Raw genomic sequence first — 57671 nt, 5'->3', positions numbered from 1 at the left:
GTATATTCAGATGAATTAATGTATAAAAACCATTTACAGTGAAAGGAATTCCACAAAGAGGGTCCTTTAAAAAAGCGAATCGATTTGATTCATCTAAACTAAGCCAATTTGTTTCTTGAATATTTTCTTCCTCTTTAAAATGTCTGTTGTTTGATTTCGAAAAAATAGTATTGAGCAATTTACTTCGTTTATGTGGAGCTATTTTGTTCAAAACACATAAAAAACTTTCCAATAATTTAATTCCCGGAACCCTTCCTCCTGTTCCCATAATTATTGCACCATCAAAATGGTTTCCACCTTCTTGAAGTAAACAACGCGTCACAAATGAACCCATTGAATGTCCTAAAATAAAATGGGGAATTGAAGGATATTGCTCTTCTACCCATTTTGCCATAATTTTAGTATTTTCAATCAATTTTTCTTTTGGATTTTCTAAACTAAAAAAACTATAATCCTCTTCATTTTTTGCCGTTCTTCCATGTCCCAAATGATCATACAACAAAACTAAAATTCCTTTATTCGCTAAATATTCAGCGAAAGCTTCGTATCGTCCACAATGTTCTTGCATGCCGTGCACGATGAGTAAAGTCGCTTTAATCTCATCTTCAGGAACAATCGTTTTATAATATATATTGTATGGTATATCCATCATTCTCGTGTTTTTGGTTGTAAGTAAATGTACCAAGAATTTAAATTTCTTCTTACTTTTTCAACTTAGGTTTTGATTTTGTAACTGTGAAATACGACGCGGTAAAAGCAGATAAACTTTTGTATCCCACTTTATAGGCAATTTCGCTTAATGTAAAATGATTGGTATCAATTAATTCAATGCTTTTTAAGATTCGGATTAATTGCATATATTTTTGAAGTGTAATTCCTGTTTCCTGTTTGAATATACGTTGTAAATTTCGGACAGACATATTTGCCTTTTCAGCTAATTCATCCAGATTAAAATGACTAGAATAATGATGGTTCATATATTCGCTGACAGGAATTAATCGTGTATCAACAAGAACTGGTAATTGCAAACTATAATTTTCATCACAAAAGTAAGGTAAACTGCAAAGCATCGCTTTCAAGAAAACACTTTGCTCCTTTTCTTCAACCAAATATTTATTCCATTTGGACGCATACAGCATCATTTCTTTAAGCACAGGCGGTGCAACAAAGACATGAATTGAATTGAAAAAATCTTGTTTCAAAACTTTTTTAAACAAAATAAGCATAGGATTAACTGTTTCTGCATCCGATGTTGTATGGTGTTTTTTATTTGCAGGAATCCAAATTACATGGTTTTGAGGAACTAAGTATATTTTTTGCTCAATATGGAAGTATTGATAACCTTCCTCTACATAGTTCAACTGGAAATAATCATGCGAATGTTCTTTTTCATCATGTTGCCATTTCTTTTCATACCATACGTAAGTGTTAGTTGCTATGCGGTCTGAGTATTCTCCAATTTTTTCTTTCATATTTCTACATTCAACTGTCGTTTTACATATAGTTTTTGGCAAAATTAATAAAAACGACATGATTAATTTTGTTATTGAAATTAAATCATCATAACATGGAGAAAAAACAATTAAACAATAAGAATATATGGATTGGAATAGGAGTAATCATATTTATTTCGGCTAATTTACGTGCACCTATCACAGCTGTAAGCCCTATTTTAGACGAAATAAAATCAGTATTAAAAATAGATAATTTTCAAGCCAGTTTACTTACATCAATTCCACTTATCGTCTTTGCAGCCTGCTCTATATTGGTTAGTAAAGCAGTACAAAAAATAAATATTCGACACGGAATCATTTATTCATTACTTATCTTAATCATTGGTTTATATATCCGCATTTATGGTAATGTAACCACTTTATATGCCGGCTCCTTATTAATGGGCTTAGGAATCTGCATAGGAAATGTATTGACTCCTGCATATATAAAAGATATTTTTCCTCATAAAATAGGTCTCATGACCGGTCTTTTTTCTGTATCAATGAGTTTAGTTGCAGCCTTTGCCTCTGGGTTGAGTATAGCAATTGGAAAATGGTCAAACGCAGGTTGGAAAGGCTCTTTAGGCATCTGGATAATTGGTGGAATTCTTGCTCTTTTTATCATCCTAGTTGATACATTAAAGAACAAAACTTCTACACAACCTCAAACAAATCATGTAAATCATGTTCAATTCAATATATTTCGCTCTAAACAAGCCTGGAATATTAGTATATTTATGGGAATTCAATCCTTAGTTTATTATTGCCTGGTTGCCTTATTACCCACTTTACTTATTGATTATGGAATGACAAAAACAGAGGCCGGTTGGGTATTTTCAGTTTTACAACTTGCTATGCTACCAGCTATGTTATTTAGTCCTGTTTTAGCAACTAAAATGAACAATCCCAAAGTCATGATTTACATCACTTCTGTTTTGTACATACTGGGAATTTCTATGTTTATTTTTTTTAAAGCTAAATACAGCTATATCAGTGCCATATTAATTGGAATAGCCGGAGGTTTTGCTTTTAGCCTTTCTATTCTATTTTTCTCATTGAGAAGTAAGACGATGGCCGGAACAATAAAAATTTCGGGGATGGCACAATCTATCGGTTATTTAATTGCTGCTTTTGGCCCTCCTATTTTTGGAAAACTATATGATGTAAATTCAACATGGAACTATTCTCTCTACTTCTTATTCCTATGTATCATCCTTATGACCTTTTTTGGAAAAAATGCCACAAAGCCTCTATTTATAGAAGAACACTAGTCTTAAAAGTATTGCTTGAAAAAAACTTCATAGTAAAGGTGAGGTTTTCTAAGCTTTATTTCGTATCATCTTCACAATGAGATTTTTTTGTTGGTTTTACAATACATCGCACTATTCTATTTTAACATTCCTAATTTTGCATACGATATTAAATACTACTAAAATCTTGTAGGAAATAAAAAAGAGGATAACAAAAAGGTCCCTCTTTTTTATTGATTGATTTAGAAAAGATAAAATTAAATCGTCTAAATCTTATTTTTTAGTTTTGATTGTATTTTTATAAATCTGGCCATCTTTTATAATAACTAAAAAGTTTTTTTCAGGATTTGCAATTAGAGACAAATCTTTTAAAGGGTTTCCATCTACCAATAACAAATCTGCCAGTGCTTGTTCTTCAATTACTCCCAATTTTCCCGGATATGGGCTACGTAAACCTGAAAGTTGTAACAATTCACCGTTATCTTGTGTAATCATTTTTAAAATTTCGGCGTTTGTAAACCATTTTTGAAGACGCAAAATATAACTATTTTGTTCATCGTTCAGCTCCGGCTCAAAAAGGAAATCCGTTCCCCAGGCCAATTTAACTCCTAATTTTTTCGCCAATGGCCATACTTTGTCCTGACCATCCAATACCGGTTTACGCTTTTCTTTACGTTGCGCATCCATATTGTCATTATTATCCATTAAGTTTTGTAAGCTTAACCAAACATTTTTCTGTGCTAATAATTTCAACGTTTCTTCATCCAGCATCTGACCATGTTCAATTGACTTTACACCGGCTTCTACAGCACGTTGTACTGCTCTTGGTGTATAAGCATGCACCATTACGTACGTTCCCCAATCTTCTGCAGCATCCACAGCAGCTTTCATTTCATCAAAAGTATATTGAGTAACATCAATCGGATCATATGCAGAAGAGGTCCCGCCACCAGCCATCAATTTGATTTGGCTCGCTCCGAAGCGCAAATTTTCTCTTGTTGCTGTTAATACCTCATCCCTGCCGTCTGCAATGAAAGTTGCACCTAATAACTCGGCACGAGAAGGTTTTCCAAAAAAACGACGAGATCGCTCGTCCGGTGTTCTAAAATCTCCATGTCCGGCAGTCTGACTAATTGTTGCTCCAGAAGGCCAGATACGTGGCCCGGAAACTTTACCTTTATCAATGGCTAATTTCAAAGGAAAAATTGGTCCTCCTGCATCGCGAACACTTGTAAATCCACGCATCAGCATTTTTTGAGAAGCTTCTCCTACTTTACTCATCAACAATTCTTCAGACATTTCAGGCGACATCATTTGCGCCATTGTTAAAGAACCAAATACCATATGAACATGCACATCAATTAAGCCCGGCATCAATGTTTTTCCTCCTCCATTAATTTTTACAACATCTGGTCCATTTGTTGAAATAGCAGATGTACTAATTTTCTGAATTTTTTGCCCCGAAACCAATACATTCATAGGTGAAGTAAGTGATTTTGTTTGATGATCTAAAATTCTAACATTTTCAATTAAAATTTGTTTTGTTTGTGCAAAAGTAAATGTGGTCGAGAGAAGAAAAAGTGTTAATAATGACTTAATTTTCATAAATATGTTCGTTTATTTTCCCAAGGTACGACGAAAGCTTAAAATTTTTCTAATAAAACCATATGATATATTGACTATTTTATAGATTTGTTTGATAACAGAGAAAACGCAAGGCTATATGAAAGTAAATAATCAACATATTGAATTTCTTTTTCATTAATTTTAACTATTCAATTCAAAAACAATGATAAAAAAGGATACTATTTTAGTTTTTTTCCTTCTACCTTTTATGCTCTCTTCTTGTATACAAGAAGAAGAATTGGATACAAATGCAGACATTCTCGAAGCTTATATTCCTCCTCAATATTTGAAAACTGATCCAATTATTACAAATAATTCTATCGAATTCAGAGTGAAATCTAATATTGATCTAAAAAATCAAGCTCCTGTATTCATTTTATCACCAAACGCAACTATTGATCCGGTTAATGGAACTCTTCGCGATTATACGACCACTCAGACTGCCGTCGTAACAGCTCAGGATAAACGTTGGAAAAAAGTATATACCATAAGTTTCAATATTGATGAATTGAGTACGTCTTATTCTTTTAATCAAGCTGAATTAACAGATAAAGACAGGTATTATCGTTTTTATACCATTGGTTCTAATGGAGATAAAATATATGATTGGGCAACTGGAAATTCCGGTTATGTAACAGTTGCCGGAGATAAAACACCTGACGAATATCCAACAACTGTTGCAGAAGGAAGATCCGGTGGTTATGCAGCCAAAATGCAAACAGTTTATACAAGTAGTTTTGCAGCAGCAACCGGAAATCCAATCGCGGCAGGAAATTTATTTTTAGGAAGTTTCAAAACAAATCTGTTTAATACACTAAAATCAACAAAATTTGGATTACCATATTCAGGAGAATTACCAAAATCTGTCCGTACATACTATAAATACAAAGCCGGTAAAGAAGTAAGAAACCAAGACTTCAACCCAATTCCCGGAGCAGTCGATACATTTGATATTTATGCGATTATTTTCGAATCTCAAGCAAAAGAAAACTATTTATATGGCGATCACAATTTCAAAGATCCGAGAAATGTTGCCATTGCAAGAGTTTCCGCAGCTGATCGCTTGGAAACTTCAAATTGGAGAGAAATCAATTTTCCTTTTAAATTAGTTGAAGGCAAAAAATACGATCCCTCTAAAGAATATGTCTTGGCAATTGTAATGTCTTCAAGTATTGATGGAGCTTATTTTACGGGTGCTATCGGAAGTACATTAATCGTTGACAAATTAGAATTAATTTACAACTAAAACCATGAAAAAAAAATATAAAAAAATAACTATCATTGTTTTAACATTCAATTCTTTTCTCATCAGTTTTGCGCAGGAAATAGATAATTTAGAACAAAATAAAACTTCCTTTTTTAAAAAGAATGTAGACTACCAAGCAAGAGCTCAATTTAGTATCGGAGGAGCTTCACCTATAGGTATCCCAGCAGAAATTAGAAAAATCGAAAGCTATAATCCGACTTTACAACTGGGAATTGGAATAAACGCAACAAAATGGCTCAACGATAAACAAAAGTATGGAATTCGTGTTGGCTTATATATGGAAGGCCGTGGAATGAAAACGCAAGCAAAAGTAAAAAACTATTATACCCAAATACAAGACGATACAGGTGCTCAGACAAAAGGTTTCTTTACAGGACATGTGATTACAGAAATGGACAATGCCTATATTTCTGTTCCTGTTTTATTCGTTTGGAATGCCTCTAACAATTGGAATTTTTATGGAGGATTTTATTTTTCCGGTTTGATCGATAAATCGTTTTCCGGCTATATTTATGATGGTACTTTTAGAGAAGGCAGTCCGATCGGCGAACCAACAACATTCGAAAACACAGCAAAAGGATTATATGATTTTTCCGATAACCTAAGTCCTTTTCAATGGGGAAGTCAGCTAGGAACTGAATTCAAAATAAAGAGTAACTTCAGCATTTTTTTAGATGCAACAATGGGGCACAAACAAATATTTAAAAAGAATTTTGAAGCCATTTCATTCAAAATGTATTCAATTTATGGAAATGCAGGTTTTGCTTATATTTTTTAAACAATCTATTCATAAATCAAATTAATAAGAGAACGTACTTCAAGTAAGGAAGTACTTTCTCTTATGACGTTACGACCAACTTTTACAGAATGACCTTTCTCATCATTATAAATTAAAATCTTTCGCTAAAAAATCACCATAAAAATCAGGAATTTCACTTGCGTAAATAGCTGAAATAACTTCTTGTACCGGATAATCTACCTTAACAATTTCTGCATTCACCTTATGTTCATTCAAAGTCAGAACACAATACGTGGCCTTTCTGTCCTCTTCTTTACTTCTTCCCACAGAGCCGCTATTTACAAAAAGTACATCCGAAATTTGTTGAATGTAAGATTGATGCGTATGCCCCATCACCAGAACATTTATCGCTTTTTCTTTTAATTTCGAATACATTTCTCTTTTTTCATCAGATTCATAAACATATTCATCATTGCTGTGAAGACTAGCATGAACCAACAAAATTTTTTGATAGGATTTACCTATCTTGTATACTAATTCTAACTGATAAGGAAGCGTTGACAACCACTCTTTATGTTCTGAAATAACATGCTGTTTACTATGATTGATTGCTTGAATCCGGTTTTCCGTTTCATCATCATCATGATGAGTTAATGGAATTATAGGCAAATCAAATGCGATTCGCTCGTCATGATTTCCAAGAATACAAGGAATTCTATTGTTTCGAAAAAATGAAATGACTTCGTTACTCCAAGGTGCAAAATCGACCAAATCTCCTAAACAATATACATGAGAAATATTTTTTTTCTTAATGTCTGCAAGCACCTCATTCAATGCCACTATATTTCCATGAATGTCACTAATTATAGCTATTTGTATCATTGATTGTTTAAATATCAAATAACTAATTTAGAAATTTATCTTAAGGTTGGAAAGATGATTTTCTTTAATATGGTATGATTATTATCAATTTTAAAATTGAAAAAAGAATTATCCTATTCTAATCCTTTCGATCAAAATCTACATTATTTTATTTAAAATTAATCTAAATAAAAATTGCTCAACTGAATCTTTTTCGCAATATTTGTGCTTTAATTTAGACTTAATACAAATAATAATGAAAAAACTATTTATTTCTACTGCAATCTTAGCATTACTTGCAAGTTGTAATAATAAGGACGCAAAAGCTGAAAACTCAGATGATGTAAAAACTGAATCAACAACATCCAATGAAAAAATTGTTTCTTTAAATGGCGCAATTACAGAAGTTTTAGCGGATTTGGGAGAACAAAACAATCTGGTTGGTGTGGATGTAACAAGTACTTATCCTGCTTCTGTAAAAGAAAAAGCAGAAGATTTGGGACATGTGCGTTCTTTATCAATTGAAGCTTTATTGGCTTTGAAACCAACAAAAGTTTATGCAACAGATAAAGATTTGAATCCGGAACAAATTGCCCAGTTAAAAAATGCAGGTATTCAGACAGAAATTATTAAACAAGATTATTCTATTGACGGCACAAAAGAATTGGTAAAAACAATCGCAACTTCATTAAACAAACAAGATTTTGAAGCAATCAATACAAAAATTGATACAGATTTAAAAGCTTTAAAACCTTTAGCTACAAAACCAAAAGTTCTATTCATTTATGCCCGAGGAGCAGGAAACTTAATGGTTGCCGGAACCAATACACCGATGGAAAAAATCATTGGAATTGCCGGAGGACAAAATGCGATAACGGAATTTGAAGATTTTAAACCATTAACTCCTGAAGCAGTTGTAAAAGGAAATCCTGATTATATTTTAATGTTTGACAAAGGCTTGGAAAGCATGGGAGGAATTGACGGTGTCCTAAAATTAGAAGGTGTTGCGTCAACAAATGCCGGTAAAAACAAAAAAATAATTGCAATGGATGGACAGCTAGTTTCTGGTTTTGGGCCTCGTGTAGGGCAGGCTGCTGTACAATTAAACCAACTACTTCAACAATAAATAAAATAAAGACTTAAAATAATATGTATCCGCAAATTAGAATACATCTTTCAGTGTTAAGTTTAAGCATCTTAAGTATAGCTATTATGGCTTTATTTTTAGGTGTTTATCAATTTAACGAATCCATCCTTTCCATTATCAATAAAGCTTTTACCAATAGAACCGCCATCAATGACAGTGATTATTACGTCCTTTTCGAATTGAGATTACCTCGAATCATTCTGTCTATTTTAGTTGGCTCTGGTTTAGCTGTAGCCGGAACATGTTTACAAGGAATCTTCAAAAATCCTTTGGCATCTCCGGATTTGATTGGAATTACATCGGGAAGTATTTTGTTTGCGGCAATTACAATTGTCTTAGGAGGATATATTAAAGATTTTGTCCCGGAACTCATTCATTACTCATTACTTAGTTTGATGGCATTTGTAGGTGCAATGTGTTCAACTGTTTTTGTTTACAGAATTTCTTCACACCATCAAAAAACAAACATTACCATTTTACTGTTATCCGGCGTTGCAATATCTGCTCTTTGTGGTTCTGCAACAGGCCTTTTGACTTATCTATCAACAGAAGAAGAACTACGTAACTTAACATTTTGGACATTAGGTAGTATTGCAAGTGCCAACTGGGACAAAATCTTAATTTTGGGAATAGTTATCAGCGTCAGTTTTTTCTTTTTAATCGGAAAAGGAAAAACATTGAACGCGATGATGTTAGGCGAAAAAGATGCTGAGCATCTGGGTATTAATGTTGAAAAAACAAAAAGACAAATTATTGTTTTTTCAGCTTTATTGGTAGGAACGATTGTTTCTTTCACCGGAACAATTGGTTTTGTAGGATTAATCGTTCCATATATTTTACGGTTAATCTTCAAATCAAATTATGTCATTATTCTTCCTCTATCTGCATTCTTAGGCGCAATATTGGTTATCGTTGCAGATACAATCAGTCGTACTTTGGTTTCCCCATCTGAAATTCCAATTGGAATTTTAACTTCATTAATGGGAGCACCTGTGTTTATTTCAATTTTAATGAATTATAAAAAATCATTGTAATGTTAACTGTAGAAAATATAAATTATCAATACAAATCATTCAAGATTTTAGAGACCGTTTCATTTGATGCCAAAGCAGGTAAGATGATTGCAATCGTTGGTCCAAACGGAGCCGGAAAATCTTCTTTACTGAGTTACATCGCAAATGAAATTGATCCCAACGAAAATTTGATTCGATTAAAAGACATTGCATTAAAAAATTGGAAAAAAGAAGATCTGCCTCAACATAAAGCAAAATTCTCGCAACATCAACCGACAGATATTCCATTATCTGTAAAAGAAGTGGTCTTAATGGGCCGTTATCCTTATTTCCAAAACGCACCTCAACAAAAAGACATCGATTCGGTTGAATATTGGATGACTAAAACCGATATCAACCATTTAAAAGACAGGGATTACGTTCATCTTTCCGGTGGTGAAAAACAACGGGTACATTTGGCCCGTGTTTTTACGCAGCTGGAAAATGAAGTCAATCGAAAACTACTATTATTAGACGAACCTTTGAATAATTTAGACATTTCTCATCAATTTAATTTGTTAGAAATTTTAAATGAATTCAAACAAAAAGGAAATTTAGTGATTTTGGTTATGCATGACCTTAATCTGGCATCACAATTTGCGGATGAAGTTATTTTGATGAACAAGGGAAAGATTGTTTACCAGGATAGCCCGGAAAAAGTTTTTCAACCCGAAATCATTTCCAAAATTTACCGATTTCCTTGTACAATTTGTAAAAACCCAATCGACCAGAAACCACTTATTTTATTTGGTAAAAAAACAATTACAATGAATACTATTACAGATTTAAAAAAACAATGGGACGACTTGAAAGCAAGTCAACCCAAAATTAGAATTCGCAATGCTGCAAAAGAATTAGGAGTAAGCGAAATGGAACTTTTAGCAACTCAGTTAGGAGATCATGTAACAAGATTAAAACCTGAATTTGCTGCAATTTTACAAGAAATTGAATCGTTTGGAAAAGTGATGGCTCTTACTCGTAATAACGAATGTGTACACGAACGAAAAGGGGTTTACCTGAATGGAGATTTTTCTTCTCCTCACGCTCAGTTATTTGTTGGTGAAGACATTGATATGCGCATTTTCCTAAACCATTGGAAAACGGCTTTTGCAGTAACTGAACCATCTGAACACGGAGAGCGCAAAAGTTTGCAGTTTTTTGGAAAAGACGGAGAGGCTATTCACAAAATATACTTAGTACCACAAAGTAATGTTGATGCATTTGATGCTTTGGTGGAGAAATATAAAAACGACGATCAACAAACAATTCCGACAACGGAAATGGTTGAGAATAATGTAACAGAAAAGGCGGACGAAGAAATTGATGTAGAAGGATTTCGTCAAGCTTGGATCGATTTAAAAGACACTCACAATTTCTTTACCATGCTACGCAAATATGGCGTAACACGTACGCAAGCATTACGTTTAGCTCCTACAGATTACCATGCAAAACAAATTTCTAAAGAAGCAATTGTTCAATTGTTAGAAAAATCTGCAGAAACACAAACACCAATTATGGTTTTCACCGGTAATAAAGGGAATATACAAATTCATACAGGTGAAGTAAAACGTACCATGTGGCATGAAAACTGGTTCAATATCCTCGATCCGGATTTTAATATGCATTTGGATATGGATAAAATTGCTTCTACTTGGATCGTGAGAAAACCAACTGAAGATGGAATTGTAACAGCTATTGAAGTTTTTAATGATAAAGGAGAAATCATTGTACAATTCTTTGGAAAAAGAAAGCCCGGCATTCCTGAATTAGAAGAATGGCGCGAGATTGTAGCTGGTTTAAATTAAATATTTTTAAGCTGAAAATCCAACCAATTTATATATCACACTAAATATCTTCCCGATTAATTCTTTCTATTAATCGGGAATTTTTGTTATATGTTGAATCTTTTGAAATAAAAAAGGTCGTCTAAAAAAGACGACCCTCCACAAAGAGACAAATAAAGTACTCAAAACTTTATTGCAAAACTATTTTTTTCGTTTCCACTTTATCTGCATTCTGTACTTTTACGATGTAAATTCCTGCAGGAAGTTTAGATAACTGAATTGATTTATTTGTAAATGAAGATGTTGGTTGATATGTTTCCTGGTGTACCAATTGTCCATTCATCGAATAAACCTGAATATTCAATGGAGATGACTTCGCGTCTTGCGAATTGTACACTAAGTTGATTGTTTTTGGTTGAGAAGAATTTGTATAAATCTCAAATTTTGTTTTTGATAATTCTGTTGTTCCTAAATTAGCTGTTACATTTTCGTAATCAAACGTTATTTTTCCTGTTGATGTACCTTCAAATGTTTTGAAAACTAATTTATAAATTTGATTTGTAGATGTATTTTTGATGAAATGATTCGTTGGTGTTATTGTATAAGATCCAGATCCGAAATTATATGCTTTCCAATCATATCCTATGGTATTAATATCTGCTGTATAAGCTTTATCATCAGCTGGATTTCCTGAATCAGTTTTCGCAACTTTTACCAAATCGCTTTGTAAAACTCCTGTTACAGTATACATCACAACATCACCATCATTCGTTGTTATAGGTGTAATATATTTTGTAAATATTAAATCCCATTTGCTTTGTTCCGGTTCCGGGTTTACAGCTTTATCAGCTAATAAACTATAATAATTGAATAAATTATTTGGATTGGTTTTATGTGCAAGATTTACTTTTTTATCTTCTGACCATACGCCATTTACCAATTTAGAATAGGTAAAATTATATTCTCCTAAAGGCGCCGCTAAATTATCTATTTTTAATTTCACATATTCTCCTGTTGTATATTCTAAAACAAAAATAATAGAACCGTTTACATAATGATTGGCAATATTATAATTTCCCCAACCATAAGGAGCCGAACCGTTATTAAAAGCACCTTCTTGCCAATCTTTATCTGAGTTGTATAAAGGTGTCCAAGAAGAAAGGTGATCAATATTCACCGCATTCCATGTTGAAATATCATTCGAAGCTTCATATACCTGCACTCCTGCCCCATCATTTACCCTAATTCCTGTAGACATATTCGATTTACGGTAAAATGCAATATCCCAATCACTTCTATTTACTGCTTGAGTAGATTGATTTGCCAATCCGTAATACACATCATTTGCATAACCTGCTCCCATTGCGACTTCACCTTTTATTGTTTGCGCATTAACAGCGACAGAAGTCAACAGAATAGTTGCTAAAAGTGTAAACTTGTTTTTCATGATATAATAATTTTTAATTGTTTAATTGGAATTAGAACCGTCAATCTGAGACATTTTATTCTGATCCATTTATTCTCAGACTGACAAATTCTAATCACTAATAATGAGTATGTTTATTTTATAAGTTTATATTCAAATTTTGGATAACCTCTCACGTCAGAAGCAGTAAGAAAAGCCAACATTTTTATTTTGTAGTAATTATTTTCTGCGTCTTTTATGATATAAAATCGATCTGCAAATAATTTTTGAGGTTTTGTGACTTGCCGCCAAGAATCTCCAATTGCACGTTGATCATTCATAAATTTTGATTCATCAATCATTGATTCGTTAAAAGTTTCGTACGTAATTTTATCCGTTACATCAACACGATATGCTTTTGCACCAGCTTTTAAATTATTCACAACAAAATCCGAATAACCATATGATCCATTCCCTTCGATAAGATTCGTAAAAACGGTAAAGTTTAAGTCCCATTCTAATTTTGGAGGTTCTACATTGACAATATCATTTGTCGTAAAACTGAAGTGAACAAAGTTATGTGTCGTATTTTTCGAAATCACTTTCTCCTGATAGGTTGTTTCATCCAGATTCGCATATTGCATCACATAATGCTCGTCTCTCTTGATAAATTTCACTTTTTTCCAACCACGCGGATTTCCCGCAACAGCTGCAGAACCAGCTGCCGGCGTTGCTGTTCCGACTTCGTATCCCATATTCAGGAGATAAACAGGATTATCTGTTTCTTTTATCTCGGCAATCGCCGTTTGCAAAATATCACCTGCAGGATGATCGATATACTCTTTATTTGAATCGACAAATGTTCCTACTGCAACTTCATTGATTAGATTTCCTACAGAGGCTTTTGTTACTTTTGATAGATCTGTTTCATCCAATGCTTTTACCGCCATATAAATTGAAGAATTTAATTCTACACGAAAATAAGTTCCATTATAAAAACCTAAATCCCACGAATCTCTTTTTACTTTTGTTTGTGTATCTTTACTTAAGTCTATAAAAACTTGATAAGGTTGATTAGGTCCTCCTATTTCAGGATCCATAGATCCACCAATTGAAACTTCAAAAGAAATTTTAGTTGACGTATTTCCTTGAATAATCGATTCAGGATAATCGATTTTCGTAATCTCAAATTGAATTAATTTATCTGAACGATCAAATGGATAAATCAAATTTTTAAATGTAAAACTTGTTGATGTTTCTCCTTTTTTTATCGGAAGAATAATTTCGTGATTTGTAACAGCAACAGAAGTAGAATAATCTACATTATAAGTAGCTTTATCTTCGGTTATTTTAATATGAATTTGACCATCCTGCTCTGCAACTTTAGAATAAATTAATTGAATCGTTTCTTCATTATCAATCTTACTAAAATCAATGCTTGGATGTTTAAAAGCCACCACAAAATCTTGTCCAATAGGATGACTATCTTCATTACACGACCATAAAAACGAAAGACTAAACAATAAGGTATAAATAAATATTTTTTTCATGTTTTTTGATTAATTAATTCCTAAATTGAACGTTAGTTTTGCAAAATATGAACGCCCATATCCATATAAAATACTTGTAGATCCTGTAGAGTGTGCTCCATCATTAGAAGAGCTTGTGTTTAGCCTTTTTACATCAAATAAATTTCGAGCTCCAATCGTCAAATCAAACTTTTTATTCCAAAAACTTTGTTTTATTGATGCATCCATCCAATGAAAAGCCTCCCGCTTTCCTTTCACCAAAATCTGCTCTATTGGGTTAGAAGGATTTTTTTTCGGAACAAATTGTTCTTCTTCTCCATTGTATTTATAAAAAACAGAGAAAATTGTACTTGTTTTTGGTACACTATATGATATGTTTGTATTGACTTGCGCTGTATAGAAATACTTATTTTTAACTGTATTTACTCTCTCTATTTGATCAATATCTTGTTTAATTCCTGTTAACGTAAATCCAACACCTCCGGAAAATTGACCTATATTAAATTGATTTAAATACGTAAAACCCTGTACATCATAGTTATCAATATTTCTATATTGATTTTTTTGAGGACTTTCTTGAATAATAATCAAACCAATTTTATCTTTCATATTAATTTTCCATAACGACACTTTTTGTTCAATCGTTGTATGAGGTTCAATTTTCCAATTCTTTTTAAGGTGTAAGAAAGCAGAAACACCTTTTTCCGGATTCAAATTCTCATTTCCTTGTACATCATGATTCACATCTACAAAATAAGAATACATTTCATCGTAGTTAGGTAAACGAGGTGAGGTTCCAACTATAGCACGTAACTCCCACTCTTTACCAAATAAATATTTTGCACTCAAACTCATCACATATTGTGTATCAAACTGCTCCGAAAACATTACACGTGCTCCCGGACGAAACGAAAGTTTATCATTGAAATTAATTTCAGAAGAAGCAAAAAAATCGTAGGTACCTAATTTTCTCTCAATTGGGTTTTTGATGAATTCCCCTGATGCCGGAGAAGCAAATCCCTTGGTTTGGTCGATTTCATAACCAAATTGAAAATCGAAGAATTCATTTTTATTGATAAAATTACTGAACATACCTTTCGAATAGTATACTTTACGACTTTCATATTCGAATTTATTGACATTATCTTCAATCCCTTTTAAAATCTCATAATCATATTCTTTTACCTTTCTCTTTTGCTCTTGATATGAAAAAGACACATCATAATTAATCGCTTTCTTAAATCGTCCCGAAGCATTTAAGTGATTATAGATACGGTCTGTTGTAAATACTCGATCTTTTCCAAAATAATCATATGTATCTGTTGGTGTGTTCTTTATTTCTTTAGGATTAGGATCAAAAAATTTTGTTTCTTCGTTGAAATATTCGAATTTATAGAACAAGCGGTAATTATCTTTTTTATACTGTACAAATGCTTTCGTCGCATTTTGTTCTTTCGGCAACCATTCGTAACCTCTTAATCCATTATTATTCGGATAATTCTTGCCTTGTTTTTGATCAAAAAATCCCTGAAAATCATTACGTGAAAAACTTAAATTAGCATAGATTCTATCCGAAAATTTATGTCCGATTTTCAAGGATTGTATGTGTCTTCCTTTATTTTTCCAATTGTATTCGTCACCAATTGTTTCTTCTTGTAAAGTAGCTGAAATATCAAATTTATTCTTTCCTCCTTTTTTGGTGATAATGTTGATTACTCCGGCGATAGAATTTGCGCCATATTCCACTCCCATTGCTCCTTCTACAATTTCTATCTGTTGAATATCATCCAGGTTTATTTGTGTCAAATCTGTATTATTCCCTAAACCTTCGTCATTAATTAATGGAATATTATCCACTAAAATCTTAAAATATTGAGCATCCAGACCAAACATCTTGACTGTAGATTTTCCGGTAGAAGAACTTGGAATAATATTCATGTTCAATGTTTGATTCAATACATCAGCCAATGTGTTTCCTGCTTGTCGTTCTATCATTTCCTGTGAAATCACTTTTACTTCGTAAATAGATTTCTTAACCGATTGGGCATTGTATTGCCCGGAAATAACGGTCTGCTCCAAATCAATTGTAGGTTGAGATGAAATAGAATCATTTTCTTGTGCGTATAGAGTAATTGTAGTAAGTAAGCTTAGTAGAAAAAAGCGCCTCTTCATTTGTCTTTGTTTTATTATTTAGAATTAGTCTAATAATTAATAAAGCAAATGTAATCGAAATTTTTAATTTATTTTTATTTATTCTAAATTAATTTAGATTTCTATAAATTAAACTCATTTAATATTTTAAAAATAAACCTCTAAATCCCTCTTATATAAGAGGGATTTTCATATTTTTTATTCAGACACTTCACCCCATCAACAATATAGCTAGGCTCAAAAAAAAACTTCACAAAGAAAGCGAATGACAAAGAGTACTTGTTTAGCAAAAGAGTTGCAACCTATCAGCTCATATAGTATTTTGTAAAATAAAAAATGCCTGAGAAGTATCTCAGGCATGGTTAATTAAATAACATCACGTTTTTCGTTTACAAACTTTAATGGTTACTTTTTATTAATTTGTTTCTTCCATAATAACCCGCAATAATTGCCAACATTAACAACACTACAGTGTATGAATCTATAGGAGTTGTATCTACCGGATCGTCATCAGAATCGTGTCCTCCCGGATTCGTTGAACTGGTATTATTCTCACTAAAGAAACTAACATCAGATTGGTTTTCTGCAGCAAACAAGTTTGAAAAAGACAGTATTGAAAATAGGCCTCCCCACATTATATTTTTTAATCGTTTATTCATCTCAATTTATTTTACAATTATTTTTTTCGAAATTTTTGTCCCATCATATAATTCTATCCAAACAATGAGTACAGTTGCATTTGTATTCATTACAACACTTGTTTTCAAAGCATTTACGGAAGAAACTGTCTTGATTAATTTAGCTTCTAAATTGTATACTTTTATTGATTTTAGTTTTTCTGAAGACTGTACAAAAATTGTTTTTCCTTCTGTGTAAACATCGACTTTATTTCTTTCATTTAATTCATTTACATGAAGTAAACTGCTATCGTATACAATTTCAAATCGATCTGTAAAATACCCCTTGTCACTGATGAAATTGTAATTTTCTTTTGATAAATCCGTATACGTTTTTGTCTCTTTGTCTATTAAATAAACTGCTTGTCCTTGGGCAAAAACTCCATTTGCTTTAGAAAGCGAAATAGTATAATTTCCAGGAGTTAAAATCTTAATTGCCAGTTTAAATCGATCTTTCAAATCAAATTGACTTCCTCTCCCCTGGATCGACATTTCTTTCTGATCAAGCAGTGAATAAACTCCTGGATAGATTTGCATTGGTTCTGCATCAAAACTATTCTCATACATTTTTGTAGAACCTTCTTTATATCCTATCAAAGTAGAATTTAAAGACAGATTATCTTTTTGCAAACTCAACCAAAATTTATCGTCTTCATTATGTTTATAGGACACGACCTCATGATTTGAAACCCGCATACTGTTATTAAAAAACAACTGCATTGGTAACGGACCCGGTAATTTGTTTTCTGCTTGTACAATAAATCCCTGACCTACACCTATTACTGTGGAAGTAATCGAAGGATCACTCCATCCCATTTCATCTGTATAAATAATCCAATTGTTTCCTGTGAATTCACCATTCACTATTGGTTGACTGTGTGTCCAGACAAAGACATTCGAAATGTTTAAATTCGTATTCAACGCAATTAATTTCTTCAAATCAATTGGAGATGGATAAGGATTACCTACTGCATTATTTCCAACATTATTTTTTGTAAGCATTCTTGAAACAAATCCATTATTTGGAATCCCTGTAAAAGTTCCTTCAAATATTTTAGCAACACCTTCTCCATAATTATTAAAATTATTTGGAGCTCTGAAGGCGATGTATTCTCCTCGTTGAAAAACATCATTTTCATTGACATCGGCTACCCAAGCATTCGTATTTTCATTAAATCGATAAAAACGATTTTGAAGGGTTTTAGGCGATAACGCAAAAATATTTTGTCCGAAAACAGGAGAAGACCAATCCAAGGTTTCTAATCGATAAATTGGTTTCGATTGACGTTTGAAACTGATATTTCCTACATTGATTGCATTATCATTTTGTTGTATTAAATAAGCTCCATTTTCAAAAACAACTTGATTCGAAGGATTATCCACATTATTTACAACAGTATAGGTAATTCCTGAAGGAACAACTACGTTTGCTTCAAATGTCAACGATTTTGCTGTCAAATTATGAGTATAAGATTCTCGTAGAATAGCATCTTTAGTAGCTGTTGGCTCTCCATCGCTCCAAACTCCATTTTCCCAAATTGTTGGTAAAGGCGGTGTGACTTCTGTCCAGGTAAATGCGTCTAATCCAACATAATTTGTCGGATTACTTGTAGAAATTTCAAGTTCATTGATTTCATAATTTGAATAATTCATTCCATTTATATTTTTCAAATTAACTTGAACATATCCATTCGTCATAAGAGCATTTAAAGGAATATAAAGTGTTGTAAAAATAACTGTCCCATTCTCTTTTCCATTTATTGTAATTGGCGCAGGCATAATGAGAGGAAATTGTTGTAAATTATAATCAGCTAAAAAAAGATAAAAATTTTGCGAGGTAAAATTAAACCCTTCACTTTTTATCTTAAAACTTGGGTTAACTCCAAATTCTGCTGCACCATCATTATCAATGTATTTATTATCTATCGCTAAACCATTCCAACCTGTACCGGGATAATTTCCTTGTACACGGAATGTTCCTTGTGCATAATCTGCTGAGGGAGAACTTTCTATTTTAAATAATTTTCCATTACTTACAAAAGAATAACTGCCATTGTCTGCATTCTCAAAATCCTCAATATAAGGTAAATTTTGCGCAAATGAAAAAACAAATCCGAGAAGAAATACTAGTGTGAACGTATAATAATGTAAAGTTTTTTTCATCATTCTATTATTTTTTATAAGAACTTTATGGTTCTCAAACGATTTGTAATTGTTTCACTTTGCTAAAAATTTCTGTTGAACTCGCAAAAGATTTCGTCGGCATAATAAACTCTTGTGAAAATACATTCCGATTCTTCTCCTCGTCGTATCCAATGTTATTTTTACATACTAATTCACCACCCATTCCACCTTGTGTCAAAATAACTTCTTGCTCTTTTTTATTTTTTAATATCAACGGATAATGTAATTTTTGTCCTTGTGTCGTACTCAAAACAAAATCAATACTTTCACTCTTCAACGCCAGATCTTTACTGTTTAGTTTCTTCTTCTCCATTCCCAGTTGTGATAAACAAATTACTAAATCACATTTGTCTTCTGTTTTCAGTTTTTTTGCCATTCGAGTTGCTGCTTTATATGGATTTTCAACTCTAATCGAAGAATTAAAGCTATTCTCAGCCACTCCGGTTATACCAATTTTTAAATCTTTGGTATGCAATATTACATAAGGCAAAACAGCTTCATTCCACCCCTCTTCCTTTGAAGTATAATTGCAATTAACAAAGGAAAAATTAAACGCTTTAGCCAAGTTTAAAAATGGTTGAGTTCCTAGTTTTAAATAATTTGCACTTAACGCAACTGCATGATAACCGATAGAATTGATTGATTGAAGTGTTTCTTGATTGAGTTGTTCTAATCGAAATAAATTCCCTGCATCCACTAAAATTCCTTTTGTTTCCTGCTCATTCAATTCTTTTTTTATCATGCGATAGATTGATGTATTGAATGATAAGTCCACATCATTACTTTGATAAATGGTTAGATTTGATGTGTCAGCTAACCCTTGTATATTTTTAGAAACATTTGCCAACCCTTTCAACGAAGGATTCAACATCGCAATTCCCATTAAAGATGCGGTATGTTTCAGAAAAGAACGTCTATTACTTTCCATATCTTTCTTATTTAATTACCATCTGGGAGGAAAAATTCCATATAAACAAATCACATAATTCATCCCAATATAAGGTTGCATATTGTTATGAGCAATTGATCCACCTGAAACCTGTGTTCTCAATTTCATGTCTATATTCGCATTTAATTCTACTGCAGGTTCTTCTAAATTCACCCCCATTGTTGGAGCAAAAGAACCGTTTACCAAAAATCCGGGCTGAGCAATTGACGAACCTGTAATAGGTGTCGTTTGCGTAGCCGGTGACGAGCTAACTTTTAATTTTGGTTCATCTGACAACACAACTTCATGTATATGAGATGGCATTTCATGTGTCAATAGTGTTACATTTTTTTCTCCTCCTGTTTCACCTAATACTCTTGCAGATAATCCAGGTCCTTGTCCTACACCCATCCCCACATGATCTCTGAAATCAGGTAAGCCAAAAGTTACTCGTCCATCTCCTCCGTATGTTGTCCCTAATATTGAAAACAAGGCCGTATTTTGTCTAATAGCGATTAATTGACCATGACAAAATGCCCAATTTCTTGGATCAAAATTGCCAGCAAATAATCTCACTTCTCCTATATAAGCTTCTTCCATAAATTCTAACTTCTTGAAGGATAAATTCCTTCTATTGCTATAATAAAATTAATTCCCAAATAAGGTTGCATATTGTTATGGGGCTGATTTCCTCCAACCGGTAAAGTTGTTTTCGTTAAATCTTCATTTTTCAATGTAGTTTCATGTAACGTCATATTAGGTACTTCTTGGTTATACCCTAAAGTTGAAATTCCTTTATTTGTTGCAACACCCAAACTTTTTCCATTTGTTGGTTCGTGTGCAGTAGATGACATATTACTCGCAATTCCATTTGTTACTTGTACTGAATTCTTATCTATAGCATGAGTATGAGCAGGTAATTGTGGATTCGTAAGTGTCACATTTTCTATTCCTACTTCTTCACCCAAAATAATATTTCTTAATCCCAATCCTTGTCCCATTCCAACTGGTACACGGCTAGCAAGGTTTGGTAAAGCAAAAGTAGAAATACCATCTCCCCCGTAAAACGTTCCTATGATAGAGTATAACGCTTCATTTCCACTTATAGACAATAATTGTCCCTGACAAAGCATCCATCCATAAGGGGCAAAATTCCCAGCAAACATTCTAATTTCTCCTATTGTTTGTTCCATAAATTAATTTCTTGATGGATAGATTCCAAATAAACAAATCACATAATTCATCCCTAAAGAAGGCATACGGTTTTCATGTCGTTGATTCCCTCCTTGCGGTTGCAGCGTAACATCTCCTAAATCAACGGAGTTACTATTTAACCCCACATTCGGTTCTGTCTCTACAAAACCTTGTGTAGGAACTTTCATACGACCTCTTGATTCGACAGGTGCAGCTAGGCTAGAACCTGATGTAATCCTTGCTTGAGTAGCATCCTCCGCACTTACCCTAAAATGATTCCCTTTTATTTCTACAAGATGTATATGTGCAGGTATTTCTGTAGAGGTTAAAGCATGTGCTTCTTCTCCTGCCATTTCCCCTAAAGGAATTTCATTTGAAAACCCTACGGGAATTCGGCCTCTAAAATCCGGTAAAGCAAAAGTCGTTACACCATTTCCTCCATACATTACTCCCAGTACACTAAATAAAGCCTGATTCTGATTAATAGGTAAAATTTGTCCATGGCAGAAAGCCCAATTCTTAGGGGCAAACTGACCTGCAAACATCCGAATTTCACCAATTGTTCCTTCGTACATATTTTTTATATATTTTTAATTTTAATTATATCACACCATAAGATTTACCATTCTATAATGGTTAATCACATGAATTAACTTACAAAGTCTTTTCTATTCTTTAAAATTATAGTTTTAGTGATTTAAATCAATTCCTGAAAGGGGGACAAATAAGGAGACAAATTTTATTCAGACCAGGAAAATTCCAAAATATTAAAAAACAACTTTTTGATATACATTATTTTACTAAAAAAATAATCATATCTATGAAAAATTTCAACTCTGCTTTTTTAATGATTTGAACACAATTTATTTTATCTGTTTATCATTCTAATTCGTACAAAGACTAGTTTCATTTTTTTCTGCTTCCAAAACAATTCCTATTTTAGCCTTGTCAACTCTACTGCCATAAAAAATCCAACCAAATATTGTTTTCAAGTATGAAAAACTATGAAAATCTAAGAGAGACGTTGTCTTTTTATGGTGTAAATTGCAATAAATTATATTATATATCGTCCGGTAATCCAATTTTTACATTTCCGGAAAAATCTTTTCGAATTGATTTCTATGCATTTTGTATTTGTTTATCGGGTAAAATTGATGTTGAAATAGATTCTCAACAATACTCTATTTCCCAAAGTGAATTTTTGATTTCAGCTCCTTCCACTGTTTTGAAGATTTTAGATAAAAGCCATGATTTCAGAATGAAACTATTATTTTTTGAGAAGAATTTTCTTCTCAAAAATATTTCAAATCCCTTTTTTATTGATAAACTGAATCTTTTTACTCATCAAAGTTTTACAGTTTGCAAAACCAATGAAACTGAATCAAAAAATCTTTTGATGTTAATCAATTATCTTCAAGAACAAAGAGAACGAAAGGTCTTATTTTTAGAAGATATAATACGCTCTATTATTTTCAGTTTACTTCTTGAATGTGCTTCTATTATTGGCAAACAACGAGCAGAAAATCAAGAGAATGAATCTCCTGAAATCAACACCTTATTTTGCAAGTTTATACAATTGGTTCAAGAGAATATCATAACCCATCAGGATGTACAATTTTATGCCGATCAATTATTCATCACCAATAAATATCTGATTCAGCTTGTCAAAAAAGCAACAAGAAAAACACCTCATGTTATTATTGATGAATATTTATTAAAAGAGGCTTATGTTTTGTTGGGATATTCGGAGAAAACAATTGCTCAAATTGCATTAGAGCTAGGATTTAATTCTTCTTCTTCCTTCGGTCGTTTTTTTAAAAAATATACTTCTATTTCTCCGCAACAGTACAGAAAACAACAATACATTTGATAAAATGAAATTTGGGATACAAATAGCGAATTTCGGGATACTTTAACGCAGTAATAATACGTAATTTTATTCAAGAATCTTAAAAATCTAAATTATGGATAAAATTACTTCAAAGTTTGACAAAGTTTTAGCTAATTCTGACATCTATGGAAATATAGATCACCAGCCTGATGCAAGTAAAGAAACACCAAGAAATACTCCTGAAAAATCCTATCCTTTTTCAGATCAGATTGGAAATTATCAACGTAACAAAGGGATTCCTACAAAATCGTACAAAGACAGCAAAGTTTATATTGTAGGAAGTGGAATTGCAGGTTTAGCCACTGCTTATTATTTTATTCGAGACGGTCATTTTACACCTGAAAACATCACCTTTATAGAACAACTTCATGTTGAGGGCGGTTCATTAGATGGTGCAGGAAACGCAAAAGACGGTTACATTATTCGCGGAGGCCGGGAAATGGATTGTACCTACGAAAATCTATGGGATATTTTCCAAGACATTCCTGCCTTGGAACTTCCTGAACCTTATAGTGTTTTAGATGAATACAGACTCGTTAATGATAACGATTCCAACTATTCTATTGCCCGTCTGATTCATGAACAAGGAAAAGTAAAAGACTTTAGCAAATTTGGGTTGAACAAAAAAGATCAGTTGGCAATCATTAAACTTTTACTAAAGAAAAAAGAAGAATTAGATGATCTTACCATCGAAGATTATTTCAGTAAAACTTTTTTAGAAAGTAATTTCTGGACGTTTTGGCGAACAATGTTTGCTTTCGAAAATTGGCATAGTTTACTTGAACTCAAATTGTATATGCACCGATTTTTACATGCCATTGACGGACTGAACGATCTTTCCTCTTTGGTTTTCCCTAAATACAATCAATACGATACTTTCGTGACACCATTAGGAAAATGGTTAAAGGAAAAAGGAGTTAAAATCCAGCTTAATACTTTGGTAAAAGATTTAGATATTCTGGTTAATACAGAAGGAAAAGTTGTAAAAGGAATTATAACAGAACAAGACGGAAAAGACATCATTATTCCTGTTACGCCAAATGATTATGTTATTGTCACAACCGGTTCTATGACAGAAGACACTGCATATGGAGATAACACTACCGCTCCTATTCTGGCAATCGATAATACGACAAGTGGGCAAAGTGCAGGATGGAAATTATGGAAAAATCTTTCTGCGAAATCTCCTGTTTTTGGTCATCCGGAAAAATTTTGCAGCAATATTGAAAAATCATCATGGGAATCTGTCACTTTAACCTGTAAACCTTCAGCATTAGTTGAAAAATTAAAAGAATATTCTGTCAATGATCCATATTCAGGAAAAACAGTTACGGGTGGTATCATTACAATTACAGATTCTAATTGGCTGATGAGTTTCACCTGTAATCGCCAGCCACATTTTCCGACACAACCGGACGATGTTTTAGTCCTTTGGGTTTACGCCTTGTTTATGGACAAAGAAGGTAACTACATCAAAAAAACGATGCCTACTTGTACTGGAAATGAAATCTTAACCGAATTGTGTTATCATTTAGGTATTGTAGATCAAATTGATCAGGTGATCGAAAATACCATTACACGTTCTGCTTACATGCCTTATATCACGTCTATGTTTATGCCTAGAGCAAAAGGCGATCGTCCTCAGGTTGTACCCGAAGATTGTAAAAACTTAGGACTTGTAGGGCAGTTTGTAGAGACGAATAATGATGTGGTCTTTACAATGGAAAGTTCTGTTCGTACTGCACGAATTGCAGTGTATGAATTACTGAATTTAAACAAGCAGGTTCCGGATATCAATCCGTTGCAATATGACATTCGCCATTTACTGAAAGCAACTAAAACCTTGAACGATGACAAACCATTTATGGGAGAAGGTTTATTAAATAAAGTATTGAAAGGAACTTATTTCGAACATATTTTACCAATTGGATCAGATGTTCATTCGGAAGAGGAAGAAGAAAAAGAATCATTTCTATTAGAACAATTCGGTAAATTTAAAGAATGGGTGGGTCATTTCAGAGGTTAAAAAGATCCTCACTATAAAATAAATATTAAACGGAGAACTTTCAGTTCTCCGTTTTTAGTTGTTCTATGTTTTTCAATCTCATTCTGAGTTCCTTCTCAGTAGTTTAGTTTGGGTTTCATTATTGACACTCAGCGACCTTCGAACGAATTAACGAAAAGACAAAACGTCGTGACTTTAAATCTATTTTACTAAACTATTCTTCTCTCTTTAATTGGAAACATTCAGGTAGCATGATATTAAAAAATTTAATCGTTACAAATCCAATTAAATAAAATTTTTAACCTACAAATCAAAAGAACATCATCCTAAAATTGTACATTTCGAACAGTTTATTGAAACTCAAAAGAATTAATCACACATTAAATAAATATAGAAATGAAAAACATCATAGCAATTCTAACAATTTCGTTCTTGTCTTCTTGTCAGACATCACACGAAAAAAGCACAACCGATAACAAACCTGTTTCTCAAAAAACAACCGACGATTATCCTTTAATTGGTCAACAGGCCCTTTTAACCTATCCTGAATTTAAAGCAGAGGTATCTTATTTATCTGACAGTACATTGCACTGGAAAACAACAACCTCTGAAGGAAAGATAAGTGAAGGAAGTGAAAAAGTCTTTTACAAAAAACTGAATAATCATCAATATTTTCTTAACTGGATAGAGCAAGATGGTTTATCTATTAGCCAGGTTATTGATGTTAAAGAAGGAAAGGTAACTGCTTTCGGAACATTTGCAGATGATAAAAGTCCCCGTGGTAAGAGAAGCAGCATAACCTTAGAAGGAACATTTGATTTGATGAAATAATTCGTTCAATCTTCCTCACTAAGTTTTCTTATCATCTTAGATATACATAACAACAGCCATTTACCTCAAAAGTGCAAATGGCTGTTACTAAAATCAGTTAAGTGTTGAAGCAAGTCCCACATGGGTATTTTTTCGAAATAAAATAACATTACTTTGCCTCTCTTCTTTCTTTTCTTCAAGCAATGACTTTTTAAAAAGTATGAAGAGCAAGACAAAGAAAATCAAATAAGAAATATTAAATCCGGCAGCACTTATCCAGGCCTTTAGCACAGAATCCGGTAACATTAATTTAATTGGCACTTGATATAATGTCAGAAAAACTGGGGAAATGAATCCAACCCATCTCGGTAAAGTGGTCTTTCCCAAAAATACCATAATAGAATACAACAACCATCCAATTAATAATACCATAATAGCTGTTCCCCATGTCATATAGAGTACTTTCGTAAAATCTGCTGCTATTTTAATCAGATAAGGATGAGCTATCGGGTCAGTATGCAGAATAGCCTTAAATACTTCTCCATTAAAATAAAAAACAGCATGTCCTAAGGGCATTAAAACGACACTAATCATTAAAATAAAGTGTGTTAACCAAGCATGAGGTTTTGTTTTCTGTTTGAAAAACTGATACGCCAACCAGATACCCGGTAAAAATAAAAAAGCAGACATAGAAGCGATCAAAGCGCCAAACATTAGACGTTGAGACGAACCTTCTACCATTAATACTGCCAGGCTTGTGTCAAGTTGTTCGGCATATGTTTCAGATAATAAAGGGTAATCAGCTGGATTTGTATCGAACCCTACAATCAAAATATCTCCTATCACCCAAAGTACTGATGCGATAATTGCTGATATAAATGACCATTTAATTTTAGTTGAATAATTCATGTTTAAATAATTTATGTAGACGTATAAAATTTTTAATTCATTATGAATAGATTATGGTGTTACAATCGATTTTGCTTGCAACTTCTTCACACTTTTCCAAACGGTAAAAATCACGATAAAAAAAATCACCCAATCAATAACAGCACTTGCTAGGTAAATGCTGCTTACCCCATAAAAACCAGGGACAATAAGCATAATCGGAATATAAAATACCATTTGGCGAAGAATACTTATAAGGGTAGCCGGTTTAGCTTCTTCTATTGCCGGAAACCAAACCATAGCCATAAAAACAAAGGGCAATGCTAAAAGCACACTCATGTAAATGCGAAAGTCCATGAGTTGACCAGGAAGAAATTTCATATCGGGTATCATTATTGTTAAAACTTCGGATGGAAATAACATGACAAAAAGCCAAAAAGGGAGTAATATGACTAAGCCAACGAATGAAAATAAGCGATATGCCTTAATGCTTCTGTCATATTTTTTTGCGCCATAGTTCATACCTGTAACCGGTTGTAATGCGCGCATCAATCCCCATAAAGGTGTATTTAATAAGATGTAAAAGCGATTAACTGCCGTAAAGAATGTAATATCTGCAGCAGTCCCATATTCTGCCAACGCATTAAATACCACAATATTCTGAATAACAATCATAATCATCATAATAAAGCCCGGTGTTCCTAATGAAAGTGTTTCTTTCATAATTTCTTTCTCTTTCTTCAGCGACCAGAACTTTGTTTTAAATGAAGACTTTCCTCCTGCATAATACCATATTCCCAACAACGTGTATATAATCATTGAAATATTTGTAGCCCATGCTGCTCCCGCAACTCCCCAGCCAAATGTGTCTATGAATAAAGGCTTTAACGCCAGATCGACTACTAAACCGACAGCAATCATCCAGGCTGCTGTTTTCATCCGTCCTTCTGCACGAATAATCATGTTCAAAGCAAGTCCATGAATCCAAAAGAAACTACCCAGAATTGTTACGCGAAAATATTCTACCCCTAAAGTTAAAATCTCCTCACGGCCGCCCATCATGTAAACTAATTTATCTGCAAAAATGTAACAAGGAATTGTGATCAGTACAGAAAATAGAAGAGTCAAATAGTTTACTGTACCAAACGCTTTTTCTAGTTTGGAAGAGTCTTTCGCTCCTATCCAAATACTAATTGCAGAACCAATTCCGGTTCCTATTAATGTTCCAAATCCTTGTGCAAACTGAGCTAATGGATAAGCAACTCCAACAGCAGCCAGCGCTGTATTACTGATAAGATGCCCTACAAAAATTCCGTCCAAGAAATTATTCAAGCCATAGAGTACCATTGCCACTACTGCCGGCCAAGATAATTCCCACATCACCTTTGGTAAATTATCGTTTAATATGATTTGTTTTTGTCTATTCATCTTCTTCTCCTGTATAAAGTGTGGTTACTATTTTTTACGAATTATCTCCTATGTTTTACTTTATTTCAATAAAAACAATTATTTACTATTAAGAATAATTCTAAATAATTAATACATTTGACAAATGTAGTGGGATAATTCCACCACAATGTTTCAAATAAGGATTAAAAAGTCCGCAAAAAACACGAACCATGGCTTTACGATTATATGATGTTAAAAACAACCAGACCTTAGTAGAAAAGGAATATCCTGCTTCTTTTTTTGACGTTGATAAAAATGCTTTAAAGGAAACAACGACCTATTTAAATTCTTCTATAGGAAAAGGTTTTTACCAAGAAATTTATTTTGACGGAGTCCATATTGGATTTGGTGATATGCATTTACCTCATAAACTACTGCTAGGTTTTGAAACAGACTTCGAGACTATTGAAATGCATTTCGCTTTAAAAGGAAAAAGTACTGCACAAACAACTAAATTCGATCGTAACATTAGTTTTGACTCAAACTCCCATAACATCATCTACACAAATGGTTTATGTGGTAAAATGCAATGGGAAAGTGACCATTTTCAAATCTGTGAAATTAATCTGAGTAAGTCGTTTTTTAAACGATTTTTACCTCACGAGAGCCAGCTGTTTGATAAATTTAAAAATGCAATTGAAAAAGGGAACTCTAGTTTACTTCATCAACAACATCATCAAATCAATCATCAGATGTATCAAATTTTAGAACAAATTATACAGTGCAAGAAGAAAGGGTTGTTTAAGCGCATGTTTTTAGAAGCTAAAGTAATTGAGTTATTATTGCTTCAACTAGAACAATTTCATACAGCATCTCCTTATAAAGGAACATTAAAAAGAAAGGATATAGATAAAATATACGTTGTAAGAGATTTCATTGTCAATAACCTGAATAGCTCTTACTCCTTAATCGATTTGGCACATCAGGCCGGAACAAACGAATTTATATTGAAAAAAGGATTTAAAGAAATTTTTGGTACCACTGTATTTTCTTTTTGGGCGAATGAAAAAATGGAATATGCTAAAGCCTTACTTACCGAACAACATCTCACAATTAGTGAAATAGCTTATTTGATTGGTTACAAAAATCAACGGCATTTTTCTTCTGCCTTTAAAAAGAAATTCGGTATCTCTCCTAGCCAACTGTATAAATAATTTAGATTTGATGAACATTTCTATTCTAAATCGTCGGAATTCCCTCCTCTTTTTTAATCATTTAATCCTTTTTCAATAAAGGATTTTTTTGCCATATTGAGCTTCGAAACATGTTTATTTTCATTTTTTATTCATCTGTTCTCAATAGAAAACCTGAAAAACGTTTGAAATTAAGAATTTGAGATGGAGAGAAGAAGCTCCGGTGGAGCTTAGGTATATTACTTTTTACTTGATTAAAAAGTAACCAAAAAGTCAAGACTGTACATCTCTCTGCTAAAAATATTTTCGTTCCTGTTCACAAAATTGCTTTTCTTAAAACAATATACTAATTTAGTAATATAAATAATTATGGCTGTTCCAACAAATAAAGAAGAATTGCTAAAAGCAATTGAAACAAATTACGAAAAATTAAAAAATGAACTCGCGACAGTTTCTTACGACATGTCAACTTTGAAAAATCTGGAAGGGCATGCAAAAGGAACAACAATGAGTATAAACAACCTTCTTTCTTACCTTATTGGGTGGGGAAAATTGGTTTTGAAGTGGAACGATAAAAAAGAGAGAAACGAGCCTGTTGATTTTCCTGAAACCGGATATAAATGGAACGAACTCGGGAAGCTCGCACAAAAATTTTACAAAGAGTATAAAGATGATGATTTTGGTACCTTGAAAATTAAATTGGACGAAACTGTATATCAAATACTTGATTTAATACATAGAAAATCGAATCAAGAACTTTACGAAGTCAGCTGGTACGAAAAATGGACGCTTGGAAGAATGATACAATTCAACACTGCATCACCTTACACCAATGCAAGAGGAAGAATAAGAAAATGGAAAAAGCTACAGGGTAAATAATTCCCGATAATTTCTGTTCGATTCATTTATAGTTGTAATTTAGTTGAATTGAAATACGAATTTTGTGAATAAGAGACCCGAAGAAATAACAAAAGATTTTAATCAAATCCTTGACAATCATTTGGAAAAAATTGTACAGGGAGAAACGGATGTATATTTGGAAATCCAAGATTTAGCCAATATGATGCATATCCATCCTACACATCTTAGCAATACAATAAAAGAAGTGACAGGAAAAGCTCCTTGCGATATTTGCAATGAAAAAACGATTGACATTGCAAAAAACCTTTTGCAGTATTCTGATCTAACAATCGCTGAAATAGCGTATAAATTAACTTTTGAACCCACGAATTTTACAAAATATTTTAAAAAACATACAGGTCAAACGCCTTCTCAATTCCGTAAAAAAAGTGATTCACTCCTTCCTTAAGTTCTGAAACCTTCACCATTGTTCTTATTTTTTCCTTGTTTAATTTTATCGAATAAAAAAATATACATGTATGATCAACTTAAAAGATAAAACCGTCATCGTTACAGGTTCGTCCAGAGGACTTGGTAAACAAATTGCAATAGAATTTGCAAAAAAAGGAGCAAATGTTGTGATTAATTATAATTCGAACGAATCAGAAGCTCTTTCAACTGTTAAGGAGATCACATTAAATGAAGGAAAAGCTATCGCTGTTAAAGCGAATGTGAGTCAAAATGAAGACGTAAACCATCTTTTTGAAAAAACAATTGAACATTTTGGAAAAGTAGATATTGTTGTAAACAATGCAGGAATAATGATGACTAAATTTCTCAAGGATTTCTCGGAAGAAGAATTTGACAAACAATTTACGACAAATGTAAAAAGTGTTTTTTTGATGATGAAAAAAGCATCAGATAAATTGGAGGAAAACGGGCGAATTATCAACATCTCAAGTTCCACTTCCCGATTGATGATGCCAACTTATGCCATCTATTCTGCTACAAAATCCGCTGTTGAACAAATGACAAAAGTTTTTGCGAAAGAAATAGGCAGCAAAGGTATTACAGTAAATTCCGTATTACCTGGTCCAATGAATACCGCTTTATTTACAAATGGGAAATCCCCTGAGCTAATCAATAAGATAGCCGCTTTATCCGCCTTTAACAGAATTGGAAATGTTGAAGACATTATCCCGGTCATTCTATTTTTAGGCAGTGACGAATCTCAATGGATTACAGGGCAAAACATCGGTGTAAACGGAGGAATGGCATAAAAACTACTAAATAGTCGAAACAAAGAATATTAAAAACGAATTAAGATGAAATACGCCTATACCATTGTATATGTTAAAAATGTAACGGAAACCATCGCATTTTATACAAAAGCATTTGCTTTTGAGACTAAATTTATAACACCTGAAAATGATTATGGCGAACTTATTTCAGGCGAAACAACAATTGCTTTTGCATCTGTTGAACTTGGAAATTCAAATTTGAAAAAAGGATTTACAGCAATTGAAAAATCAGCAAAACCGTTTGGAGTAGAACTTGCATTTACATCAGAAAATATTGAAACAGATTTTAAAACAGCTATTGATGCCGGCGCAATAGAATTTGAACCTTTAACAGAAAAGCCTTGGGGACAAAAGGTCGGTTATCTTTTAGATAACAATGGATTTTTGATTGAAATTTGCACACCAATAGCGCACTAAATAATAGATAGCATTCGTCGTCTACTTTATTGATTTATCAATCATAAAAAGACATAAAATAACCTCGCTTAACCTTTATAAGCGAGGTTTGTTTTCTTTATAGCTTCTATAATTGTAACGATTTTTTTTCAGTTTTCTCCAAGACTCTACTATATAAAACATTACTTCAAATTTATCCTGCGATTACTTTTTTACTGTTTTTATTTTTCAAGCGGTACATCGTAAAAATAATCAGGAATAGAACAAACGAGAAAATGAAGTATCGCCAAGCTAAATCATTTTGAGTTCCTACTTTTCCTGTACTGGAAATGATAAAACTCGTCAACGAAGTAATTATATATGTCATTCCACCCATCAACCCTCCTGCTACACCGGCATTTTTAGGAAAAGCCATCATATTCGTTGTAAAAAAAGAGGTGAATAATATTCCGGAACAAATGTGAATGAAAAAAGCAAAAAAGATCAGAATAAATAGATTTTGGAAAAATACTCCAGTCCCAATCAGAAGCACAATTAAAATTAATTGTACGACGATCGGTACCCCTATACTCTCTTTAAAATCTAAATACATTCTCTTTTTCCCTATAAAACCTCCGATCATCCAGGAAAAACCAAGAATTAAAGTTGAATATCCAATTGCAACAGAATTGAAATGATACGTATTCTCAATCAAAAAAGGACCAACAATATTAAAAATCATGACAATGGAATAAGCTATCCCTTGAATCAAAATTCCTAACATAAAATTCTGATTTTGAAGCATCATTTTATAGGTTTCAAGCATATTTTTCAAGTTCAGTTTACTTTTCTTTACAATACTTTCTCCACTAAAAATCAGTTCCAAAACTAATATTACACCCGCGTAAATTGCCAGAAAATAAAAATTAGCATGCCAATTAAACAATTTTTCCAAATATCCACCCAAAAAAGGAGCAAGAATAGGTCCGCAAGACCAGACAATTGTAAAATAGCCTAAATAATGTCTCGCTTTATCAGGCTCATGTATATCAATAAAAAGTGCGCGTGTTGCAATCACGATAATCGCAACAGAAATTCCCTGTATAACCCGAAAAAAACAGATTAATGAAATACTTTCTGTAAGAGCAATTCCTAAACTTGATCCCAAAACTACGGCCAAAGCAATCAGCTTTGGGTAATAACGTCCAATGGCATCTAAAAAACTTCCGATAAACAATTGTGACAAACCATAACTCAATAAAAAGCACGTTAAAGTCAACTGAATGCTGCTTTCCGGCACTAACAAAGCTTTTGACATAGAAGGAAAAGACGGAAGATAGATATCCGTTGTAAATCCGGAAATCGGAATCGACAGAAAACCGAGTATACTTACAATTTTTTTCCTTTTTTCAGATGCTTCTCTCAACATAAATCATTTTTTTACTGAGCAAAAATAAACCGGAAGAGAAAATAAGTGATTAAAAAAGACAAATAAAAAATTACAAAAATCAAAGACAATTATTTTCTTTGTTTAAATTTTAAAGGTGACGTTTGTGTATGTTTTTTGAAAAAATTATTAAAATGTGCCGGTTCTTCAAAGCCCAAGGTATACCCCACTTCAGCAATATCCCAATCGGTATAGCGTAACAAACTCTTTGCTTCTTCTATAATTTTTTGTTTGATAATTTGAGTTGTTGTTTGATTTGTCACAGATTTTACAGAAGAATTTAAATGGTTCACGTGAACATTTAATTGGTGCGAAAAATCGGCCGGAGTTTTCAATAACAATGGATGAGCAGGGGAATCTAAAGGAAATTGCGTATTCAAAAGTTCATCAAATTTTTTGTATAACCTCATATTTGACGGGAGTTCATCCGAATGAATTTCATCTACTTTTTGTTCTAAAATATAATGAAAAACAGCCGATAAATGATTGCGAATACTGTGATAGCGCAAAGGATATTTGGATTGATTCAGTCGATACATTTGTTCAAAATACGATATAACTACAGGCAAATCTTCTTCTGAAATTTCAACAAATGGAGAACCCCAATCTTTGAATAACGAGGTTCTTTTGAATACTTCAAATTCTTTGTTTTCAGTGAAAAATTGTTGATTAAATAAACAAAAATATCCTTCTTGTAAACTCGATTTACATTCCCATGTATATGATAAATGCGGAGGCGGAAGAAATAAAATCGGTTTTGAAATATAGGTCTCCGTATTTCCATATTTAAAAACACCTTCTCCGATAAACAAACTTATTTTATAATAATCTCTTCTGCTATACGGACTCCTAAAACTACAATATCTTCTCAACGAAATATTAAAATGCGCTTTATCCTGTTCAAAACAAACCGACTTCATTAATTCTGCTTGTTCTGCACTAATCTTATTATAATAATCTGCAATTGTTTCTAATTCCTGACTCATTCCTAATTCTTACAAAATTCAAATAAACAACTTTTTTACCTTTTTTAATACATCTTCGAAAATAATCTTAACAAACGTATCGTTAGCATTTCATTCTTATGAATGAAATGCTCTTTTCAAATTTATTTTTTTATTAAATTTACAACAAGCGATTCCTTTGTGTTTAATTTCATGTGAATTACCCAAGTTTATCATTTAATCACTCATACAATAAAAATGAAGTACATATTTTATTTTTTATTCATATTTGTTTATCAAATTTCATCTGCTCAAAATGCAGAAAAAACTAAATTGTTTGTTATTGGAACTGTCCATGAATCTTCCGCCATTTTAAATCCTCAGATGCTTTTTGAGTTATTGGATGAAATTAAACCTGACATTCTATTACAAGAAAATGATAGTGCGCAAATTTCAACCTATTTCGAAGATATTCGCCCCAATTCTAACGAGCAAAATGCTTCGTTTATGTATATCAAGAAATACCCAACTACCTTGAATCTTCCTTTCGAATTTGAAGGACGAAATTCGTATCGAAAAGAAAACGGGATGACACCGACAGATAAGCTGACCATTGATTTGATTGATAGTCTTTACCAAAATAATTTATTGGACAGTTACAATGCCGGTATTTATAAAAAATATATGGATGCTAATCAGGCGCTTATACATTTTTCAAAACGGGATTTCAAAAGTCTAAATTCAATAGAATTTGAAGCCTTAAACAAATATCGTCAACATATTCAGCATCATGAATTACCCAAAATCACAAATTCTGAAGTTATTTTCTCAAAAAGATTCGTAACCAAACCCAACGGTGATAAAATCACATACCGTTTAGGTTACCAGCTTTGGTGTAACTTTTGGGATCTAAGAAATAATACCATGGCTCTGAATATTATTAAAACGGCTCATAAATACAAAGGAAAAAAAATCGTTATCTTGACCGGCGTTCAACATAAATATTATTTAAAAGAATTATTGGAAAAGTATGATGACGGGAATTATGAAGTGCTTGATTATTTTAAATAAATTACCATCTGAAAAACTACACAACTTTATATCACTCTCAACTTCTTTCAGAACACTTCCTCTCTTGTCAGGTTGAGCATACTGAGGAATCTCATTTTCTTTTTCATTCTCAAAAATTGCTTTTACAGTAACAATACACTAAATTAGTTTATAATTTTGCACAAAGCACACATCCTTATAAACACTGTAAATCAACATCATATAAAAATGAATAAGTTAGAATTATTTGAAAATGAGAGGGCAGCCGGTTACAACCAGTTTGTTGAAACATGGATACCAAACTATCATTACTTCTTAGACCATTTACCTCAACTTCTGAGTGAAACTAACGAAAAAAAATTATTGGTGGTTGGTTGTGGAACCGGGAACGAAATAGAACGGTTTGTAAAAACACCTACTCCTTGGAAAATAACAGGTATTGATCCTTCTCCCGAAATGATCAAACAAGCAAATGCCAAACTTCAAAATTATGAAAACATCACTTTAATAGATGGTTTCGTATCTGAGCTTGAACTTGAGAAAAAATACAATGCCGCAACGCTTTTATTGGTTTTACATTTTCTTGAAGACAACGGTGACAAATTAAGCTTATTAAAGGATATTGCTGACAGACTAACTGCGGGAGCAACATTCATTATATTGGACATTACAGGAGATAAAAAACAAATCAAACAAAATCTAAATATTCTCAAATTTCTTTTACCGGATGGTATTGAAGAAGAACAAATAAATTACCGTCTGAACAGGATAGAAAATGAGCTTCATGCTGTTTCAGAAAATCGACTTTCAGAATTGTGTGAGGAAGCAGGGTTTGAACCTACTCTTCGCTTTTTTCAATCGTCAATTTATATGGGTTGGATAACCAAGAAAATATAAATGTTGTCGTCGGAGAAAGTATTTCTTTTACAACTTATGTAGAAAATGCCATTACCATAAAACAAAAAAACACTGTCATTGAAATAGGAAAAACTACACGTCGTTATGATCTCAATTTTTCTTTCTCTATTTTATTTAAAGATGGAAAAATTCGTTACGACCGTCCTGTTTTGAAGGAAGAAGATGGCTGGAGGTAAGCGATCCCTGAAGCGGTTAAATTTATTTACATCTTGTAACAGAAAAATCAACTCAGTTTACTGGATATGATAGAAAAGGTAAATACTATCTCAAAAAGTTTTAGATTTTTAAAATTTTATTAATGTTTTTGAAAATGTAAAGAAACAGGATAAAGGTTTACTCTTATCATAACTAAAAAAGCAAAATACAGGTATAACATATAAAGAACTAAAACAGCAACTTCTCTTGGATATCTATAATTATAGCGATTGAAAGGAGGTTGAATAGAATCCTTAATGAAAAAGATTAATCAACTTTCGAGTAATCTGTTTTTATTCTAGACTAAAAGAATTACATTGAGACTTTTTTTGGTACACTTTTTGATAAATAAGAGCAAATTTATTAATTTTTAAATTATTTATACATGAAAAAATCATTACTTATCTTAATGTCTACCATCACAACCTCAGTATTTGCACAAACTTCTTCTAAACACGAAATTAGTGTAGGATACGGAATAGCACCTGTTCAGGAATTCGGAACTCTTATTAATGATGGCGTTTTAATGGGAATTGCCGGAAGAAAATCGGATCATATTAGTGGAAGCGGTGCTATTAATGCAACTTACCGCTATATGATTAACAATCGGTTTTCTGTTGGAGCATCTGGCTTCTGGAGTCAAAGTAAGGTAACTTATAAAGATCCGAGTGGAAAATCTACATGGAATGTTTTTGGGGTGATGGCGAATGGAAAATACAATTACATCGCAAAAGAAAAATTTCAATTGTATGGAAATGCAGGATTGGGTTATGCAAATTACAACAACAAAACAGATAACGATAAAAGTTCTTTTGGGAGCTTGGCTTATCAAGTGAGCCCAATTGGTGTTTACTATGGTAAAAACATCGGTGTGTTTTGCGAAGCAGGATTTGGTTACAACGGTATTTTAAATGCGGGTGTTTCATACAAATTTTAAAGCACAAACTAAATAAAATGAAAATGCCACATCTTTTTTGATGTGGCATTTTCATTTTATTTAGTTTAATATGGTAATTACATTCTTTCCGGAACACCAATTCCTAATAAACGTAATGAATTCTGAATTGTATTGGCAACCCATTGAGATAAATATAAACGGAAATTTTTCACATTTTCATCTTCATTTTTCAAAATCGGATTGTTTTGATAGAACGAATTAAATAATTTCACCAATTCGTAAACATAATTCGCAATCAACGCCGGGCTCATTTCTACTGCAGCCTTTTCAATTGTGTCTTCAAAATCATACAATGCACGAATAATCTCTTTTTCCGCATCATTCAGTTCGATTGAATTAATCTCAAATTCTTTTGGAGATTCTTTTCTTAATAAAGATTGAATACGCGCAAAAGTATATTGAATAAATGGTCCTGTGTTACCATTAAAATCTACCGATTCTTTCGGATCAAATAAAATACGCTTTTTAGGATCTACTTTTAAAATGTAGTATTTCAAAGCTCCCATCGCAATTGTTTCATATAAATTAGATTTCTCTGCTTCTGATAAACCATCTAACTTTCCTAACTCTTCCGAAATTTCTTTGGCTGTCGCATAGACATCTTCCATCAATTCATCAGCATCAACAACAGTTCCTTCACGAGATTTCATTTTCCCGTTTGGCAAATCAACCATTCCATACGATAAATGATGTAAAGCATCTGCCCAAGCATAACCTAATTTTTTCAAAATCAAGAACAATACTTTAAAATGATAATCTTGTTCATTCCCAACAACGTAAGTTAATTCTTCTAAAGTCGGGTTATTTTTGAAACGCTCGACTGCTGTTCCTAAATCTTGTGTGATGTAAACAGACGTTCCGTCTGAACGTAAGACTAACTTTTCGTCTAATCCCTCTGCTGTCAAATCGATCCAAACAGAACCATCTTCTCTCTTATAGAAAATACCTTTATTTAAACCTTCTTCAACAATGTCTTTTCCTAAAATATACGTATTCGATTCGTATAAATATTCGTCAAAAGCAACACCAAGTCGTTGATATGTTTTTGCAAAACCATCGTATACCCAACCGTTCATTTTTTGCCAAAGCTCAATTACCTTCGGATCATGCGCTTCCCATTGACGCAACATTTCCTGCGCTTCTAAGAAAATTGGCGCTTCTTTCTTCGCTTCATCTTCTGTTTTTCCTTGCGCTTCTAGTTCTTTGATTTCCTGGCGATAATGTTTGTCAAATTCTACATAATATTTACCCACCAAATGGTCGCCTTTCATATTAGCAGATGCCGGTGTTTCTCCATTTCCAAATTTTTCCCAAGCAATCATCGATTTACAAATGTGAATCCCACGATCGTTGATAATTTGTGTTTTAATGACATTATTTCCAGCTGCTTCAATAATTTGAGAAACTGAAAAACCTAGCAAATTGTTACGTACATGTCCCAAATGCAAAGGTTTATTTGTATTAGGAGAAGAATATTCCACCATTACAGTTCTCGAATTTTCGTCAACTTTTGTAATTCCAAAATCGTTGTTTTGAGCATTTTTAGCAAAATTTTGTAAAAATTCTGTCGAACTTAAGCTCATATTCAAGAAACCTTTTACCACATTAAATGCCGTAATTTTATTATTTTCAACCAAATTTTCACCGATTTTAGTACCGATTTCTTCTGGTTTACCTTTTAAAGTTCTAATTAATGGGAAAACAACCAACGTATAATCACCTTCAAACTCTTTCCTCGTAAACTGAATTTCAACAGATTCAAGAGTGATTTGATAAACGTTTTGAATCGCTTCTAAAACATTTTGTGTGATGTATTGTTTTAAACTCATTTTATTCCTTTTTACTTAATCGAAATGCAAAAGTACAAAGTTTAGACGAATTTAAACGGATTGCTCATTGAGTTTTTAAGAAGTCATCAAGAAAACTTATCTTTGCAAAATGAAAGCTACATTCGCGGATTTCGAATTAACAAAACAATTGAATTCAGCTTTAGAAAAGTTGAATATCACAACCCCTACTCCAATTCAAGAAAAATCATTCAAACCGATTCTTTCCGGACGTGATATAATGGGAATTGCTCAAACAGGTACTGGTAAAACAATGGCTTATTTACTGCCTTTGTTGAATACCTATCAATATTCTAAAACGAATCAACCAAAGATTGTTATCTTGGTTCCGACACGCGAATTAGTTGTTCAGGTAACCGATATTTTAGAGCAATTAACAGAATTTATCAATGTCAGAGTTCTTGGAATTTACGGTGGTGTAAACATCAATACACAAAAATTATTGGTTTACGAAGGATTAGACATTCTTGTTGGTACACCTGGACGTGTACTAGATTTAGCCATTGATAATGTATTGTCATTTAAAGAAATGAAAAAGCTGGTGGTTGATGAATTTGACGAAATGTTAAGTTTAGGTTTTCGTCCACAGTTGATTCATTTATTTACCATGATGAGTGAAAAACGTCAAAATATTCTATTTTCGGCTACGATGACCGATCAAGTAGATGATATGCTGCACGAATATTTCAAAAACCCTATTGAAATTTCATTGGCACGTTCCGGAACGCCATTGGAAAAAATTTCACAGACAGCTATTGCTGTTGAAAATTTCAATACAAAATTGAATTTAATTGTTCATCAGTTAGAAGATAAAGCAAAATTTGAGAAAATTCTGGTTTTTGCAAATAATAAAAAACATGCAGATTTAATTTTCAATCATTTAGATGAAGTTTATCCCGATGAATTTGGAGTTATTCACTCGAATAAATCTCAAAATTATCGTTTAAGAACGATGGAAGCCTTTTCCAGAGATGAATATCGCGGAATTATCACCACCGATATTATGGCACGTGGTTTGGATATTCCGGATGTAACACACGTTATCAATTTCGAAATTCCTGAAGTCCCGGAACAATACATTCACAGAATTGGACGTACAGGTCGTGCAGATAAAAAAGGTGAAGCTATTTCTTATTTTTCTGAAAAAGAAATTGAATCTTTAGACGCTATCGAATCTTTAATGAATAAAGAGATTGAAGAAATTCCTTTTCCTGAAAATGAAGTGAAAATTAACCCGGTTAAAAGAGAGTTTGAAAAAGATGTCATCAAAATGAAAGCTCTTACAACTGTAAAAGTTGAAGAACGAGGAGCGGCATTTCACGAGAAAAAAGACAAAAATAAAAAGGTGAATCTAGGAGGTCCTACAAAACGTAAGCCACCAAAATCGAAACCTAAAAACCGCGGACAGCAAAAACAGAAAGCAAAAGCAAGAAAAAAAGGTAAATAATATAAAGCGCTCAAAATAGAGCGCTTTTTTTATTTTAAAATCGGTTTGAACTTTGATTTAAACTTTGCAATTTTTGGTCCGACAACAGCCGAACAATAGGGTTGATCCGGATTTTCGTTATAATAGCCTTGGTGATAATCTTCTGCCGACCAAAATTTATCCAATGGCTCTATAGTTGTCACAAATTTATCCTCATATAATGATCCGTTATCAAATTCTTTCAACGATTCTTCCGCTTGCTTTTTTTGTTCATCCGACGTGTAAAAAATACTTGACCGATATTGTGTTCCAATATCATTTCCTTGCCTATTTAATTGTGTAGGATTATGAATGTTCCAAAAAATTTCTAATAATTCTTTGTATGAAATCACTTCATTGTCAAAAGTAATTTCTACCACTTCCGCGTGATTTGTATCTGTATCACAAACTTGACGATAAGTTGGATGTTCAACATTTCCTCCTGCAAATCCGGAAACAGCCTTTTCTACCCCATTTATCGAATTGTATATTCCTTCAACACACCAAAAACAACCAGCTCCTAGAATAGCTACTTCCTTACTCATATCTATTAAATTTTTCTAATGCAATTTAAATAAAAAACGTTTTTCCAGAACTCTTTTCTATAATAATTGATAAGCTGTGTCATCTTTGACATCTCCTATTACAAAAGTACTGTGCGTACTACCAATTACATTTATAGTTGTTAATTTATTAACCATAAAATCTCGGTATTCGTCCATATTTTCAAAAGACATTTTTACAATATAATCATAATCACCACTGACGTGAAAGCAAGCTTGTACTTCTTTTAGATTTTGAATTTCAGTTTCAAATACCCGTATATTATCTGCAGAGTGTTGTTGTAATTTGATATGACTAAAAACCAAGAGTTCTTTATTGATCAGTCTTCTGTTAACAAGCGCAACGTATTTTGAAATGATTCCTGATTTCTCTAGCTTTTTAATTCTTTCATGAATCGCGGTAGAAGATAAATTGAGCTTATCTGATAGCTCTTTGTACGTAATTTTACTATTTTCTTGTAGGTGCATCAGCAATTGCTGATCGAGAGTGTCAAACTTCATCTTATAATTAATTTTTTTCTAAAGTAATATTATTATTTTGAATAATAATCTAAAAACACATTAAAAATTAAAAGAAGTTAGAAAATAACTTTATTTTTTATTAAATTTAACTTTATTCATTCTATTTATTTCGTCTCTTCTAAATACTCTATAAAATTAGTAGATTAATATTTGCTCATTTTCTTTCTTTATTCATTTTATTCATTGTATATTTGGACTCGAAAATCAAGAGGAAAGATTTGACTGATTGCAACCTCATAAAACAATTGCTAAAACAGGACTTCAGTTGTTTCCTCCCCTCTTTTATCAAAAAAATATAGAAATGTCATATTTATTTACATCAGAATCAGTTTCTGAGGGGCATCCAGATAAAATTGCCGATCAAATTTCTGATTCAATTCTAGATCACTTTTTAGCATTTGATGCAAAAAGTAAAGTAGCATGTGAAACATTAGTAACAACCGGACAAGTTGTATTAGCAGGAGAAGTAAAATCGAACTCTTACATTGATTTGCAACGTGTTGCCAGAGAAACGATCTCTGAAATTGGTTATACGAAAAGTGAATATATGTTCGATTCTAATTCTTGTGGAATTTTATCAGCTATTCACGAACAATCTCCTGATATCAACCAAGGTGTAGATAGAAGTTCTGAGGAAGAACAAGGAGCCGGAGACCAAGGAATGATGTTTGGTTATGCGACAAGCGAAACAGAAAATTATATGCCATTGGCATTGGATTTATCTCATCGTTTATTAAAAGAATTGGCACATATTCGTAAATACGAAAAAGATTTATTACCATATCTACGTCCTGATGCAAAATCTCAGGTAACAATTGAATATGATAATGATAATAAACCTGTACGTATTGATACCATTGTAATTTCTACTCAGCATGATGACTTCGCGAACGAAGAAGCAATGAGAGATAAGATTACAAATGATTTAATCAGTATTTTAATTCCACGTGTTAAAGCACAGTTACCTGTTCATCTACGTGATTTATTTACAGAAAACATTACTTATCACATCAATCCTACAGGAAAGTTTGTCATCGGTGGTCCTCATGGAGATACCGGATTAACAGGTCGTAAAATTATTGTAGATACATATGGTGGTAAAGGTGCACACGGTGGTGGTGCTTTCTCTGGGAAGGATCCTTCTAAAGTGGATCGTTCAGCAGCTTATGCAGCTCGTCATATTGCGAAAAACTTAGTTGCAGCCGGTGTTGCAGAAGAAATTTTGGTACAAGTATCTTATGCCATTGGAGTCGCTGCTCCAGTTTCATTATTGGTTAATACTTTTGGAACTCAAAAAGTAAATTTAACTGAAGGTGAAATTTCTAAAAAAGTTTCTGAAATCTTTGATATGAAACCTTTTGCTATTGAACAAAGATTAAAATTAAGAAACCCTATTTACAAAGAAACTGCTTCTTACGGGCATTTAGGTAGAGAACCTAAAACTGTTAGCAAACGTTTTGAATCTGCGAATGGACAAGACGTTGTTGAAGTTGAAGTTGAATTATTCACTTGGGAAAAATTAGACTTTGTTGATCAAATTAAAGAAGCTTTCGGATTATAATCTAGAGAGTTTTATATAAAATTAAAATCCACTCAATGAGTGGATTTTTTTTGTTTACACGGACTAATTTTATTCCGTATCAAGTATTCTGTTTTTTTATTTAATTGCATTTACTAACCAATACCTCTTTCCGTCCTGATATGAAATATTGATACTATCTCTCGATAACAAAATAAATTTTGTCGGCGTCCAATTTATATTGCGCAAAGAATTAGAACCTGTCATTTCCATTTGAATATTTTCAATCGGGTCAATTTTAGTTCGATTCATCAATTCAAAATCAAACTTATATAAGTTGTTATTCTTCGAAACTCTTATTGTTCCGCTATCTTTTACGACCGAACTCCCTAAAGAATCCTGAAAAATAATAAACCGTCTTCCATACTCATTCTTATAAACTGTATTTTGAACATCATCTCCATTGTTACAGGAAAATAAAATTATCAAACCGAAAATTAACAGTAATATCGTTCTCATGAGATACATTTTATATATTTAACATTTTAATTCGTAAAATATTGCATAAAAAAGACGTTCAGATTGAACGTCTTGCTACTTTTTATTTACTTAGATTAATTTATCTTGTCGCATTTGCAGTCCAAGTTTTACCGTCTCTGGTATATAAAATTGTTAACTTATTGCTATCAATTCTAATATAAGACATTTCATCTGCACCAACACTAACCAATGTATTGTCTCCTTTTTTCTCAAACTCAATTCCATTTAAATCCGGAATTCTGTTAGAGAAAGCAAAATTATACTTTGTTCCACTCGCAATCTTTGTTACAAATACACTTCCATTATCAGAAGAAAGTGTATTATCTCCATCTCTATAGCTGACACTTCCTTTGTATGTTCCTGCAAAAAAGTCATTATTTGCCGGATCATCATCATCGCTACAAGCAGTAAATACAAATAAGGCAAAAAATGTTACAGCTAAAAATTTCAATAAATTCTTCATGTTTTTTTATTTTTTTATTGGTTATAACATCCATAATTTCAATTTTAATACCACAAAATGTTAAAAGAAAATCGACAAAGTAAATTTTAACATTTTAAACTCTCGCAAAAATTCGTATTTTTGGAAGCTATATATAATACCTATAAACATGAATTTATTGCAAGGTAAAACAGCAATCGTTACAGGCGCAACTCGCGGTATTGGAAAAAGTATTGCTGAAGTTTTTGTAAAAAATGGCGCTAACGTTGCCTTTACTTATGCTTCTTCTGTAGAAAAGGCAAAAGCGTTGGAAGAAGAATTGGGACAATTCGGTAAAGTAAAAGGATATCAATCTGATGCTTCTGATTACGAAGCTGCTCAGAAATTAGTGGAAGATGTGATTACTGAATTTGGTCAAATTGATATTGTGATCAATAATGCCGGAATTACAAAAGATAATTTGTTGATGAGAATGTCTGCAGAAGATTTCGAAAAAGTAATTCAAACAAATTTAAATTCAGCTTTCAATTTAACTAAAGCGGTAATCAAACCGATGATGAAACAACGTTCCGGTTCTATCGTAAATATGTCTTCTATCGTTGGAATTAAAGGAAATGCTGGACAGGCAAACTATGCCGCTTCTAAAGCAGGATTAATTGGTTTTTCTAAATCTGTTGCATTAGAATTAGGTTCTCGTAACATTCGTTGTAACGCAATCGCACCAGGTTTTATCGAAACTGAAATGACTGAAGTTTTAGATCAAAAAGTAGTGGAAGAATGGCGCAATGGAATTCCATTGAAGCGCGGAGGACAACCGGAAGATGTTGCCAATGCATGTTTATTCTTAGCTTCTGATTTATCGAGTTATGTAACAGGACAAGTTTTAAGCGTAGACGGAGGTTTACATACTTAATTCTTAAAAATATCATACTTTTAGAAAGGTTTTGTTTAGTAAATTTGCTATTCAAAACCTTTTTTAATTTAAGACAACTACGTTGAGAAAAATATCAAATAAATTAAATGTTCAATTAATTGCCGAAACATTTTTGGCTTTTGGAATTGATCATATCATATTATCGCCGGGATCTCGAAATGGGGCTTTGACCATGCAATTTGCCAATGACGAACGCTTCAAAACATATAGTGTCATTGATGAACGTTCAGCCGGATTTGTAGCCTTGGGAATGGCCCAGCAAATACAGAAACCTGTTGTCGTTTGTTGCACCTCCGGCTCTGCTACAGCAAATTATTACCCTGCCATCACAGAAGCCTTTTTTCAAAATATCCCGATTATTGTGCTTTCTGCAGATCGTCCGGAACATTTGGTCGATAATTTTGATGGTCAAACCATACGTCAGAATAATTTGTTCGAAAAACATTCGGTTCACAATGTTCAACTATCCGAAAGTGAAGAAACAGATGAGTTAACCCGAAATATGTTGTTAACAAAATATGCATTGATCGATTGTTTACATAAATCTGCTCCAATTCATATCAATATGCCTTTTTCTGAACCTTTGTATGAATCTGTAATTGAGTCTTCAATCGAAATTGATACGATTACAATTCCTGCTAAAGATTATCCTGAAATTGATGTGATTGATTTTATGAAACGTTGGAATGCTTCTAGCCGAAAGATGATTTTGGTCGGATTACATCATCCTGATGCCGAATTTGGCCATTTATTAAAACAATTGGCACAAGACGACTCGGTTGTGGTTTTAACAGAAGTGACATCCAATATACATAATGAACGATTTTTTAATAAAATAGACCAAGTTATTTTTCCATATTCAGAGGAAGAATTAGAAGCTTTAAAGCCTGATATTTTATTGACTATCGGGCAAAATGTGGTGTCAAAAAAGATAAAAAAGTTCTTACGGGAAAAACAACCAACACAACATTGGCATTTAGATGAATATTGGCAACCGGATACTTTTCAGGCATTAACAGATAAAATTGAAACAAAACCGGAATTGTTTTTAGAACAATTTGTTCCGTTTGTCAACCCAAAAGAATCTGAATATTACACCACTTGGAATTCGATACGAGAAGCAAATAACATCAAACACAATCATTACATCAATATGATTCCTTTTTGTGATTTGAAAGCTTTTGATTCAATTGTTCGTAATTATCCTGAGAATTGGCAAATTCAATACGGAAACTCTACCGTTATCCGCTATGGTTTATTATTTGACCACAAAAGTTCAAATCCTGTTTTCTGTAATCGTGGAACAAGTGGTATTGACGGATCTACTTCTACAGCAATTGGTGCTTGCATCGCATCTGAGCAAAATACAGTAATGATTACAGGTGATATTTCTTTTTTCTATGATTCGAATGCTCTGTGGAATGTAAATATGCCTTCTCATTTTAGAATAATTTTGATCAATAACGGTGGTGGAAATATTTTCAAATTTATTCCGGGTCCTTCTGAAACAGATGTTGTCGAAGATTATTTCGAAACAAAACATCATTTTACAGCTGAACACTTGGCAAAAATGTTTGATTTTGACTACCAGGTTGTTTCAAATTTAACTGACTTGGAACATTCTTTCAATGACTTTTATGCAGAAAGCAATCGTCCTAAAATTTTAGAAATTGACACACGAAATTCTGCTAACGATGCTACTTTAAGAGGATATTTTAGTAGTTTGAAATAAATAAATTAAAACAAAAGAGAAATCATTTATTTGGTTTCTCTTTGTTTGATTAGATTAAGTCACTTCAATCTTCTCTCCCAAAAATTTCAGTTCTACACCCAAAAAACTATCGATAAATACTTTTGCTCTTGCGAAATATTCACGAATATTGGTTTTCAGACCTGCATGCTTGTTGACATCTTTTGCATTGTAACCATACGCATTGATTCCGTTTTGACGAGCAATATAAACCGCCCGTTGATTATGAAATTCTTGCGAAACAACAATAAATTCTTTCTGTCCGAAAATTTCCTTTGCCCGTATCATCGAATCTAATGTTCTAAATCCCGCATAATCCAAATAAATGACATTTTCCGGAATACCATTTTTTATCAAAGCTAACTTCATTGCTTCAGGTTCATTGTAGTTCTTTCGTCCATGATCGCCACTTACAATGAAATGCGATACTTTTCCTGATTTATATAATTTTGCAGCCGCTTCTATACGATACGTAAAATAGTAATTTTGATAACCGTTTACCAAATTCGGAGCTGTTCCAAGTACAACGGCAACTTTTGTTTTTGGCAGATGCTCTAATTGATCTGTCACAAAATTTTCTGTGGACTTTTCTATTTTAGAATTTGCAAAAAAAGTAAATAATAAACATAAAATACAGAGTATTACCCCGTATAAAAAAGTTTTTTTTAATCTGTTTTTAGCCCCAATTTTCATAAAATTTATTCTGTTGATTTATCGCTAAATTACATTTTAAAGTTGATTTCACCCAACAAAAAATATAGTCAAAATCGACTACTTTTTATCAATGACTAAAATAGATTTTACGAGATGTAAAATATTAAATAATATTTGATATTTGAATTATATTATTCACTACATTTGTAATTGAAAATATATAATATATTAAATTATTAATATTTTTATTAAAAATAACCCAATGAAATAAATAAAAAAATGAACAATCCTAAACTAACTAAATATGAAAATTTTTATCCTTTTTACGATTGTATTCGGATGCTTACAATCAAATGCGCAGGTAGGTATTAACACAAGTACACCTAATGATGCAACTATACTTGATATAGTTTCAAACAACAAAGGAATACTTATTCCACGACTGACAACCACTGAAAGAAACTCTTCTTTAGCTGACAATGACCCTCTTACTATCCCACCAAACGGCGTCTCAAATACAAGTTTAACAGCAGGTACACTTATTTTTAATTTAACTGATAACCGTTTTGAATTTTGGGACGGATTAGTTTGGAGACAATTATTTGTTCCTACTAGCTCTACCGCAGGAAATGATGGTGTTGTAAAAATTAATGGAGGAGCCGGAGGAGCTAAACCTTCTGTTAGCTTAACACCTAATGGTAATACATATGGAACTCCTCATCAGATTCTATATACCACTCCATTGACTTTTGCTCCAAGTCCGACAACAAGTTGGCCGGAAACGACTGTTCCTTTTCCCGGAGTAACTTCAAATATATACATCGGAGCTAATGCAGCAGCACAAAGATGGAGAGAAAATGAAATTAACGGACAAGTACACATATGGCGATTAATCGCTACTGTAACAGCTGGTTCTAATTCGTCGGGTTCGTTGAAAGCGACATTCAAAAATCCGGATTCCGGATTTGAAATCAATTCTATTTCACTTCTTCCAGCAGGATCTAGTGGTTTACCAAAAGTTCTTACATTTTATTTTTATACTATTGCGGATCCGGAAAGTTTAGCTGCTAACAGAGGTTATCAATTATTCCTTGAATCTGACACTTCTTGTACTTTTGTAGCTGATTCTTTTACAAGGATTTCATTATTTAAAGACTAATTAGTTTATTCTCAACTTACTATTCTACTTTTTCGTTAAACCTAATTTCCTGCCAAGTATTGCTTGCACGAGCAAAGTAACTATTCTAAGATGTATCTCATATAGATTCATACAAACTATAAATAAAAGAGGATTTTATTTAATACTCCCACCTAACTTAACCTATTTAAAATTGGGCTAGCTTTTTATTCGTAGAAAGCTGGCTTCTTACTGTGAATTAAGCAAATAAAAAAACCCTCTATAATAGAGGGTTTTAATATATGATTGAATAAAATAATTATTCTTTAATACGTTCTACGTAAGAACCGTCTTCTGTATTGATTTTCACTTTATCTCCTTCATTAATGAACAAAGGAACACGAATTTCAGCACCAGTTTCAGTTGTTGCCGGTTTTGTTGCATTTGTAGCTGTATCTCCTTTAAGTCCTGGCTCAGTATACGTAATTTCCATGATTACTGTATTAGGTAGCTCAGCAGCTAAAGCTGTTTCATCAGAAGCGCGGAATAAAATTTTTATTTCGTCACCGGCTTTCATAAATTGAGCGTTATCAATCAAATCTTTATTTAAATAAACTTGAGAAAAATCGTCATTATTCATGAAGTGGAAACCATTATCATCCTCATACAAGTATTGATAATTACGCGTTTCAACACGAACTTCTTCTATTTTATGACCAGCAGAAAATGTATTATCCAATACTTTTCCATTTGTCAAAGATTTTAATTTTGTACGAACGAAAGCAGGACCTTTACCTGGTTTAACGTGTAAAAATTCGATAATTTTGTATGTGTCGTTATTAAAAACAATACATAAACCTTTTCTAATATCAGCAGTTGTTGCCATGTATTCTATTTTGTTATTTTGATTAAACTCCTGAGCTATACCCTTTCATAATTCCACGATCACTTGAATTAATAAAATTCAAAATCACTTCACGGTAATGTGAATCCGGGAATTTTTCTAAAATTTGTTCTACAGCTTGAGAAACATTATTTTTTTGTTGATATAAAATTCGATAAATTCCTTGAATCTCATAAATTTCTTCAGAACTAAATCCTTTTCTTCTTAACCCAATTGCATTAACACCGGCATAAGCAACAGGATTTTTTGCCGCTTTTACATAAGGAGGAACATCTTTACGAATTTGTGTCGCTCCAGCAACAAAAGCATGTTCTCCAATTTTCGTAAATTGATGCACTGCACTATATCCACCAATGAAGGCGTAATCTCCGACTTCTATATGTCCGGCTAAACCAACGGCATTTACAATAACGACATTATTACCAACAACACAATCATGCGCAATATGTGCAGTAGCCATAATTAAACAATTATCACCAATTTTAGTGTAGCCCAAGGCGTTTGTTCCTTTGTTTACAGTAACACACTCTCTAATTGTTGTGTTGTCACCAATATATGTTAAAGTTTTTTCACCTTCATACTTCAAATCTTGAGGTTCACCAGAAATTACAGTACCCGGATAAATTTTACAATTTTTTCCTATACGAGATCCTGGCATAATTGTTACATTAGGGCCAATCCATGTTCCTTCACCAATCTCTACATCTTCATAAACGGAAGAAAAAGGACTAATTATAACATTCTCACCTATAATTGCAGTTGGATGAACATATGCCATCGGATGATTCATAACTTCCATTTCTTTTATTATTCTTTTGTAATAACTGCCATCATTTCTGCTTCCACAGCGATTTGATTGTTCACGTATCCTATCCCTTGCATATGAACAATACCCCTTCTGATTGGTTCAACCAATTCTAATTTAAACACAATTGTATCCCCAGGAATTATTTTACGTTTAAATTTAGCACTTTCAATTTTCATGAAATAGGTTGAATAATCTTGTGGATTCTCTAACTCTCCCAAAATTAATAAACCTCCTAATTGTGCCATTGCTTCAATTTGTAAAACTCCAGGCATTACAGGTTCTTTAGGAAAATGACCAACAAAGAAAGGTTCGTTCATTGTTACATTTTTCACGCCAATTAAACCTGTTGCTGTTTTAGAAATCACTTTGTCTATCAGTAAAAATGGTGGACGATGTGGTAACAATTTCATAATATCATTGATATCATAAACTGGATCTGCAGTCAAATCAAATTCCGGTACCTTGTTACGTTGCGCCAATTTTATTTGCTTGTTTAATTTCTTCGCAAAATTAGTATTGGTATGATGTCCAGGCTTTGTTGCTATAATTTTAGCTTTCAATTTTTTTCCAACCAAAGCCAAATCTCCTACTACATCTAATAATTTATGACGAGCAGCTTCATTTGGATAATGTAAAGTCAAGTGATCTAAAATTCCATTCGGACGAATAGAAACATCATCTCTGTTGAAAGCTTTACATAATTTTTCTTTTGTTTCCGGTGTAATTTCTTTGTCAACATAAACAATTGCATTGTCTAGGTCTCCTCCTTTTACTAAACCGGCTTCTAATAATTGCTCTAATTCATGCAAAAAACAAAAAGTTCTTGCTTGTGATATATCTTGTTTGAAATTCTTTACAGAAGTTAATGTCGCATTTTGAGTTCCTAAAACTTTCGTTCCAAAATCTACCATCGCTGTAACTTGGTATTCATCTGCTGGAATAGCAGTAATTTCAGATCCTGTTTCAGGATCCACATAAGTCACAATTTCTTTAATTCTGTAATATTCTCTGTCTTTATCTTGTTCTACAATACCAGCTGATTCTATGGCTTCCACAAAAAAGCGAGAAGAACCATCCATAATTGGTGGTTCGGCATTGTCAATTTCAATATAACAATTGTCAATATCCATACCCACTAAAGCTGCTAAAACATGCTCTGTTGTATGTACTTTAACTCCTTTCTTTTCTAAAGTTGTTCCTCTAGCCGTACTCACCACATACTGAGCATCAGCTTCTACTTGAGGTTGACCTTCTAAATCTGTTCTTACAAATACAAATCCGGTATCAGGTTCAGCTGGTTTAAATGTTAAGGTAACAAATTTACCTGTATGTAAGCCAACACCTTTTAGAACGGCTTCATTCGCTAAAGTTTTTTGTTTATCAGACATTAACTTCTACTTTTGTTTGTTCTCTTTTTCTAATTTATCGATTCGTTTCACAATTTCAGGAAACTTTCTAAAGTGCACGTATGATTTTCTGAAACTTGATGCGTCCATTGCAGGTGATCCATACAATTGCGTTTTATTTTCTACATCTGTGTTAATACCACTTTGAGCTTGTACTTGAACAAAATCTCCTATTGTCAAGTGTCCAGCAATACCAACCTGTCCTCCAATCATACAATTGCGTCCAATTTTAGTCGAACCTGCTACTCCACTTTGCGAAGCAATTACAGTATTTTCTCCTATTTGTACGTTATGTGCAACTTGAATCTGGTTATCTAATTTTACCCCTTTACGAATAATTGTCGACCCCATCGTTGCTCTATCTATCGTCGATCCTGCTCCAATTTCTACATTATCTTCTATCAAGACATTCCCTATTTGAGGAATTTTTTCAAAAGATCCGTCAGGATTTGGCGCAAAACCAAAACCATCAGCACCAATCACCACATTCGAATGGAGGATACAATTCTGACCTATTTCACATTCTGCATATACTTGTACACCTGAATGCAAAATGGTATTATCCCCAATCTTAGCATAATCGCCAATCGTCACATTTGGATATATCTTTACATTATTCCCAATTGAAACATTAGCTCCAATATAAGAAAAACTTCCAATATATACATTATCCCCTAGTTGAGCAGTAGAACTTACCTTTGTATATTCTTCTATCCCTATTTTATTATTTTTGATGGTATGATAATATTGCAATAATTGTGTAAAAGCCTGGTAAGCATCATCAACCACAATCAATGTAGACGAAATGGAATCTGTTGCCACAAAATCTTTACTCACAATCACAATAGAAGCATTGGTTGAATAGATAAAATGTTCGTATTTCGGATTAGCTAAAAACGAAATCGACCCCTCTTTTCCCTCCTCTATCTTCGACAATGTGGAAACCTCTACATTTGCATCACCTTTTACGGTTCCTTGCAATAATTGCGCAATCTCTGCAGCTTTAAATTTCATAGTCTGCAAAACTAATAATTATTCTTAAATTTATAAAATGATTATTTAAGTAATTTAACTTTTTTGTCAAATTCTTTCAATCTCTATTTATAAGCTATGATAATGGTATTTTGTAATTTCTTGCTGTAAAAACTGAGTTAATAAACTTTTCTCCGAATTAGAAATTTCTTTTACCTCACCATTTTTATATAAAACTTTAATCGGACTTTTAGATTTTTCATAAGGAACGATTTTTATTGTCGTTTGTTCTACAAAATAACTTGCGTCCTCTATTTCTAAAACCTTCTCAACTCTATTTTTTTCAACTAAAATTTCTTCGTCAGATTTTTTTTTATCCATCAAATAAGATTTTGGCAAAGTACGTTGAATAATATTTCTTGATAATTTACTCAGTATCAAATCATCATGAAACTGCCATTCTTTAATCGCTGATAATACATCACTATCATCCAAACGAGTGAATATTTCCAATCCTTTTTTTGATAAACTCCCAACTTCATTTTCTTCTAAGAAATAGTTAAAAGCAAAAGTTGCAAAAAGATGCTCTCCTGTTTTAGTCAACTCTTTTGCTCTTCTCAAAACACTAATCAAAAAATTTTCTGCTGTAAACGATTTTTTGTGCATGTACACTTGCATATACATAAACATACGCGCCATCAGAAATTTTTCTACCGATGGAATTCCTTTCGCCTCTATTACCAATTCATTATTTGCCACATTCATCATCGAAATAATACGTTCCGGATTGATGTTTCCTTCCACCACTCCCGTATAAAAGCTATCCCGTTTTAAATAATCCATTCGATCGCAATCCAACTGACTCGAAACCAATTGTGACAAAAACTTTTTGGGGTGTTGTCGTTTAAAAATCTGAATCGCTAAATCTAAACGTTGATCAAAAATCTGGTTCAGTTCTTCCATCAAACGAAGTGAAATTTCTTCATGATGAGAACCATTGATGATTGAGTGTTCAAGGGAATGAGAGAAAGGACCATGTCCCAAATCATGCAAAAGAATTGCAATCAAAGCGCCATTTTCTTCTTCAGCTGTTATTTCAACATTTTTTCTCTTAAGTGTATTCAAGGTTTTCTGCATTAAATGCATACAACCCAAAGCATGATGAAAACGAGAGTGTCTGGCTCCAGGATAAACCATTTCCGTTAATCCTGTCTGCGAAATTCGACGAAGACGCTGAAAATATGGATGTTGAATTATTTGATAAATAAGCTCGTTTGGAATCGTTATAAACCCATGAACCGGATCATTTACTATCTTCAACTTATTATTGTTTAATGGATTCAAACGTACTATTTTGTTCACAAAGATATGAATTTTTAATCATTCAAAACCCGCCTGTCTATAATATGGACTGTTTTTACGAAAATTTTTAGCACAAAATCATTTTTGGAATTATTTATGCTAATTATTCAGCACAAATTTTAGTAAAAACAACTTTTTGTTTAACATACAATTTAGATTTTAACATTTCTGTTCTCACTATATTTGGAATAATTCTAAAAATAGAAAATCAATATAAAAAATAAATTATTACGAATGGCTATAAAAATTTTATGGATTGACGATGAAATCGATTTATTGAAACCTCATCAACTTTTCTTGGAGAAAAAAGGATATGAAACAACTATGATAAACAATGCAACTGATGCATTAGAAGAAATAGAAAAAGAAAATTTTGCTGCTGTTTTAATTGATGAAAACATGCCTGGTTTAAGCGGTTTAGAAGCTTTACCTAAAATAAAAGAACTGCGTCCGAATCTTCCTGTTATTATGGTGACAAAAAGTGAAGAGGAGCATATTATGGAAGATGCTATCGGTTCTCACATTGCAGATTATTTGATAAAACCGGTTAACCCGAATCAGATTTTATTGAGTTTAAAAAAGATTTTGGACGCTTCTAAAATAATTTCAGAAAAAACCGTAATCAATTATCAACAAGAATTCAGAAATATCACAATGGATATGATGAATGCACGTGATTTCGAAGATTGGCAGGAGATTTATAAAAAAATTGTTTATTGGGAACTTGAACTAGAAAATATTGAAGATACAGCTTTAACTCAAATTATAGAAAATCAGAAAAGTGAAGCAAATGCAGCTTTCTTCAAATTTATCGAACGAAATTATGAAGATTGGTTACATGATGAAGAAGACAGACCTGTTTTATCGCATACCATTTTCAATCAATTAGTTCGTCCACAACTTGGTAAAAATGAACACGTCTTATTGATTATGGTTGATAATCTTCGCTATGATCAATGGAAAGTTATCGAACCTATCTTCAACCGTTACTACAATTCGGATGCCGAGAATCTATATTATAGTATTTTGCCTTCTGCCACTCAATATGCCAGAAATGCTTTCTTTTCCGGGTTAATGCCTTTAGAAATTGAGAAAAAATATCCACAATACTGGTTGAATGACACAGATGAAGGAAACAAAAATATGCACGAAAAAGAGTTGCTGGGAGAACAACTAAAACGTCTTGGATTAAGTGATTTATCTTACAATTATTTCAAAATTCTAAATTCAGATTTTGAGAAAAAGATCGCAGATGATTTCAATAATTATAAAAACAATAACTTAAATGTCATTGTGTACAATTTTATTGACATTCTTTCGCATGCCAAAACGGATAATAGAATTGTAGGAGAAATGATTCGTGATGATAAAACATACCGCTCCATCACAAAACATTGGTTCGAGAATTCTTACTTGATGGAGATTGTTAAGAAAGCTGCACAAGAAAAAATGAAAATTATTGTCACAACTGATCATGGAACAATTTACGTAAAAGAACCTACAAAAGTAATTGGTGATAAAGAAGCAAGTACAAACCTGCGTTATAAATTAGGAAAACAATTGCAATATGATCCTAAAGATGTGTTAGCTGTTGAACAACCGGAAAAATTTCTTCTACCTAAGGTTAATGTAACGTCAAAGTATATCTTTGCAAAAGAAAATTTATTTTTAACGTATCCTAAAAATTACAATCATTTTGTTAATTATTACAAAAACACCTACCAACACGGAGGTATTTCTTTAGAGGAAATAATTATCCCAATGGTTGTATTAACACCAAAAAATTAAATGAAATTTATCATCAATCATTTAGACGAATTACCTGAAGTTGCTCAAAAAATAATTGATCAACTTCACTATAAATTAATCACTTTCGAAGGAGAAATGGGTGCCGGAAAGACCACTTTTATCAAAGAATTTGTAAAAGCATTAGGAACAACTGATGAAATCTCCAGCCCAACTTTTTCCATTGTCAATGAATATGATACAGAGAGAGGAAAAGTTTATCATTTTGATTTTTATCGTCTAAATCATGAAGATGAAGCACTGGATTTTGGTATTGAAGAATATTTGTATTCAAATCAATATTGTCTAATGGAATGGCCAAATAAAATTGCTAACTTTATACCTGATGAGCATCACACAATTACAATTGAAAATATAGAAGGTGCTCGTCATTTAAATTTTAGTTAATTACTATGGACGGAAAAAATATTTTTACGCCTTTTTCACAGGAAGATCTAATCCCTCAACCTGAGCGTTTAGAGATTCCTCACAAAAAGGAACGCTTTGATATTGGAATTCCAAAAGAAACAAATAATCAAGAAAAAAGAATTTGTCTTTCTCCTGATGCTGTCGAAATCTTAGTCAACAACGGCCATCAAGTTACGATAGAAACAGGCGCAGGAGAAGGTGCAAATTATTCAGACAAAGAATATTCAGAAGCAGGTGCGCAAATATGTTACAATACACAAGCTGTTTTTGAAAAACCTATTGTATTAAAAGTCGGTCCACTTACTTTAGAAGAAATAGATTGGATAAAACCTGGTACGTTGGTTATTTCTTCTGTTCCGACAAATACGTTGAAACGGGAATATTTTCAGAAACTCATGACTAAGCGTGTCAATGCAGTTGGTTTTGAATTTATCCGCGATGAGCAGAATCATTTGCCTGTTGTACGTTTGTTAAGTGAAATTGCCGGAACAACTGCAATTTTGGTTGCGAGTGAATTAATGTCTTCGACAAATGCCGGAAATGGAATTTTAATGGGGGGAGTTACTGGAGTAAGACCTACAGAAGTTGTCATCTTGGGAGCGGGAACTGTAGCTGAAAATGCAACAAGAACAGCAATCGGTTTAGGTGCTTCTGTCCGTGTCTTTGATAACTCATTAACGAGGCTGAGAAGGTTACAACAAAATATTGGGCAGCGCGTTTCTACCTCAACATTAGATCCAAAAGAACTAGGAAAAGCCTTACGAAGATGTGATTTAGCAATTGGAGCACTTCGTGGAGAAACCCGTACACCATGTGTTGTCACAGAAACTATGGTTCAGAACATGAAATCCGGTGCTGTGATTATAGATGTCAGCATTGATCAAGGTGGTTGTTTCGAAACATCTGAATTAACAACACATGATCATCCCATCATGATTAAGCATGATATTATTCATTATGCTGTTTCAAATATTACTTCTCGTGTAGCACGTACGTCTACCAAAGCGCTGAGTAATTATTTCTTATCTTATTTATTCCAAATTTCTGAAGAATCTGGTTTTACGAATGTCGTCCAAACTGATAAAACTATAAGAAATGGCGTATATTTGTACAAAGGAAGAATTGTAAAAAAGAACTTATGTGATTGGTTTGATTTACCAT

General features: G+C 32.7%; 54 protein-coding genes and 1 pseudogene (2 of these 55 cut by a window edge). 27 read left to right on the top strand and 28 right to left on the bottom strand.

Annotated features, from left to right (window positions below):
* Positions 1–652, bottom strand: partial view of an alpha/beta fold hydrolase gene (locus tag H277_RS0100555; protein ID WP_019973606.1) — the 5' portion only. It extends 284 nt beyond the left edge of the window; only the first 652 of its 936 coding nucleotides appear in the window; its start codon is at positions 650–652; its stop codon lies off the left edge, out of view.
* Between the two features lie 49 nt (positions 653–701).
* The gene (locus H277_RS0100550; RefSeq protein WP_033422511.1) at positions 702–1472 is read right to left on the bottom strand and encodes a helix-turn-helix domain-containing protein; all 771 of its coding nucleotides are present in this window, start codon (positions 1470–1472) and stop codon (positions 702–704) included.
* A gap of 95 nt (positions 1473–1567) precedes the next feature.
* Between H277_RS0100550 and H277_RS0100545 the strand changes: the two genes are divergently transcribed.
* Positions 1568–2764, top strand: coding sequence for a CynX/NimT family MFS transporter (locus H277_RS0100545; protein ID WP_019973604.1), 1197 nt, complete (start codon positions 1568–1570; stop codon positions 2762–2764).
* A gap of 252 nt (positions 2765–3016) precedes the next feature.
* Here the strand turns inward: H277_RS0100545 and H277_RS0100540 are convergent, their stop codons facing one another.
* A complete protein-coding gene (locus H277_RS0100540; RefSeq protein ID WP_019973603.1) occupies positions 3017–4348 on the bottom strand; it encodes a metal-dependent hydrolase family protein in 1332 nt (443 codons plus the stop codon).
* A gap of 184 nt (positions 4349–4532) precedes the next feature.
* Here H277_RS0100540 and H277_RS0100535 point away from each other — a divergent pair, with 184 nt between their 5' ends.
* Together H277_RS0100535 and H277_RS0100530 are read left to right on the top strand one after the other, a co-directional pair.
* A complete protein-coding gene (locus H277_RS0100535; protein ID WP_019973602.1) occupies positions 4533–5615 on the top strand; it encodes a PCMD domain-containing protein in 1083 nt (360 codons plus the stop codon).
* Positions 5616–5619: 4 nt separating this feature from the next.
* Positions 5620–6414: an outer membrane beta-barrel protein gene (locus tag H277_RS0100530; protein ID WP_019973601.1), complete on the top strand. Its 795-nt coding sequence runs from the start codon at positions 5620–5622 to the stop codon at positions 6412–6414.
* Positions 6415–6519: 105 nt separating this feature from the next.
* Here the strand turns inward: H277_RS0100530 and H277_RS0100525 are convergent, their stop codons facing one another.
* Positions 6520–7257, bottom strand: a complete 738-nt coding sequence (locus tag H277_RS0100525; RefSeq protein WP_019973600.1) for a metallophosphoesterase family protein — start codon at positions 7255–7257, stop codon at positions 6520–6522.
* Between the two features lie 235 nt (positions 7258–7492).
* Here H277_RS0100525 and H277_RS0100520 point away from each other — a divergent pair, with 235 nt between their 5' ends.
* The 4 genes and pseudogenes from H277_RS0100520 to H277_RS0100510 all read left to right on the top strand — a co-directional run bounded on the left by H277_RS0100520 (position 7493) and on the right by H277_RS0100510 (position 11240).
* Complete coding sequence (locus tag H277_RS0100520; RefSeq protein ID WP_019973599.1) at positions 7493–8362, top strand: heme/hemin ABC transporter substrate-binding protein; 870 nt, start codon at positions 7493–7495, stop codon at positions 8360–8362.
* Between the two features lie 23 nt (positions 8363–8385).
* On the top strand, positions 8386–9417 hold the full coding sequence (locus H277_RS0100515; RefSeq protein ID WP_026357322.1) for a FecCD family ABC transporter permease: 1032 nt from the start codon (positions 8386–8388) through the stop codon (positions 9415–9417).
* Positions 9417–10121: pseudogene (locus H277_RS19885) on the top strand (heme ABC transporter ATP-binding protein); the annotation flags it as partial. The gene H277_RS0100515 and the pseudogene H277_RS19885, both read left to right, overlap by 1 nt.
* A gap of 81 nt (positions 10122–10202) precedes the next feature.
* On the top strand, positions 10203–11240 hold the full coding sequence (locus H277_RS0100510; protein WP_026357321.1) for a hemin-degrading factor: 1038 nt from the start codon (positions 10203–10205) through the stop codon (positions 11238–11240).
* A gap of 169 nt (positions 11241–11409) precedes the next feature.
* Here the strand turns inward: H277_RS0100510 and H277_RS0100505 are convergent, their stop codons facing one another.
* From H277_RS0100505 to H277_RS0100465, 9 genes are all read right to left on the bottom strand, one after another.
* Positions 11410–12666 carry a T9SS type A sorting domain-containing protein gene (locus H277_RS0100505; RefSeq protein WP_019973596.1) on the bottom strand — a complete coding sequence of 419 codons (1257 nt, stop codon included), beginning with the start codon at positions 12664–12666 and terminating at the stop codon, positions 11410–11412.
* A 113-nt stretch (positions 12667–12779) separates the two neighbouring features.
* Entirely contained in the window at positions 12780–14174 is a 1395-nt protein-coding gene (locus H277_RS0100500; RefSeq protein ID WP_019973595.1) for an HmuY family protein, read from the bottom strand.
* Positions 14175–14183: 9 nt separating this feature from the next.
* Positions 14184–16325 carry a TonB-dependent receptor plug domain-containing protein gene (locus H277_RS0100495; RefSeq protein ID WP_019973594.1) on the bottom strand — a complete coding sequence of 714 codons (2142 nt, stop codon included), beginning with the start codon at positions 16323–16325 and terminating at the stop codon, positions 14184–14186.
* 377 nt (positions 16326–16702) lie between these two features.
* Entirely contained in the window at positions 16703–16963 is a 261-nt protein-coding gene (locus H277_RS0100490; protein WP_026357320.1) for a hypothetical protein, read from the bottom strand.
* 6 nt (positions 16964–16969) lie between these two features.
* Entirely contained in the window at positions 16970–19144 is a 2175-nt protein-coding gene (locus H277_RS0100485; RefSeq protein WP_146810280.1) for a helix-turn-helix domain-containing protein, read from the bottom strand.
* Between the two features lie 34 nt (positions 19145–19178).
* Positions 19179–20093 (bottom strand): bifunctional UDP-sugar hydrolase/5'-nucleotidase, encoded by a 915-nt coding sequence (locus tag H277_RS0100480; protein WP_019973591.1) that lies wholly within the window; start codon positions 20091–20093, stop codon positions 19179–19181.
* A gap of 15 nt (positions 20094–20108) precedes the next feature.
* Complete coding sequence (locus H277_RS0100475) at positions 20109–20693, bottom strand: phage tail protein (RefSeq protein WP_019973590.1); 585 nt, start codon at positions 20691–20693, stop codon at positions 20109–20111.
* Between the two features lie 5 nt (positions 20694–20698).
* Positions 20699–21286, bottom strand: a complete 588-nt coding sequence (locus tag H277_RS0100470) for a phage tail protein (protein ID WP_019973589.1) — start codon at positions 21284–21286, stop codon at positions 20699–20701.
* A 3-nt stretch (positions 21287–21289) separates the two neighbouring features.
* Positions 21290–21862 (bottom strand): phage tail protein, encoded by a 573-nt coding sequence (locus tag H277_RS0100465; RefSeq protein WP_019973588.1) that lies wholly within the window; start codon positions 21860–21862, stop codon positions 21290–21292.
* Positions 21863–22281: 419 nt separating this feature from the next.
* On the opposite strand from H277_RS0100465, the gene H277_RS0100460 reads away from it, so the two are divergent.
* From H277_RS0100460 to H277_RS0100450, 3 genes are all read left to right on the top strand, one after another.
* Entirely contained in the window at positions 22282–23157 is an 876-nt protein-coding gene (locus tag H277_RS0100460) for a helix-turn-helix domain-containing protein (protein ID WP_019973587.1), read from the top strand.
* A 94-nt stretch (positions 23158–23251) separates the two neighbouring features.
* Positions 23252–25204, top strand: coding sequence for an oleate hydratase (locus H277_RS0100455; RefSeq protein WP_019973586.1), 1953 nt, complete (start codon positions 23252–23254; stop codon positions 25202–25204).
* A gap of 375 nt (positions 25205–25579) precedes the next feature.
* A complete protein-coding gene (locus tag H277_RS0100450; protein WP_019973585.1) occupies positions 25580–26014 on the top strand; it encodes a MoaF-related domain-containing protein in 435 nt (144 codons plus the stop codon).
* A gap of 93 nt (positions 26015–26107) precedes the next feature.
* Here H277_RS0100450 and H277_RS0100445 read toward each other — a convergent pair whose 3' ends face one another.
* Positions 26108–26902, bottom strand: coding sequence for a DUF6796 family protein (locus H277_RS0100445; protein WP_019973584.1), 795 nt, complete (start codon positions 26900–26902; stop codon positions 26108–26110).
* Between the two features lie 51 nt (positions 26903–26953).
* On the bottom strand, positions 26954–28309 hold the full coding sequence (locus H277_RS0100440) for an MATE family efflux transporter (RefSeq protein ID WP_019973583.1): 1356 nt from the start codon (positions 28307–28309) through the stop codon (positions 26954–26956).
* Positions 28310–28500: 191 nt separating this feature from the next.
* Here H277_RS0100440 and H277_RS0100435 point away from each other — a divergent pair, with 191 nt between their 5' ends.
* The 5 genes from H277_RS0100435 (at position 28501) to H277_RS0100415 (ending at position 32021) form a co-directional block, all read left to right on the top strand.
* Positions 28501–29484 carry a helix-turn-helix transcriptional regulator gene (locus H277_RS0100435; RefSeq protein WP_019973582.1) on the top strand — a complete coding sequence of 328 codons (984 nt, stop codon included), beginning with the start codon at positions 28501–28503 and terminating at the stop codon, positions 29482–29484.
* A 348-nt stretch (positions 29485–29832) separates the two neighbouring features.
* Positions 29833–30342 (top strand): ClbS/DfsB family four-helix bundle protein, encoded by a 510-nt coding sequence (locus H277_RS0100430; RefSeq protein WP_019973581.1) that lies wholly within the window; start codon positions 29833–29835, stop codon positions 30340–30342.
* Between the two features lie 64 nt (positions 30343–30406).
* Positions 30407–30772, top strand: coding sequence for a helix-turn-helix domain-containing protein (locus H277_RS0100425; RefSeq protein WP_019973580.1), 366 nt, complete (start codon positions 30407–30409; stop codon positions 30770–30772).
* Positions 30773–30842: 70 nt separating this feature from the next.
* Positions 30843–31583: an SDR family oxidoreductase gene (locus H277_RS0100420; protein ID WP_019973579.1), complete on the top strand. Its 741-nt coding sequence runs from the start codon at positions 30843–30845 to the stop codon at positions 31581–31583.
* Between the two features lie 45 nt (positions 31584–31628).
* Positions 31629–32021: a VOC family protein gene (locus H277_RS0100415; protein WP_019973578.1), complete on the top strand. Its 393-nt coding sequence runs from the start codon at positions 31629–31631 to the stop codon at positions 32019–32021.
* Between the two features lie 172 nt (positions 32022–32193).
* Here the strand turns inward: H277_RS0100415 and H277_RS0100410 are convergent, their stop codons facing one another.
* Both H277_RS0100410 and H277_RS0100405 read right to left on the bottom strand, forming a co-directional pair.
* Entirely contained in the window at positions 32194–33408 is a 1215-nt protein-coding gene (locus tag H277_RS0100410) for an MFS transporter (RefSeq protein ID WP_019973577.1), read from the bottom strand.
* 89 nt (positions 33409–33497) lie between these two features.
* The gene (locus tag H277_RS0100405) at positions 33498–34412 is read right to left on the bottom strand and encodes a helix-turn-helix domain-containing protein (protein ID WP_019973576.1); all 915 of its coding nucleotides are present in this window, start codon (positions 34410–34412) and stop codon (positions 33498–33500) included.
* A gap of 216 nt (positions 34413–34628) precedes the next feature.
* On the opposite strand from H277_RS0100405, the gene H277_RS0100400 reads away from it, so the two are divergent.
* From H277_RS0100400 to H277_RS19535, 4 genes are all read left to right on the top strand, one after another.
* Positions 34629–35441, top strand: a complete 813-nt coding sequence (locus H277_RS0100400; RefSeq protein ID WP_019973575.1) for a hypothetical protein — start codon at positions 34629–34631, stop codon at positions 35439–35441.
* 207 nt (positions 35442–35648) lie between these two features.
* Positions 35649–36317, top strand: coding sequence for a class I SAM-dependent methyltransferase (locus tag H277_RS0100395; RefSeq protein WP_019973574.1), 669 nt, complete (start codon positions 35649–35651; stop codon positions 36315–36317).
* Positions 36296–36514, top strand: a complete 219-nt coding sequence (locus tag H277_RS0100390) for a hypothetical protein (protein WP_019973573.1) — start codon at positions 36296–36298, stop codon at positions 36512–36514. Before H277_RS0100395 ends, H277_RS0100390 begins: the two co-directional genes overlap by 22 nt.
* A 404-nt stretch (positions 36515–36918) precedes the next feature.
* A complete protein-coding gene (locus tag H277_RS19535) occupies positions 36919–37470 on the top strand; it encodes an outer membrane beta-barrel protein (protein ID WP_081623178.1) in 552 nt (183 codons plus the stop codon).
* Positions 37471–37547: 77 nt separating this feature from the next.
* Here H277_RS19535 and argS read toward each other — a convergent pair whose 3' ends face one another.
* Positions 37548–39320, bottom strand: a complete 1773-nt coding sequence (gene argS / locus H277_RS0100380; RefSeq protein ID WP_019973571.1) for an arginine--tRNA ligase — start codon at positions 39318–39320, stop codon at positions 37548–37550.
* A 109-nt stretch (positions 39321–39429) separates the two neighbouring features.
* Here argS and H277_RS0100375 point away from each other — a divergent pair, with 109 nt between their 5' ends.
* Positions 39430–40785, top strand: a complete 1356-nt coding sequence (locus tag H277_RS0100375; RefSeq protein ID WP_019973570.1) for a DEAD/DEAH box helicase — start codon at positions 39430–39432, stop codon at positions 40783–40785.
* A gap of 29 nt (positions 40786–40814) precedes the next feature.
* Here the strand turns inward: H277_RS0100375 and msrA are convergent, their stop codons facing one another.
* Both msrA and H277_RS0100365 read right to left on the bottom strand, forming a co-directional pair.
* A complete protein-coding gene (gene msrA, locus H277_RS0100370) occupies positions 40815–41348 on the bottom strand; it encodes a peptide-methionine (S)-S-oxide reductase MsrA (RefSeq protein WP_019973569.1) in 534 nt (177 codons plus the stop codon).
* A 57-nt stretch (positions 41349–41405) separates the two neighbouring features.
* The gene (locus H277_RS0100365) at positions 41406–41867 is read right to left on the bottom strand and encodes an Lrp/AsnC family transcriptional regulator (protein WP_019973568.1); all 462 of its coding nucleotides are present in this window, start codon (positions 41865–41867) and stop codon (positions 41406–41408) included.
* A 322-nt stretch (positions 41868–42189) separates the two neighbouring features.
* Between H277_RS0100365 and metK the strand changes: the two genes are divergently transcribed.
* On the top strand, positions 42190–43449 hold the full coding sequence (gene metK, locus H277_RS0100360) for a methionine adenosyltransferase (protein WP_026357319.1): 1260 nt from the start codon (positions 42190–42192) through the stop codon (positions 43447–43449).
* Between the two features lie 96 nt (positions 43450–43545).
* Here the strand turns inward: metK and H277_RS0100355 are convergent, their stop codons facing one another.
* On the bottom strand, positions 43546–43926 hold the full coding sequence (locus H277_RS0100355) for a hypothetical protein (protein WP_019973566.1): 381 nt from the start codon (positions 43924–43926) through the stop codon (positions 43546–43548).
* A 100-nt stretch (positions 43927–44026) separates the two neighbouring features.
* A complete protein-coding gene (locus tag H277_RS0100350; protein ID WP_019973565.1) occupies positions 44027–44410 on the bottom strand; it encodes a hypothetical protein in 384 nt (127 codons plus the stop codon).
* A 148-nt stretch (positions 44411–44558) separates the two neighbouring features.
* On the opposite strand from H277_RS0100350, the gene fabG reads away from it, so the two are divergent.
* The gene (gene fabG / locus H277_RS0100345) at positions 44559–45302 is read left to right on the top strand and encodes a 3-oxoacyl-[acyl-carrier-protein] reductase (RefSeq protein WP_019973564.1); all 744 of its coding nucleotides are present in this window, start codon (positions 44559–44561) and stop codon (positions 45300–45302) included.
* An 82-nt stretch (positions 45303–45384) separates the two neighbouring features.
* Positions 45385–47055, top strand: a complete 1671-nt coding sequence (gene menD / locus H277_RS0100340; protein ID WP_019973563.1) for a 2-succinyl-5-enolpyruvyl-6-hydroxy-3-cyclohexene-1-carboxylic-acid synthase — start codon at positions 45385–45387, stop codon at positions 47053–47055.
* Positions 47056–47109: 54 nt separating this feature from the next.
* On the opposite strand, the gene H277_RS0100335 is transcribed toward menD, so the two are convergent.
* A complete protein-coding gene (locus H277_RS0100335; protein ID WP_019973562.1) occupies positions 47110–47766 on the bottom strand; it encodes a SanA/YdcF family protein in 657 nt (218 codons plus the stop codon).
* A gap of 265 nt (positions 47767–48031) precedes the next feature.
* Between H277_RS0100335 and H277_RS0100330 the strand changes: the two genes are divergently transcribed.
* Positions 48032–48886 (top strand): hypothetical protein, encoded by an 855-nt coding sequence (locus H277_RS0100330; RefSeq protein WP_019973561.1) that lies wholly within the window; start codon positions 48032–48034, stop codon positions 48884–48886.
* Positions 48887–49163: 277 nt separating this feature from the next.
* Here the strand turns inward: H277_RS0100330 and efp are convergent, their stop codons facing one another.
* The 5 genes from efp to H277_RS0100305 all read right to left on the bottom strand — a co-directional run bounded on the left by efp (position 49164) and on the right by H277_RS0100305 (position 54296).
* Positions 49164–49730, bottom strand: coding sequence for an elongation factor P (efp, locus tag H277_RS0100325; RefSeq protein ID WP_019973560.1), 567 nt, complete (start codon positions 49728–49730; stop codon positions 49164–49166).
* 22 nt (positions 49731–49752) lie between these two features.
* Positions 49753–50538, bottom strand: a complete 786-nt coding sequence (lpxA, locus tag H277_RS0100320) for an acyl-ACP--UDP-N-acetylglucosamine O-acyltransferase (protein ID WP_026357318.1) — start codon at positions 50536–50538, stop codon at positions 49753–49755.
* A gap of 17 nt (positions 50539–50555) precedes the next feature.
* On the bottom strand, positions 50556–51944 hold the full coding sequence (locus H277_RS0100315) for a bifunctional UDP-3-O-[3-hydroxymyristoyl] N-acetylglucosamine deacetylase/3-hydroxyacyl-ACP dehydratase (protein ID WP_019973558.1): 1389 nt from the start codon (positions 51942–51944) through the stop codon (positions 50556–50558).
* A gap of 6 nt (positions 51945–51950) precedes the next feature.
* On the bottom strand, positions 51951–52976 hold the full coding sequence (lpxD, locus tag H277_RS0100310) for a UDP-3-O-(3-hydroxymyristoyl)glucosamine N-acyltransferase (RefSeq protein WP_019973557.1): 1026 nt from the start codon (positions 52974–52976) through the stop codon (positions 51951–51953).
* Positions 52977–53063: 87 nt separating this feature from the next.
* Positions 53064–54296, bottom strand: coding sequence for an HD domain-containing protein (locus H277_RS0100305; protein ID WP_019973556.1), 1233 nt, complete (start codon positions 54294–54296; stop codon positions 53064–53066).
* A 234-nt stretch (positions 54297–54530) separates the two neighbouring features.
* Here H277_RS0100305 and porX point away from each other — a divergent pair, with 234 nt between their 5' ends.
* The 3 genes in view from porX to H277_RS0100290 are tightly spaced (at most 5 nt apart) and all read left to right on the top strand, a layout consistent with a single transcriptional unit that may run on beyond the window.
* Complete coding sequence (gene porX, locus H277_RS0100300) at positions 54531–56084, top strand: T9SS response regulator signal transducer PorX (protein WP_019973555.1); 1554 nt, start codon at positions 54531–54533, stop codon at positions 56082–56084.
* Positions 56085–56489 carry a tRNA (adenosine(37)-N6)-threonylcarbamoyltransferase complex ATPase subunit type 1 TsaE gene (gene tsaE, locus H277_RS0100295; protein WP_019973554.1) on the top strand — a complete coding sequence of 135 codons (405 nt, stop codon included), beginning with the start codon at positions 56085–56087 and terminating at the stop codon, positions 56487–56489.
* Between the two features lie 5 nt (positions 56490–56494).
* On the top strand, positions 56495–57671 hold the 5' portion of the coding sequence (locus H277_RS0100290) for an alanine dehydrogenase (RefSeq protein WP_019973553.1). Its footprint extends 29 nt past the window's final position; 1177 of the gene's 1206 nt are visible here — the first part of the coding sequence; the start codon lies at positions 56495–56497; its stop codon lies off the right edge, out of view.

The sequence above is a fragment of the Empedobacter brevis NBRC 14943 = ATCC 43319 genome (assembly GCF_000382425.1).
In the GTDB taxonomy this organism is placed as follows: domain Bacteria; phylum Bacteroidota; class Bacteroidia; order Flavobacteriales; family Weeksellaceae; genus Empedobacter; species Empedobacter brevis.
This window is presented reverse-complemented; position numbering and strand designations above follow the sequence as displayed.

What these genes read in the sequence shown, in the direction of transcription:
- H277_RS0100350 (WP_019973565.1), bottom strand. Translation starts at nt 44,410, where the DNA reads ATGAAGAATTTATTGAAATTTTTAGCTGTAACATTTTTTGCCTTATTT.
- H277_RS0100450 (WP_019973585.1), top strand. Translation starts at nt 25,580, where the DNA reads ATGAAAAACATCATAGCAATTCTAACAATTTCGTTCTTGTCTTCTTGT.
- H277_RS0100415 (WP_019973578.1), top strand. Translation starts at nt 31,629, where the DNA reads ATGAAATACGCCTATACCATTGTATATGTTAAAAATGTAACGGAAACC.
- H277_RS0100505 (WP_019973596.1), bottom strand. Translation starts at nt 12,666, where the DNA reads ATGAAAAACAAGTTTACACTTTTAGCAACTATTCTGTTGACTTCTGTC.
- lpxA (WP_026357318.1), bottom strand. Translation starts at nt 50,538, where the DNA reads ATGAATCATCCGATGGCATATGTTCATCCAACTGCAATTATAGGTGAG.
- H277_RS0100470 (WP_019973589.1), bottom strand. Translation starts at nt 21,286, where the DNA reads ATGGAACAAACAATAGGAGAAATTAGAATGTTTGCTGGGAATTTTGCC.
- porX (WP_019973555.1), top strand. Translation starts at nt 54,531, where the DNA reads ATGGCTATAAAAATTTTATGGATTGACGATGAAATCGATTTATTGAAA.
- H277_RS0100355 (WP_019973566.1), bottom strand. Translation starts at nt 43,926, where the DNA reads ATGAGAACGATATTACTGTTAATTTTCGGTTTGATAATTTTATTTTCC.
- H277_RS0100475 (WP_019973590.1), bottom strand. Translation starts at nt 20,693, where the DNA reads ATGGAAGAAGCTTATATAGGAGAAGTGAGATTATTTGCTGGCAATTTT.
- tsaE (WP_019973554.1), top strand. Translation starts at nt 56,085, where the DNA reads ATGAAATTTATCATCAATCATTTAGACGAATTACCTGAAGTTGCTCAA.
- H277_RS0100460 (WP_019973587.1), top strand. Translation starts at nt 22,282, where the DNA reads ATGAAAAACTATGAAAATCTAAGAGAGACGTTGTCTTTTTATGGTGTA.
- H277_RS0100400 (WP_019973575.1), top strand. Translation starts at nt 34,629, where the DNA reads ATGAAGTACATATTTTATTTTTTATTCATATTTGTTTATCAAATTTCA.
- H277_RS0100495 (WP_019973594.1), bottom strand. Translation starts at nt 16,325, where the DNA reads ATGAAGAGGCGCTTTTTTCTACTAAGCTTACTTACTACAATTACTCTA.
- H277_RS0100410 (WP_019973577.1), bottom strand. Translation starts at nt 33,408, where the DNA reads ATGTTGAGAGAAGCATCTGAAAAAAGGAAAAAAATTGTAAGTATACTC.
- H277_RS0100430 (WP_019973581.1), top strand. Translation starts at nt 29,833, where the DNA reads ATGGCTGTTCCAACAAATAAAGAAGAATTGCTAAAAGCAATTGAAACA.
- lpxD (WP_019973557.1), bottom strand. Translation starts at nt 52,976, where the DNA reads ATGAAATTTAAAGCTGCAGAGATTGCGCAATTATTGCAAGGAACCGTA.
- efp (WP_019973560.1), bottom strand. Translation starts at nt 49,730, where the DNA reads ATGGCAACAACTGCTGATATTAGAAAAGGTTTATGTATTGTTTTTAAT.
- H277_RS0100335 (WP_019973562.1), bottom strand. Translation starts at nt 47,766, where the DNA reads ATGAAAATTGGGGCTAAAAACAGATTAAAAAAAACTTTTTTATACGGG.
- H277_RS0100500 (WP_019973595.1), bottom strand. Translation starts at nt 14,174, where the DNA reads ATGAAAAAAATATTTATTTATACCTTATTGTTTAGTCTTTCGTTTTTA.
- H277_RS19535 (WP_081623178.1), top strand. Translation starts at nt 36,919, where the DNA reads ATGAAAAAATCATTACTTATCTTAATGTCTACCATCACAACCTCAGTA.
- metK (WP_026357319.1), top strand. Translation starts at nt 42,190, where the DNA reads ATGTCATATTTATTTACATCAGAATCAGTTTCTGAGGGGCATCCAGAT.
- H277_RS0100435 (WP_019973582.1), top strand. Translation starts at nt 28,501, where the DNA reads ATGGCTTTACGATTATATGATGTTAAAAACAACCAGACCTTAGTAGAA.
- H277_RS0100485 (WP_146810280.1), bottom strand. Translation starts at nt 19,144, where the DNA reads ATGAAAAAAACTTTACATTATTATACGTTCACACTAGTATTTCTTCTC.
- H277_RS0100330 (WP_019973561.1), top strand. Translation starts at nt 48,032, where the DNA reads ATGAAAATTTTTATCCTTTTTACGATTGTATTCGGATGCTTACAATCA.
- H277_RS0100480 (WP_019973591.1), bottom strand. Translation starts at nt 20,093, where the DNA reads ATGGAAAGTAATAGACGTTCTTTTCTGAAACATACCGCATCTTTAATG.
- H277_RS0100550 (WP_033422511.1), bottom strand. Translation starts at nt 1,472, where the DNA reads ATGAAAGAAAAAATTGGAGAATACTCAGACCGCATAGCAACTAACACT.
- fabG (WP_019973564.1), top strand. Translation starts at nt 44,559, where the DNA reads ATGAATTTATTGCAAGGTAAAACAGCAATCGTTACAGGCGCAACTCGC.
- H277_RS0100515 (WP_026357322.1), top strand. Translation starts at nt 8,386, where the DNA reads ATGTATCCGCAAATTAGAATACATCTTTCAGTGTTAAGTTTAAGCATC.
- H277_RS0100540 (WP_019973603.1), bottom strand. Translation starts at nt 4,348, where the DNA reads ATGAAAATTAAGTCATTATTAACACTTTTTCTTCTCTCGACCACATTT.
- H277_RS0100420 (WP_019973579.1), top strand. Translation starts at nt 30,843, where the DNA reads ATGATCAACTTAAAAGATAAAACCGTCATCGTTACAGGTTCGTCCAGA.
- H277_RS0100465 (WP_019973588.1), bottom strand. Translation starts at nt 21,862, where the DNA reads ATGTACGAAGGAACAATTGGTGAAATTCGGATGTTTGCAGGTCAGTTT.
- H277_RS0100440 (WP_019973583.1), bottom strand. Translation starts at nt 28,309, where the DNA reads ATGAATAGACAAAAACAAATCATATTAAACGATAATTTACCAAAGGTG.
- H277_RS0100545 (WP_019973604.1), top strand. Translation starts at nt 1,568, where the DNA reads ATGGAGAAAAAACAATTAAACAATAAGAATATATGGATTGGAATAGGA.
- H277_RS0100395 (WP_019973574.1), top strand. Translation starts at nt 35,649, where the DNA reads ATGAATAAGTTAGAATTATTTGAAAATGAGAGGGCAGCCGGTTACAAC.
- H277_RS0100455 (WP_019973586.1), top strand. Translation starts at nt 23,252, where the DNA reads ATGGATAAAATTACTTCAAAGTTTGACAAAGTTTTAGCTAATTCTGAC.
- H277_RS0100490 (WP_026357320.1), bottom strand. Translation starts at nt 16,963, where the DNA reads ATGAATAAACGATTAAAAAATATAATGTGGGGAGGCCTATTTTCAATA.
- H277_RS0100510 (WP_026357321.1), top strand. Translation starts at nt 10,203, where the DNA reads ATGAATACTATTACAGATTTAAAAAAACAATGGGACGACTTGAAAGCA.
- H277_RS0100535 (WP_019973602.1), top strand. Translation starts at nt 4,533, where the DNA reads ATGATAAAAAAGGATACTATTTTAGTTTTTTTCCTTCTACCTTTTATG.
- H277_RS0100445 (WP_019973584.1), bottom strand. Translation starts at nt 26,902, where the DNA reads ATGAATTATTCAACTAAAATTAAATGGTCATTTATATCAGCAATTATC.
- H277_RS0100520 (WP_019973599.1), top strand. Translation starts at nt 7,493, where the DNA reads ATGAAAAAACTATTTATTTCTACTGCAATCTTAGCATTACTTGCAAGT.
- H277_RS0100405 (WP_019973576.1), bottom strand. Translation starts at nt 34,412, where the DNA reads ATGAGTCAGGAATTAGAAACAATTGCAGATTATTATAATAAGATTAGT.
- H277_RS0100530 (WP_019973601.1), top strand. Translation starts at nt 5,620, where the DNA reads ATGAAAAAAAAATATAAAAAAATAACTATCATTGTTTTAACATTCAAT.
- H277_RS0100525 (WP_019973600.1), bottom strand. Translation starts at nt 7,257, where the DNA reads ATGATACAAATAGCTATAATTAGTGACATTCATGGAAATATAGTGGCA.
- argS (WP_019973571.1), bottom strand. Translation starts at nt 39,320, where the DNA reads ATGAGTTTAAAACAATACATCACACAAAATGTTTTAGAAGCGATTCAA.
- H277_RS0100365 (WP_019973568.1), bottom strand. Translation starts at nt 41,867, where the DNA reads ATGAAGTTTGACACTCTCGATCAGCAATTGCTGATGCACCTACAAGAA.
- H277_RS0100315 (WP_019973558.1), bottom strand. Translation starts at nt 51,944, where the DNA reads ATGTCTGATAAACAAAAAACTTTAGCGAATGAAGCCGTTCTAAAAGGT.
- H277_RS0100375 (WP_019973570.1), top strand. Translation starts at nt 39,430, where the DNA reads ATGAAAGCTACATTCGCGGATTTCGAATTAACAAAACAATTGAATTCA.
- msrA (WP_019973569.1), bottom strand. Translation starts at nt 41,348, where the DNA reads ATGAGTAAGGAAGTAGCTATTCTAGGAGCTGGTTGTTTTTGGTGTGTT.